The sequence below is a fragment of the Ruegeria sp. BG6 genome (assembly GCF_056538465.1).
Window position 1 is genome coordinate 172716 of sequence record NZ_JBQFTB010000008.1, and the last position, 56225, is coordinate 228940.

Sequence of the window (56225 nt, forward strand, 5' to 3'; positions counted from 1 at the left end):
TGTGTCCGTGACGGTCAGCGGGAACGGAAAGTGGCCGATGTCAAAATAGACTTCGGCCTTGCGGGTAATGTCACTGTAGAGGCCCCGGTCAGAACCGGGGTCGTGCGTTTCAGTATCGGTTGGATCATCCCCGGCGCAGACATAGCGCGCCAGATCGTCCGTATTGAGATGTTCCAGATCGTGGTGCTGACCCAGCAGTTGTTCATAGCTTTCGCCCAGACGCAGCCGGGCGCGGGTTTTCATCGCCTCGACCTGTTCCTCGATCATCTCGCGCTTATAGCTGTCCTCGTCATCGGGGAACATGTTGCGCAGTTCTTCACCTTCGGCGATCAGCGCCTGCCATTGGCGATTGTCGAAGAAATGAAACTCGGCCCCGTCCGTCCGGCCCGAAGGATGCCCGAAATGCATATCGGTGATTACGGTGGTCCAGGGGTTTACATCCGACGGAAGGAACTCGGCCTGCCCGGTGAAGCCATTGATCAGACGAGACTTACCGGCCTTGATCTGACCGACAAAAGCGATGGAGGGCCTCAGATTTGTAAGGTCTCTGACAATACGCGAAATGAACTGACGGGTCTCGTCATTGCTCACTTCATTCATGTCTTCTGCGATGCGAATTAACTCGCGACGATTATTTTCACTCATAACGTTATACCTGTTTACTCGTACTCACGGATTGAATTATTCGAAAAATTGATTGTTTTGGGCGCGGTCATTCCTCTGATCCCTTCAGAGAGGTCCACAGATTGACCGCTGAACCCAGCTTGCGCGCCTCATGCAAGGCGACCGCGAATTGATCACCATGCTGCAGTACCGCCAGACCGGCTCCTTTACCGCCGGACGGACGCATGACAATCAGTTGCGGCTTTTTGGGATCGATAGCCAGATCGGCGTTCCATCCGCTTAAATCCTTCGCAAATTGTGCAAGAAGTTCCTGATTTGGCCCCGCGCTTTGGCCGGGTGCGCAAATACCATCGGATTGCAATTCGCGCCCATCTGAGCTTTCCGCCAGAATGCGTCCCAGCGCAAATTTGTCGGCCGCGTCAAAGAACCTTGCCGCCAGTGTATCCGGTTGAGGTGCAGGCGGTTGCGGGTCCGGCTGGACATCAGGCACAATCGAAACAATTGGTTCGGTGGGAAACTCAATACTCTGGCAGGCAACCTGAATTTCGCTGAGGGTTATCCCAACATCATCTGCTTCCAGCGCAGTATCCGGTTGTAATGACGTCAGTTCCAGCGGGGCAGGGGCAGCGGCAATGTCCGACACCAGATGGGCCAGCCTGTCGGTCAACACGTCCCGGGCTTCGGTTTCAAAATCCGGCACCAAACCGGACCGGACGCGAAAGACATCCGTGACCCTTGAACTGTTGACCTCAATTGCAAGGCAATCTCCATTTGCAGCCGTAATTTCTAGGCGGCGCGGCAATACGGTTCGGCGAATGGCGCGCAATACTTCAGCGCGACGTGTTAAGGGCGTGTCGCCCACTAGGGTCACAGCCGGAGAAAGCCGGGCAACAGATGACCGCCCGATGTCTTCGAGCATGTCAAGTATGTCAGTATCCATCATGTCTTGACCCCCTCAGGTCGAACTAGACTGCAGCCGCCACCGACCCCAGACTCAGATGTGATTTCGCCAGCGCCAACCCGACATTCGCGCTGCTGTGACAGACGTAGCAGACAACATGATCGGGATATTCCCGGGTCCGCAGAAAAATATTGAGCCGATCATTGGAAAACACTGCAATCTCGCCAAAGCCGGAACCGTCTGGGCTTTCTGGTTCTGCCTGCCGCAGAAGCTGCTCAAAGGCCCGTACTCCCCGGCCCTGAAACAGGTTGGCGACAGCAACTGCAAGTGTGTCCAATGCGTCGCCACCTTCCGGGTCAGCGACTTTTGTCCCGAGCAACATCCCGGTTTCCATATCGATATACCCGGCTGCGATGCAGTCGGGTATTGATTCCATTGCAGTGGTCAACGCAGCTTCGATCGACATCTAACACCTGGCAATTCTGTCGAAACTGTCCGTCAGGACAATGTTTCCGGGACTAAAGCACATGCCATTCCGCCCTGCTGTTTTCACTGGTTTTTGCCATTGGGCGCAACGCCTCTTTGGTCTGCTGCTCGTTGTGCTCAACGGCGATCTTGTCAAACTCAGCCAGAAACGCCGTGAATACGTTCTTTAAGCCTTCGGCATCTTCCGGCAGATCTTCGTCCTTCGCAACCTCGCGCCACATGGCGGATGCGCTGAGCGAGCTTTCCTTAGGCGCCGACATCTGGCCAGCTATCGCATCGATGTTCTCGGATTCGCGGCTCGGCGCTTCGGCATTTCCGCCCGGCATGGACAAAATCTCGGCTTCGGCCGGGCTAAGGTCTTCAGGCTCAGGTTCGTATTCCTGGTCTGACTTGTCCGATTGCTGGGCCAGCAAAGCCGTGATCGACGAGACCGATACCTCAATTCCCTCTTCTTTTTCAGCTTCCTCCTCGACCGAGACTTCAGGCGCATCCGCTTGATTGTCTTCAGTCGCCGCGATCAGGGTTTCAGACTCGTCCCACTCTTCGGGTTCACTGGTTGCAATCGCGGGGTCGCGGGCCTCTTCATCCAGTTCGTCTTCGTCAAGCAGATCGAACTCGTCTTCATCCGAAGTGGATCTGGCCAGCGCCGTCAGGTCCAGCGGGCCCTCCGACGTTTTGCGGAAAAAGGTCCGCAGATCGTCGTCTTCGCCGTCTTTGCTCGGGTCTACGGTCTCGGGCACCATCTCAGCCCGCAGTCGTTCGGCCTCAGCCGGGTCAATTCGCGGTCGTTCCGAATCCTCGCCTTGCCGCTCCACACGTGCAGGACGCACTGGAAAGCTGGTGACGACCTTGGGTTCGTCGCTTTCGTCGGCAAGGGGGTTTACCAGTTGGAGGGGCGCCGCTTCACTTTCGGGCCGTTTGTCCGCCTCGCCATCGGTTTTACGGGACGGACGCAGCGGCTGAACCCTGGGTTCGTTGGACAGCGTCTTGTCGATCTGATAGCGGGACAGCTGTTCAGCCCGGTTGTCCATGATGTGCTCGGTGATCTCCAGAAAGCTGTCGACCATCTTGCCGCCACCACTGCGCGACCAAAGGTCGGCATCACCGGTTTTGTCCCGTGCCGTAATGGCATCGCGCGCAGAAAACAGGATCGACCTGTTGAACAGATGTCCGGCTTCCCGATTGACCCGTCGCAGCACTTTCTGGCGGTCTTTGACATCAAGTGCATCGACGCGGGTGACCAGCAGCAGGGAGTTGTTCTGCAAACGCTCGGGCAGGGATACCCAGGTTGCGCGTTCAGTCTCGCGCCAGGCCTGCGTTGCATGGGTACACCACAGAACGCCATTGGCCTGACCGATCGCGCGCCGCCACACATCGGTCGAAATCTTGGGATCCGAGATGCCCGGGGTGTCGATCAGGTCGACAGCTTCCAGAATGTCGGCCTCGAGATAGATGCGAATGAACTGCGCATCATTCACGCCAACACTTTCAAGCTGATCCAGCGTGATACTTTCCGTGCTGCCATCATGCCGTTTTACAAATGCAGGTTTGTTGCCCCAACTGAACCAGATGGGCGGCAATTGCGTCGCCGTGACCTGTGTCGGCAGTGCCTGCGTGCGCAAGAGAAAATTCATCAGCGTCGATTTCCCGGCGCTGAATTCCCCCATTAGCGCAAAGACCGGCTTGCGGCGGGACCACTGCTCGATGCGTTCCCAGGCCTTTGGTGACACGAAGCGGTTTTGTGAGTCTTTTGTCATATCTCTACTTATGCTGCCTCGTTACTTAGATCTTTAAGGATGCTACCCAGGATTTCGTCCCGCGATTTCTGCAGTTGGATGCCTGCCATCAATGCGGTGTTGCGTCCGGGATCCTGCTCCGCCGTAGCCGAGATGTTCAGCAGGGTCTCTTTCTGTTCACGCATGAAATCGGACAGAGTAGCCCTGACGTTTTCCAGAACGGCTGCGATCTGGTTTTCTTCGATATCCTTGGTGATCGAGTTCGCTTCGGAGGCGATCAGGCGGGTGTAATCCGCCGCATAAGCCTCGAATCCCTTGCGGCGTTTCCACCAGCGGCGCCACCAGGTGCTTTGCAAATCAAGCGCAATGGTACGCCCGATGCCTAATGGCGGCGGGACGCGCGGTACAATCGGAGCTTCGATCTTGAATTCACCCAAATGGTTGCCCAGCAACCTGTGATACAGCGCCTCCACGTCCGTTGCGGCGGTTGCATAAAGCGCTCCGGCTTCCTTGCGCATGGATCGGGCGAAGCTGAAATAGGCGGCCTTCTGCAGGGTGCGCAGCCCGGCCGGATCATACTGCCAGGTGCCTTGTTCGCCGTTCTGTTCCAGATGGGAAATCAGGGAATCCGTCGCCCGTTTGACAAAATTTGCCTCGGCCGATGCCAGCCGCTCCAGCACTTTGTCGCGCAACGACGTGGTCAGGTCAGCGACCTTCTTTTCGTATTCGGCGGCTACGGTGGAAATGGCGTCTTCTGGCGATACTCCGTCCAGATCCCGAACCACTCCTTCGCCACCAGACAGAGTCTTGGCGACGGCCGTGGCCCGAATCTGGCTGGCAATGTTTCGGGCCCGGTGGCGCACACGATCCAGCAGACGGGTGCCCGCGCCTTCGGCAATGCGTTCATTCATGGCCAGCAGAAGGTCAGGCAGACCGGACAACGCCCAGATTTTGTCAAGCGAAGGTGCCTGATCGCCAAATCCGGCCGCCAGGTAGAACGTGTTCAGCGCCTGTCGTGATTCTTCTGTCAGGATGTCGGGGTTGCCTGTCAGTGCGGCCTCGGCCCACAAAGCGCTTCCAAATACAACGCTGGTGTTTGTGTCGATGTTGTTCTGTTTCAGCGTGTCCTGAATCCGGTCGCGGATTTCCGGAACCTGATTGACGGGATCGGCCAGCTCGTCGATCCGGTTCACGAACAGGATGATCTGACGGTGTTCGAACTGGGCGATGATCCGCATCAGCGCCATATCCATGGTGGTCAGCGCCTGACTGGCCGCGAGAACCACAATACAGACCTCGGATCCGCGCAAGCTGCGCAAGGTGATCTGTTCGCGCACCATGAAAGTATCGTTCACACCGGGCGTGTCGCAGAGCTTCAGCGAGATCGGATATTGGGGAATATCCATGAACAGTTCCGCTGATTTGGTGACATCGGCGAACCGCCCCGTTTTTGGGTTAATATCCGGGTCGTCTTCGTCCCCCAGACACACATAGCGCTGGATCAGTTCCTCATCGAAATAGTCGTACTGGTGGCTCTGGCCGAGAATCAGGTCGAAGTGCTTTCCCAACCGCGCTTCGGACTTGGACTTCATCTCATTGATCTGACGCCGGATATCATCCATTTCGTCGTCCGCACCAGCTCGGTTGGCCAGTTCGCCCAGCCGGCCACCGCCGACCATCAGATTGTCCCACTCCTCCTGCTCGAAGAAGGTAAACCTGGACTTGGTGCCGCCCTGCGTACGGGTGTTGATGTTCAGGGTGGTGACAACCGAGGTCCACGGGTTCACATCCGACGGCAGCAGGGCTGGACGGCCCGCAAGAATGTTCACGATCGAGGATTTACCGGCCTTCACCTGCCCGACCAGCGTCACGGACGCGGTAAAGTTCTCCATCCGCGTCTTGAGTGTCGCCAGCCGCGCCGAAGAGCGCGCATCGGCCACTTCCGTCAATTGGTCGATCTGAGCCGTCAGGGACGTCATGGCCGACGTCATAGGTGACAGGGCCTCATTACCTACGGACAGAAGATGTTCGTTGCGCGCCATGGATCAGCCTCCGGTTCCAGTTGCGGCGATTTGCAGGGTTTCCGGCATACGGCCAGAAGGCGCGCGGGTCAGGGTGTCGATCCGGGCAATCAGATCCAGAGCGTTGCCCAGAATTTCGGCTTCGGCGCGCGGAGAAATGTTTTCATATGCTCCGGCATCGGCCAGAACTTCGATCAAACTGAAATGATCACCATTTTCCAGGCGTGCAACCTGGCGTCCAGTGGGAAACCCTTCGGATTTGACGGAAGGCAAAGGCATCCGTGCATTGGCAAGCAGATAGTGGTCGCCGGAATGGGTTCGCAACGCAATGCCAAATCCCGTGTCAGGGTAATCGCGGTTCAGTGTTTTGAGTTCACCAAGAAAACTTTGACGTGCAAAAACGACAGCGTCTTGCTCGGCAGCGGCGGAGTTCATCATGTCGGTCACGGTAAAGACCCTTGTGCTGGAGTTGAGTGAAACACTGGTACAGCGCAGCAGATGCGCAAAAAGACTCATTAACTCCTGTGCCCAAGAAGAACCCTCAAGGCGGTGTTATTTTGACGCGAATAAGATATTTTAACGTTTGAATTGTGGCGCGAATGTGGTGAGGCGCGCATAAGAATGCCTCAACCCATGGGAGAGTTCGCTTGATTTCCTTCCCGGCAACAAGAAAAAGGTCGTCCCGTCGTTCAGGGCGGGTGGTGGGCCCGGCCTGCCTTGAGCGAAATAATTTCACGAAATTATGCAACTAATAGAATTGAGCTTGAAAGTGGCGCTTCCTAAGATGCCTCCGCACTGGGATCCACATAGGATGTAGACATGCGGCGATCACGATCCGGTCGGGGCTTGGCACTTTCTGCGCACCAAATGACGCCGCCACCTTTCGGTGGGCGGTTCAGACCACTGGACGAGGGCAAGCTTGCCCAAATTACCAACGCCGCGTTTGATATTCTGGAACGGACTGGAGTGTCGGGTGCGTCCCGTGATATTCGTGAACTTGCACTTGACAGCGGTGCGTTGCAGCGGGCGGACGGGCGTATCACCTTTCCCCGCGCTTTGGTCGAAGAGGTGATTTCTAAGGCCTGCAAGCGGGTCGAACTGCCCGGGTTCATCAAGGATCGCGGGATCGAGATAGGCGGTGGAAAGGTTCATATAGGTACCGGCGGCGCGGCCGTACACATCCTTGATTCCGAAACCAATACATATCGCGACAGCACGCTGAAGGACCTTTATGGCCTGATGCGGATCGTCGATTCCTGTGATGCGATTCACTATTCTTTGCGCCCGGTGGTCGCGCGGGATCTGGAAGACCCGTTGACGTTGGATATCAACACCGCCTTTGCGGCAATGAAGGCGACATCAAAGCCGATCGGCACCAGCTTTTTTGACCCGGCGCACGTCGCCCCAGTGATCGAGATGTTTGATCAAGCGTTGGGGGCAGAAGGGGGGTTCAGGAGGCAACCGTTTTGCTTTGCCTCGGTATGTCATGTGGTGCCGCCGTTGACGCTGGCCGAAGAAGCATGTGGTGTCATGCGCGAATGCGTGCGTCTTGGGATGCCGCTCCAGATCTGTTCGGCGGCACAGGCGGGGGCAACCAGCCCGGCCTCTCTGGCCGGAGCGCTGGCGCAAGGTCTGGCAGAATCGCTGGCGGGTCTGGTGCTGGTCAACATGATGAGGTTCGGCTTTCCCTGCATCCTTGCCTTTCTGCCCTTCATCTCGGATTTGCGCACCGGGGCCATGACCGGCGGATCGGGTGAAGTCGCAATCACCAATGCCGCCGCCGCGCAGCTGTTGCTGAACCTCGGCTTGCCATCGACTGTTTCCGCCGGGATGACTGACGCCAAGACGGCTGACGCGCAGTCAGGATACGAGAAGGGCTATACCATCGCTCTGGCCGCGCAGTCCGGGGCGGACATGATCAACCTTTCGGTCGGCATGCTGGGCTCGATCATGGCCGCCAGCAAAGAGGCGCTGGTGATCGACAACGACATGTGCGGCGCGATCCTGCGGTCGGTTCGCGGGGTCGAGATGTGTGACAACTCGATTGATCTTGACCTGATCGAAGAGGTCGTCACTGGCGACGGGCACTATCTTGGCACCGCTCAAACACTGAACCTGATGACCCGCGAATATGTCTACCCCTCTCTGGGCGACCGCCAAAGCGTCAATGACTGGCTGGAAAGCGGTGCGCAGACAGTATGGGACCGCGCCATCGCCCGCGTTGCCCAGATCGAGACACAACCCGCGCCCGACCATCTGCCCGCCAAGGCCGAAGAGGCTTTGCGTGCGCGGCTGCCAATTCGCCTGAAGGTTTGAGCACCCCACGCGTCAGCGGAAATCGGGGATGCCGGTAGTGGGCGGACTTGCATTGGTTTTTCTGCTTTGGTGCGCAGAGCTCTGATTTATTGGACCCAGCGGACTTTGCGAAGCAGAAATGCTCGCGCAGATGACTTCATCAACGCCTAATCCGATTGCGCACCTATAGTGCCGATCACTTCAGTAGAGACGAATAAACTCAGCAGGGCCTGTTCAATTGCATCGCCATGTCCTTGTTTCTACACGGCACTGAACAGGAGTTAGTTCAACTGACGGTTGCCATGAACGAATTTGGATCAGTACCTTGATCAGGCGTAATATTGCGAACGGGAATAAACTTTGGCGTCGCCTGCAATTCCCTCTCGCACTCGGTTTCAAGCTTTGATATTGACCGCGTCAATCCGGCGCGCAAATGCCGGAATGCGGGTGTGGCGAAATTGGTAGACGCACCAGATTTAGGTTCTGGCGCCGCAAGGCGTGGGGGTTCAAGTCCCTCCACCCGCACCAAAGAATTGAATAAATATATTATATATTAGATACTTATTTGAAAATGGAGGTTGGCGGTCCCACTAACAGACCAACCTTAGTCTCGCCGTAGTCTGCGGATTGTCGGTTAAATCAGCGATGAGCCCTAGAGTGAGCTGCTCACGAATCTTCGAGAACTCCATCAGGGTGTATCGGTAGTTGTTTGCACTTCACCGAATGGTGAAATTTGGATTAGTCACCAACGATTTCTCTGGAATGGCGCATGTAGCCGCCTGCCAACGGATGTACGAAGCGCCAAAGCGGATATTAGGAAATGCCAGGTTTAAGTCCTGCGTTGCGGACATTCGCGGCGACCTGCTTGATCGTCTCCTTTGCGGACACAGCAGACGTCGGGCGGACTTCACTAAATTGCCGCATTGCGGACAAACCAGCCCTTTGCATTGAACACCGCAGTGTTCACAGACAGAATAACTATGCTTGGGCAGTGCAAGGCATTTGCGCAGGGTAAAGCGAAACAAAATGCTACAATTTGACAAGCCAAAGCGAATAAACGAATTGAGTTTTATCACAGGCCGTCAGAAGCTTTGTCTTTAGCAGCCTTTATTGAGATTAGGTTAACGTTTGTCCATACAGCGGTTTATGCCTTGTGTAATAGCCAGCCACGGACCACCTAAAAAGCTAATAGACTTGGTAAATCACGAGGAAATCCTGATGAAGAAGGCACTGATAGCCAGCTTGCTCGGAAGCTCAATTTTCTTGACCGCATGCGGAGTACCGTCAACGCCAACTCAGGCACAAGTCCAACATGATGCTCGTTGCGCCGGAGGTGTTTTGGGTGGAGCTGCGATTGGTGGAATAGTTGGAAATCGCTTCGGCGGCGGGACAGGCAATGCCTTGGCTACGGCAGCCGGCGCTGGGCTTGGAATGTATGCAGGTCAATCGGTTTGTAACTGAAGAATGCATACTGAAGGGCAGGCAGGGCACTGCTCGAATAACTAACCTGTTCCTTGGGATACTCGCGGTTCTGCGCTTCTCCGAAGAGCCAGAGTTGAAGATGGACCTCCGATTTGGGCTCGACGCGATCATTCGATCAGATCTGAAGAACGGCTGCCATGCGGGAAATGACAATGATGCCTTTGTCTCCGCTCTGCGCTTTCGCAAATTCTGAGTCTCTAATAGCATCTTCACGCAAGTTACTTCCTTCAAAAAAATAGTGGCCACTAGCCAAATGATGGCCATAGTGTACTGCGCGTTTCATTGGTCGTAGTGAGGTCGAAATGCTCGCAGACATGCGAGATATAGTTCAAAAGGCTCTCCCACTTGGGGGGCTTGCGCTAATATTCCTGTTAGGGGTGCTGACGCTCAGCCCATTCCTTCCTGCATTGTTATGGGCCCTTTTTATTTCGGTCGCCATTTTGCCCTTTCATGCGCAGCTTACAAACCAACTTGGACAAAGACGTGCACTGGCGACTGGCCTTACTGTCGTCGGGTTGATACTCATCGTACTTGTCCCGATGTTGTTACTTTTTCGCTCCGTTGTAGGGATTTTGCCAGAATTAGCGATTGCCGCCGCAAACAGAGACAGCCTTGAATGGATTGGCGTTGATCTTCCCGCCGGTATCTCCGCAACTTGGCGCGATCTTTGGATAGGAATACGAGATGACTTGGAGGCGTTGCGCACTTTGATTGGCGATGATCTGCGTTTGCTTCTCTCGACAATTGTGTTCGAAGGTCGGTTAATCGGTTATTTTGTTTTGGAGTTTTTGCTGGGCCTGATCCTTGCTGGGGTAATTCTACATAACTCGCAGTATCTCAGCCTGCTCGCAGGCAAGGCGGCACTAAAACTTGGAGGAACGCGGGTCGCCGACCTTGGTGCTCGCTCGATCCTGACGATCCGCTATACCGTGCTTGGTGTTCTTGGATCAGCGGCTGTACAGGCCTGTGTAGCTGCTTTCGCATACTGGCTCGTCGGCGCGCCACATTGGCCACTCCTGGCGTTCGCAACCTTTATGCTTGGCCTTCTGCAAGTCGGCCCGATCCTGATTTGGGCACCACTTTCGATCTGGCTTTGGATGAATGATCAGTCGGTCATGGCGACCTTTATGGTTCTCTGGGGGCTTGTGGCGGTTGGGCTTTCCGACAACCTCGTAAAAGCACTTGTTGTATCGCGCGGAGCGGACTTGCCGGCAATTCTGGTTTTTCTTGGCGCTATCGGCGGGCTACTTTTTTGGGGAGTCGTTGGGGTATTCCTCGGTCCTGTCATTCTTGCACTGTGTCTCGAGTTGATTCTTTGGTGGCTCGGCGCGGAACGCTCCGATGACGAGGTTCGAGAGCTGAACGAAGAAGACCTCCAATAGCCTGAATCTGTTTGAAAAGGTTCTGAAGGGAACACCATGCGACCGATGCCCTTGCAGACTGCGCAGCGAATTCCGAATAAATCACTGGCTTCCTCGATCCTTAAGTGCCGACATGTCTGGCAACGGGGCAGCGTTCGCTTTTACCTTAATGAGCACTTACTTCAGAACCGAACACTGTGCTAGCAGAGCCCCGGGTTCGAATAGAGGACACTGCAGTATTTCATTCGCAGCTAAACCAACCCATTTGCGTTACTTGATTTTGCCAGAGAGAATTGCGTCCGACTATTGGTGGTAGTGTCATTGATGGAGGATCAAAGGTTGGAAATCGTTGGAAGCGTCGCCTTTGTTAGTGGCGGCAGCGGTGGGCTTGGTTCGAAGATCTGTAGGCTCCTCGCTCGCAACGGCAGCAAAGTGGTTGTCGGATACCGCAGTGGATCAGATCGCGCGGAAGCAGTCTGCGCGGACTTCAAAAGCCAAGGCGGCACGGCTCGCGCAGAACAGTTTGACCTCACCGAGCCTTCTTCAGTGCATGCCTGTATTGGCAGGATAGTCAGCGAGTTCGGCGGGCTGGACATTCTGGTGAACAATGCCGGCATGGCCTCTGGCGGGCTCAACTTGCCAACTGGTGATCTGGAAGCCCTCACCCCGGAGATTTGGACGGAAATGCTAACGACAAACTTTAGCGGTCCATATTTTCTTACCAGAGCAGCCGCTCCTCATCTGCGAGCGTCCACTTGGGGTAGAGTTGTAAACATTTCATCTACAATTTGGCATGGGGATTGGGGTGCTGCAGCAGCCTATGCGCCAAGCAAAGCTGCTGTCGTACCTCTCACAAGGTTTCTGTCTGCAGCCTTGGCACCCGATATCACGGTGAACTGCGTATCTCCTGGTTTGATGGAAGGGACGCAAATGTCTGGCGGGGCTACCAAAGAGTATGTTGCAATGTGGCGAGATCGGTCGTTTCTTGGGAAAACAACCTCAATTGACGACGTTGCACAGCAAGCACTGTTGTTTTGTAAGAGCCATACAATTACTGGGCAAACTGTCGTGATCGACGGGGGTATTCACCTTAACTGATGTCGGCTTTCGGCTCAAAGCAGTCATTCGCTCAATCATGACGAACGTCCGCAATGCGGACCAAGCGGTCGCTCACTCGTTTGATTTTCGCCCGGATCTGTATTCTGGAAGTTTGGCCAAGGCCGATTTCAACGCGTCACCCCATCCATCGGAAATAATGCGAAAGTACCGGTCATCGGATTCGAATCTTGACCGCATACCGCCATCAAGGCTGTCTTCATCGTAGAGAAGCAGGTCAAGCGGAGCCCCGACAGACAGATTGGCCTTAATCGTGGAGTCAAAACTGACAAGCAAGAGTTTTACGGTTTCCGGAAAACTCATTTCCGGATCATAGGCTCGCACCAGAATAGGGCGACCATACTTTGTCTCACCGATCTGAAAGAACGGAGTGTCGTCGCCGGCCTCGATAAAATTGCCTTCAGGGTAGATCAAAAACAGGCGAGACGGGCCGCCCTTGATCTGGCCTCCAACAATGAGTGTCGCGTGAAAAGCGCTGTCAGCTTGCTGACCAGACCGGGCATGCTCTTCGATGACGTCGTTCAGCGTAGACGCGACCAGTTGCGCAACTTGAAACATTGTCGGTGCTTCTAAGATCGATGGTGAACGATCTGCCGGCGCTTTTGTTCGTTCTTCCAGAAGGCTTATCGTGGCCTGCGTAGTGGCCAAGTTTCCGGCCGTTAGGATAGTGATCGACCGGTCCCCTTCGACTGTCCAATTGAACATCTTGTTGAAGGTTGAAACATTGTCCACGCCTGCATTCGTGCGCGTATCGGACATGAACACCAGCCCGCGATTCAGCCGCATGCCCACAGCATAGGTCATCAAATTCTCCGTTACTGCTGTGCGACTTGCAACTGCACTGTCAATTGCTCGCCCGCTGTCCCAATTCTATTCCCTATTACCGGTGCGGCTTGGGCATAGTCCAGCCCGGTTGCGACGCGTACGTATCGATCGTCGGGTGAAATCCCATTTGAAACGTCAAACCCCACCCAGCCAAGCCCGTCCAAATGCACTTCGGCCCAGGCATGGGTCGCGTCCTGCAGCTCTGTTTCGTTCATCATCAAATAGCCCGAAACGTAGCGTGCTGGCACTCCGAGCTGTCGCGCGCAGGTAATGAAGATGTGCGCGTGGTCCTGACACACACCGCGCTCGGCCTTGAGGGCATCTTCTGCGCTCCAGCCCGGGTGCGAACTTCCAATTTCGTACGAGACCTGAGCTCGAATTTTTTCGGACAGAGCATGCATCTGCTTCAGCGGATCGCTGTTGGGCAACGCGATTATCAGCTCTGCAACTCCTTTCCCTGGCGAAGTCTGCGGAGTGCCTCTTTTGAACAGCCACAAGGGCGTCGACCCTTCGTGACGCCCCAGAACACCGTGCGTGTCTTTCACTTCAACAACGCCTTCGGAGATCAACGAGATGCTTTGAGTGTTTGCTTCGAAACTGATCAATTCCACCGTGTTGCGGTGATAGTCTTCAAATGTAAGCTCTTTGCGCCCGCCGGTGATCTGGGTACTCCAACTTACAATGCTCTGATTTCGAAATGACTTTGGTGTTTTTCGAAGCTGTTGCAGTCCGAAAGGAACCGGCGCGTCGAAATCGTATCGTGTCTCGTGTCGAATGTGCAGTTTCATTGGCTACTCGTAGAACCTATAATCAATCTCGATCTGACGGCTTAAGTTGCCGAGATCGGTCAGAAAATCCTGAATGTACTCATGCAGACCGAATTCAAAGATATCGGAAATTTTCTGATCCAGGTATTTCTCGTAGAGAGCATTTGATGCCTCGCACGAAGGCCCGGCAAAGCCGTAGTCTTTCTTTAGGTAAGACAGGTTCTCTTGAATTTTTCTGCAGCAAAAGTGAAGGCTGCGCGGCATTCGCTGATCCAGGATCAAAAATTGGGCAATATCAGACGGCCGGGTTTTCTCACCATGGGTCATTCGATACCCACCACCAGCGCCAACAGAACGCAGGATGCTTTCCCATTGGATGTTGTCTAGCGACGAGCCGACCGAGAAGGCTGTGGGCAGAAGAACGTAGTACTTCACGTCCAAAATGCGCCCGGTATTGTCCGCCCTTTCGACAAATGTCCCGATGCGGGTGAAATCGAAAATGTCGTTGCGCAGCATAGTCCCCAATGTGGCACCACGGACCAGAGCCGCCTGTTGGCGAATGAGTTCCAAGGTCGCTGGCAAATCCCTCTCATTCACGCGCCGCTTCATCGCCTCATCGATCTGCATCCAGGTGGAGTTCACCGCACTCCAGACATCGTGGGTCAGCGCGGTCCGAACAAGGCGCGCGTTGTCTCGGGCTTGCTTGATGACCGACTTGATCGAGGATGGGTTATCAGCGTCGCGAAGCACCCAATCGACCGCATTGTCTTTTGAAATCTCGTCGTACTTGGCGTGGTACCCATCCAGAACCCCGGCCGTTTTCAGAACCGAACCCCATTCCTCGGCAGAATTCTTTGTACGGGTCAACGCCATTCTCTGACCTGTTTCAAGCAGCCTCGCCGTATTTTCCGCTCGCTCAAGATACCGGGACATCCAGAACAACCCGCCAGCAGTTTTTCCCAGCATGGTCAGTCCTCCAGAACCCAGGTGTCTTTGGTCCCGCCACCTTGGCTTGAGTTCACGACGAGAGATCCCTTCTTAAGCGCCACACGGGTCAAACCGCCGGGTGTGATCTTGATCCCTTCGGGCGATACCAAGACGAACGGCCTTAGGTCAACATGTCTGGGCGCAAGTCCCGAGCGAGCGAAGATCGGAACCGTCGAAAGCGAAAGAGTCGGCTGAGCAATGTAGTTCCCGGGCCGCGATTTGAGCTTGTCGCGGAACACCGAAATCTCTTTCTTGCTGGCGGTCGGCCCGATCAACATTCCGTAGCCGCCAGACCCGTGTACTTCTTTCACAACAAGCTCGGACAAGTTGTCCAGCACGTAGGAGAGAGAGGCGGGATCACTGCAGCGCCAGGTCGGGACGTTTTGCAGCAAGGGCTTCTCACCCGTGTAGAATTCAACGATTTCAGGCATGTAGGAATAGATCGCCTTATCGTCGGCAATACCGGTCCCTGGCGCGTTGGCGATCGTGATGCCTCCTGCGCGGTAAACGTCCAGGATGCCCGGAACGCCCAAGGCGCTATCGGGGTTGAAATTCAGGGGGTCCAGAAAGTCGTCATCTACCCGGCGGTAAAGTACGTCGATGGGCTTATAGCCCCTGGTGGTGCGCATGCAGACGCGCCCATCGACAACGCGTAGGTCGTGGCCTTCGACCAACTCCACAGCCATCTGATCTGCGAGGAACGCATGTTCGTAATAGGCCGAGTTATAGATCCCCGGGGTTAATACCGCGACGCTTGGTTCTCCGTCGGCGCAAGCCGGCGCGCAGGCAGCAAGAGATCGTCTCAGATTGCGAGGGTAGTCCGAAACATTCCGAACATTAGTCGCGCTGAAGAGCTCGGGGAACATCTTTAGCATCGTTTCCCGGTTCTCCAGCATATAGCTAACCCCGGATGGCGTACGGGCGTTGTCCTCCAGAACGAAAAACTCGTCCGGTCCGGTTCGCACCAGATCGACCCCAACAATGTGTGTATAGACCTGACCAGGGGGCGAGACGCCAAGCATCTGCGGCAGGAACGCTTCGTTCCCGGCAATCATCTCAGCGGGTACGCGTCCGGCACGCACGATTTCTTGGCGGTGATAGATATCGTGGAGAAAGGCGTTGATTGCCCGAACCCGTTGTTCAATACCGCGTTCCAGCCGCTGCCATTCTCGTGCTGAAATGACACGCGGTACGATATCAAATGGGATTAGGCGTTCCTCAGCCTCGGCTTTTCCGTAAACGTTAAAAGTGATGCCCGTTAGCCTAAAGACTTCTTCGGCTTCGCGCTGTTTCGCCCTCAGTCGCGATACGTCTTCAGCATTGAACCAGCGGCCGATCTCTTGGTATGGACCTCTGAGTGATCCATCGCCGTTGAACATTTCATCAAAACACTCACTCATGCTTAAAGTTTTACGCATAGATCAGATTTTTCAAGTCATTCAGGCTTGGTTGGAAGCTGCCTTTGGAAGGAGCGTCTAATTTTCAGGCTAACTGGATCTGGATAATGTGATGATCTTAACAACATGCCGTTTTTTTGTGTTTCCAGTTGAAGTCACATTCAATGTGTCCGTTGTCAGAAGATTTGGGGCGTGACGGAACAAGAAGCTGGCTTCCAGTGGGGTTTTTGATCCAACTGGGTGCAATACGGCTAACTATGCACCACCTCTAGAGCAGACATTCGTGCACCGCGCAGCGTCCGGGAGAAGGGGATCGACGCAGTCATCCGACAGCTTTAGTCAAAAGACTGGTTTGCGGATGCGAACAGTCATTTGGACCTCTCGCGGGAAAGATAGAGGTGACCACCTTTGAAGTACAGTCCGATGGGTCTTCAAGCTTTACTCCGAGACTCTACTGTCGCCTGAACAGGTCGACGATACACTAAGAGTTTTATTCGGAAGATTATTTAGGGCCAATCAAATGCCCTCAGATCAGCGGTTGCCAGGGCGACGCACGGCCTTCCCGAGTATCCCGTGGGTACCTTGCAGGTTTTTCCCGAGTGATCCAAGAGAGTCACGAGGGATAGTGGGAAGGACCACGTATTCATATCCCGCTCAGATTTTTGCCCCTAAATGCAAATCATTTGGTTTAAGTGAATAGGTGTGCAACCCCGCACGAACCCTGAGCACCCCTTGGGGTTCACTTCAAACTCCCTTGCGCCATATTATCGGCAGAGCCAAAGGAGAAAACACCGCCATGTCTTGGAACCCTGCGCTAGATCCCCATTGCCCCGCAGGTGACGCCGTGGATGCCATAGATACCATCATCATCCCACGTGCCCGCGATCTGGGAGGTTTCGAGGTACGCCGCGCCCTGCCCGCTCCAAAGCGCCAAATGGTTGGAAGCTTTATCTTTTTCGATCAAATGGGACCCGCGGAGTTCTTGCCGACAAAAGGCATGGACGTACGCCCTCACCCTCATATCGGCTTAGCTACAATAAGCTACCTATATCGTGGTCGTATGCACCACCGGGATAGCCTTGGGACGGACTCATGGATCGAACCGGGCGCAGTCAACTGGATGGTCGCAGGACATGGCATCACGCACTCAGAAAGAACCGACGACGAAACCCAAGTGGACCCAATGCCGTTCTTCGGTATTCAGACTTGGGTTGCCCTCCCAAAGGATCATGAAGACCGTGATCCAATGTTCCAACATGCACCCGCAGATGCTCTGCCGTTCATGGAAGGCGAAGGCAAAGAAGTACGCCTGATACTTGGAAATGCATACGGAGAACGAGCGCCCGTTGAGACGGCCTCAGAGATGTTTTACGCCGATGCGATATTGCAACCGGGTGCCAGCATTCCACTACCGGATGATCACGAGGATCGCGGCGTGTACGTCGTCGAGGGTTCGGTTACGGTCGCCGGGGATACCTTCGAGGCAAGTCAGATGATGGTTTTCCGCCCTGGTGATCGCATTTCGATGAAAGCTGGTGAAAAAGGCGCACGAGTGATGTTGCTGGGCGGTGAGACTCTTGAGGGCCCCCGTCATATCTGGTGGAACTTCGTGGCTTCCTCCAAGGAGCGCATCGAAGAAGCAAAGGAGGCTTGGAGGGCCGAGGCGTGGGATAGCAACCAACGGTTCCACTTGCCGCCTGGTGATGACCAAGAGTTCATCACGTTGCCAAAAAGGTAGTTAATCCATCAAGCAAAAGAACTCTGATCTTTTCTATCGGAAGCTCAAAGGGAATTTGAAGGGCGTTGAGGTCTTTCAACCAAGAGCATCCTCTTGTGAGCACCCAAAATGATAGATCAAATACAAAACGCCGTCGGTACCAATTGGGACGCATTTCTTGCTTTAAGTTTTTATAGCAAGACAAATGTCATCTTATGGTCAGGACCCATTGATTTCCTCGGAACGGCGTGATTCACGGTTCGAAAACCGAGCTGAGAATGTGTCTGATCTTTTCTGGCTGACGGATGCGCAGATGGCGCGTGTTGAGCGGCATTATCTTCATCAATCGCAATGGGTTGCGGTGGCGCGACGCCCCCTCCGCCTACGGCCCGCACAAGACGCTATCCAACCGCTGGAAGCGATGGAGCGACAAGGGCGTCTTCGCCTGGATGATGGTGGGTCTTGCTGCTGATCACGGCGAAAAGACGACCGTGATGATTGACGCGACTTACCTCAAGGCGCACCGAACCGCGACCAGCATGGGCGTGAAAGAGGGGGGAGCGTGGACGCCTGATTGGTCGCACCAAAGGCGGCATCAACACCAAGCTGAACGCCATCTGCGACAGCCAAGGCCGACCGCTCAACCTGTTCGTCACCGCCGGTCAGGTCAGCTACTAGGCTACGGTGCGAACCTTCTGGAACGTTCAGTTGCAAAAGCTGAATTCAAACAATCCTGGTGGCGCAATATCAAAGACAGGCCGCTATTGCAGATCTTTGAACCTACATCTGGGTGAATCCTGAAAGTTCAGCTTTGGGCTCGAGACGGCCGTTCTCTGCAATTGGGATCAATGCCCGCTGCCAGAAAGACATAAGTGATGGTGGGTGAGCTTTGCAGGGGAACTGACCACCCAACCAGAGATCGCGTCACATAACACCGGTTCAGTGACATTCGCAGCTTGTTTTTCCTGAGCTTTCACCTAAAGGTTGCGCGCTTCGGTTTTTAACAGATACCCACGCGGCCTTCCAAGATGTCTGCCCTATGCCCACAGGGAGGTTTTAAGTTAAGTTGACCCAAGCCGCATTCCTTGAAGAGCTTTGCACGCACGCCGCCACAAACTTAACACCATTAAGTCCGTCATGAACCGTTGGATAAACAACCGACGCGTCAGGTGAAATCCCGGTACGGAAAGCTTGGATCGCCTCAGCAGCTTCTCCATAGATATTCGCGAACCCCTCAAGATATCCCTCGGGATGTCCCGGAGGAACTCTACTCAATCGATTAGCTGCGTCACCAGCTCCAGCTCCATTTCGAGTGATCAAACGCTTGGGTTCGTTGTATGGCGTGAACCAAAGATAATTGGGATCTTCCTGAGACCACTCCAGCCCACCTTTTTCGCCATAGACGCGCAAACGAAGTGCGTTTTCGTTGCCGGGAGCCACCTGAGAAGACCACAGCATACCCCGCGCTCCGCCTTCGAAGCGAAGCAAAACGTGCGCGTTGTCATCGACTTTGCGCCCTGGCACAAAGGCCTGCAAGTCTGCCGCCAAGCTTTCCGCCTTCAGCTCGGTTACAAAGCAAGCGAGGTTGTAAGCATGAGTTCCGATGTCACCGGTTGATCCACCCGCGCCCGAGCGTTCGGGATCGGTTCGCCACTCAGCCTGTTTGAAATCCTGCTGCTCAGTCAGCCAGTCCTGGGGGTATTCAACCTGAACCACGCGGATCTTGCCGATATCTCCGTTAGCGACCATTTCACGCGCCTGCCGAACCATCGGATAGCCCGTGTAATTGTGGGTCAAAATGAATAGGGCATTCGCGCTTTCTGCTGCTTTGACCAGTTTTTTTGCATCGGCAAGAGTCGAGGTGAGTGGCTTGTCACAAATTACATGAATACCGCGCTTCAGGAACTCACGCGCGGCTGCATAGTGGACGTGATTTGGCGTGACGATTGAGACCGCCTCGATCCCGGATTTCAGTCGGGCTTCCCTTATCGCCATTTGTTTGAAGTCTTCATAGACCCGTTCGAGCCCCAACGCCTGACCACTTTCAAGAGATTTCTCTGGCGTCGAAGACAAAGCGCCGGCAACCAACTCAAACTTGTCGTCCAATCGCGCCGCTATTCGATGAACGCCGCCAATGAAGGCGTCGTTCCCGCCGCCAACCATGCCAAGTCGAATGCGGCCTGAGGTTTCTTCATTGCGTCCTGTGACCATTACTCGATCCCCAACATTTTTCGATTGGCCGCTTCGTCTGTGCCACCGTCAGCGAAATCATCAAAGGCTTTCTCTGTCACTCGGATAATGTGGTCGGATACAAACTGAGCGCCCTCTCGCGCGCCATCCTCGGGGTGTTTGAGACAGCATTCCCATTCGACGACGGCCCAGCCATCGAAGTCATTCGCCGCCATTTTGGAGAAAACAGCCCCAAAATCAACTTGACCATCACCAAGCGACCGGAACCGGCCCGCGCGATCGACCCAGCTTTGATATCCAGAATAAACACCCTGTCGGCCAGTCGAGTTAAACTCGGCATCTTTGACATGGAACATCCGTATTCGGTCCTTGTAGATGTCGATATTATCCAGGTAGTCGAGGCATTGAAGAACGTAGTGCGACGGGTCGTATAACATGCAAGCTCGTGGGTGATTGCCCGTCCGCTCGAGAAACATCTCATACGTCACGCCGTCGTGGAGGTCCTCTCCGGGGTGAATTTCATAACAGACATCGACGCCGCATTCATCCGCGTGTTCCAGGATCGGACCCCACCGGCGTGCGAGCTCGTCAAAAGCTGTTTCAATCAAGCCGGCAGGGCGCTGAGGCCAAGGGTACACGTAGGGCCAGGCCAAGGCGCCAGAGAAGGTCACATGTGCCGAGATACCCAAATTTTTCGAAGCCGTTAGCGCTTTTTTGACTTGATCCACTGCCCATTCTTGTCGGGCTGTCGGGTTCCCTCGAACACTTTCGGCTGCAAAACCATCAAACGCACTGTCATAGGCCGGGTGGACGGCCACAAGCTGGCCCTGAAGATGCGTTGACAATTCAGTGACTTCGACACCGTTTTCCCTGGCTTTGCCTTTAAAGTCATCGCAATAACCGGTGCTGGACGCGGCCTGTTCGAGGTCGAACAACCGGCCATCCCAACTGGGAACCTGAACGCCTTTGTATCCGCAGTCAGCGGCCCATTTAGTGATCGCGTCCCACGAATTGAACGGTGCTTCGTCCCCCGCAAATTGTGCAAGAAACAACGCTGGTCCTTTGATCGTCTTCATAAAATTTCCTCCCCAAACCTAAGCCTCTATGGCGGTAAATTTTCCTTCAGATAGATGTCGATACGGATTCGTTCCTGAGCTTTGTTGAATGGAACTTTGTCTGAAGTCGCACGCAGAAGGCGGACGGCTGAACGAACAATGTGCCCAGTGTCTTGCGAGATAAGGGCGTCAAATGTACCGAGCTTAAGCGCCTCACGACTGAGCGGAGTAAGCTCATGAGCAATGATCACCAGATCTTTGCTGAGCTTGTTCTCTGACAGAAATTGAATCAGACCTGCGTTGCCCGCTGCTGAGGAATATATTCCGACCAGATCGGGGTAGGTTTCAAATATTTCGGGCATCATCTTGTAAATCAGATCCGGGTCATCTCGACCCTCGACAGAGGCTACGACTTCGAGGTGCGAAAATTCCTCAGCCACAACAAGATCAAAGCCTTGACGACGCTCGAGGTGGTCACGAGCCAAACGGGATCCTGTAAGAACCAAGACCTTACCATCGCGATGCACAAATCGTCCCATCAGCTGAGCGGCGGTTCGTCCTGCCGAAACGTTATCAATTCCCACAAAATGGTCTCGCTCAGAACTGGGCAAGTCAGACACTAATGCAACCACAGGAACGCCTTTGTCTCTGAGCCTTTTTACTGCATCGCGAACAGACGGCGTTTCGGGCCCAAAAACGGCAACTCCATCAATATCCGAACTGTCGACAGCATTCAAAATATTGACGATATCTTGCGGCTCGAACGGAGCTACCTTTTTTATCGCAATACGAGTCCGCTCGATAAATTGGTCACGGGATTGTTCTGCGATCTGACTGTTGATTGCCTCCACAAACTCGTTGTCCGTGTCCGGCAGAACAAAGAGGAAGTTGTAAACTCGGTTTCGCGCAAGGTTGGCCGCTGCGGTGTCGCGCACATACCCCAGCTCATCAATTGCCTTTTGTACTTTCTGCACGGTAACGGCCCGCACGCCGGGGCGCCTGTTCAAGACCCGGTCAACAGTCGCGAGACTGACACCGGCGACGCGCGCGAGGTCGTTGACGGTTGGCTTCTTTACCAATTCTAGTTTTTGTTTTTTGTCTTCCACCTGTTATTCAGCCCTCAACCTCCCGCGCTAAGCCTTCAAACAACAAAGCAACAGCCTCAGCGCCGGGATCGTTATGTCCGACTAGGTTTTCTTCGGGAACATAAGCCGCGCGGCCTGCCTTCGCACGACGAATATTTGCGGTGTTATTCGCGCCTTCGCGGGCAGCGTCGGCCGCATGCGTCAGACCAGTTGGCAGTGCGGCAAGTGCCGGTGCCAGGGCGTCAATCATTGTCCTGTCACCGACCTTGGCACCCCCGACCTGGCTGACGCGATTCAGACCTTCAATCAGAGACTTCGGTACCGAAGCCCCGCTCGCACAGGCATCTCCAGCTGCGTTAAAGAAGATTGCAAGTATCACGCCGGAAGAACCACCCATTGTCTGGCTTAACTCATTGCCCAACGCCGGGAAAAGTTGTGTCAGATCAGCAAGCGGCATGCGGTCAAGGCTACCTTGCAATGCTCTCGCGGCAGTGGCCAGTGTGCTTCCTGTATCGCCATCTCCGGATTTCGCGTCCAACTCGTTCAGGTTATTCTCTGCGTTGATTAGCAGTTCAGACAACCGCGTGATCGTTTCCCTTGTGCCGGGATTGTTCGAAGGAATTGGATCGATAGGAGTCAGACCATCAGGCAAAGGCGCTACTTTTATCGGGTCGATGGAATTGACGCCGGGCCAAGCCGCCAGATCAACAGGAGCTTTAAGTGCTGATAAATCTTCCTGACCTACAGGCAGAATAGAAACAGAAAACCCATGCATATCCAGCGAGGTCATCATTGGTGCTGGGCCAATGATATGGTGGGCAATACCAGTCTCGGACAAGGCGTGCGTGAGGACAGCCATTTCTAGCGGAGTCGTAGAACCGAGGTTGTTGACCAACGCCGCACAATCCCCAGACCCAACCCTTTGCTTCAGCTTCTCCACCACTGTGGACATGGCTGATACAGCATTTGAGAATTCGACTTGCTGTACTCCGGGCTCGCCATGGATGCCCAAGCCGAGTTCTGCTTTGCCCGGGGCAATCCTGTCTTCTTTTGGAGATCCCGGAACGGTACAGGTGTCCAGGCTCATTCCGATGCTTACGACCTTCGCTATAGTGCTTCTTGCTGCATTGGTAATGGTTTCTAGGTCAGCGCCACTTTCAGCAAGCGCTCCAGCGATTTTGTGTATGAACAACGTGCCTGCTACGCCACGTGGTTGCGGTAGGTCAGGTAGGGCGATGTCATCGTCAACAACGACCATCTCCACCTTACGACCCAGTACTCGGGCGCGTTCAGCCGCCAGCCCAAAGTTTAACCGATCACCGGTGTAATTCTTAACGATAAGCAAGCACCCAGCCTCACCCGTAACCGCAAGAATGCCTGCCAGAACCGCCTCGACTGACGGAGACGCAAACACCTCCCCACATACCGCAGCTGTCAGCATACCAGCGCCAACAAAACCTGCATGGGCGGGTTCGTGACCAGACCCTCCGCCAGAAACCAAGGCGACTTTCGACTTGTCCCAGTCCGATCTGTAAACAACCTTGATGTGCGGGTAGCCGTCCAACCGAGTAAGTCGTCCCCCGGAGGAGGCCAAAAGGCCGTCTATGGCCTCTGTCACCAAGGTTTCTTTAGTATTGAGGAACTGGGCCATGCTTTTGCTCCTTAATTCACTCGCGCGCCGGACGCGTCAAAATACAATGGGTTGTGTGGGCGGATTTTTATGATTTTTCCTGAGGGATAGTCCTGATGGACATCAATCAAAGTCACAACAGGGTGACCATTCAAGTCCAGGTGCAGCCGCGTTTGATCCCCCAGATGCTCAGCACGTATCACACGCGCTTCACGGCCTTCGCCTTCAATTATGTTTTCCGGGCGAAGACCAATCTGTGGGCCTTTGTGATCGCCTCCGAACAACTCGGACGGCAGGATGTTTATCCGTGGCAGGCCCAACCTGCTGGCTACGTAAACACTGCCCGGATTTTCATAGATGTCGCGAGGGGTACCGTACTGGACTAGCCTACCGTTTTCCAAAACGCCGATATGCGTCGCCATTGTCATGGCTTCGACCTGATCATGGGTCACGTAGAGTAAGGTTGATCCCAGATCTGCCTGAATTCTCTTCAGCTCTACCCGCAAATCCGCCCGAAGCTTGGCGTCCAAAGAGCTGAGGGGTTCATCCATCAGGAATATCTGGGGGTCGCGCACAAGCGCCCGTCCAATTGAAACGCGCTGCATTTCGCCGCCAGACAGTTCAGTGGCTTTGTTGTCCAGTTTGTGCGGGATCTGGAGGATCTCCGAGACTTCGTTAACCTTCCTGGCGATCTCATCCTCTGGTGTCTTCAGGATCGGCGAACGCAAAGGGAAAGACAGGTTTTCACGCACTGTCATATGCGGGTACAGCGAGTATTGCTGGAAGACCATGGCTATATCTCGCTGGGCTGGCGTTTCTATTCCAACATCTCGCCCGGCTATACGCACCGTTCCTGAATCCAGTTTCTCAAGTCCGGATATCAATCTCAGCGTCGTTGTTTTTCCCGCACCAGTTGGACCCAACAACACCACAAAGGCACCGTTGGGGATCGTCATTGAAATATCATCCACCGCTTTAAGATTGCCGAATGACTTCGAGATATTCTCCAAAACGACTTCAGCCATTGCTTAGTACCTCGTCGTTCAGAGCGGATCTCAAAGCGCGCCCGGTAGATTTTTCAAATAGGGTTACTGCGGGAGAGCGGAACTCCAATCCTACTGTTTCACCGGGACTGACGACTTCGCGTGCATCAATCCGGGCTTTCAGTTCTCCGTTCGGGCTTTGCAGCGTCACGATCTGAGTGGTTCCCAGATATTCCGCTGCCAGAACCTTGGCCCGGTAGGCGCTCGCATCCGACAGAAAAACATGTTCGGGACGGACACCAAAAACCAATTCACCTTCGGCCCCTTCCATCAGCTTGGGCACGGCTTCGTCATGGCCATTCAGTCGGACCATTTCCGAGCCGGGTTCGACCTTTCCCTGAAACGGCAGGAAGTTCATCGAAGGAGACCCAATAAAATCCGCCACGAACATCGTAGCCGGCTTGTCGTAGATTTCCTGAGGTGTGCCGAATTGCTCGATCACAGCGTTGTTCATCACTACGATCTTGTCCCCCATTTGCATGGCTTCCAACTGATCGTGTGTAACGTAAACGGTGGTTGCGCCCATGCGATCATGAAGCGCGCGCAGTTCTTCGGCCATGTGCTCACGAAATTCGGCATCCAGGGCACCAAGAGGTTCGTCCATCATGAACGCCTTGGGTTCGCGAACAATCGCGCGTCCAAGCGCTACACGCTGCCTGTCGCCGCCTGAAAGCCCACCTACTGGGCTATCCAGTATGTCGTTTATCCCTAAAATTCCGGCGACTTCCTCGACTTTGGCTTTTACGGCGGGGCGCGGCATACCCTGCGATATTAGCGGGTAGCTGATGTTCTTGCGCACGTTCATGTGAGGATACAGCGCGAACATCTGGAACACGAAGGCAATGTCTCGCTCCGACGGTGGCCGCTGGCTGATTTCTTCTCCGTCCAGATAGATTTCACCCGATGTTGGAAGTTCCAATCCCGCGATCATCCGTAGAGTCGTCGTCTTTCCGCAACCGGATGGCCCCAGCAGCATGAAAAACTCACCGTCTTCAATCGTGAACGAGCTTTCGCGGACAGCCGTGAAATTGCCGAACATCTTTTTTACGTTTTTGACTACGATCTGGGCCATTTCTACTCCGGGAAATGGCTGACGATGATAAACATGACGGTTCCGATCAACGTGACGATGAAAGAATAGGTGAAGGCCCAAAGGACAAAGGGCTGCATCAGCATGAAGACACCCAGTGCGATAAGGATAGTTGCGACCATCTCCCATGGGCCGCGGCGGAGCCGCATCAATCCGGTTAGAAAATCGCTCATTTGCGCACGGCTCCGAATGTGATCCCACGCAGCAAATGTTTGCGCATGAGGATGGTGAAAATCATGACCGGGATTAGGAATATGGTGGCGCCAGCCGCCACGGCAGGCCAGTCCAGGCCACCGATACCGATAATGGTCGGGATGAAGGGCGGTGCAGTCTGAGCATTCGCAGATGTCAGCAGCACAGCAAACGCATACTCATTCCAGGCGAAGATCAGGCAAAAGATAGCTGTCGAAGCGATGCCCGTTGCGGCTTGTGGCAGCACGACTTTGTAGAAAGCCTGAAAGCGTGTGTAGCCATCTATTAGAGCCGCTTCTTCGTACTCTCTTGGGATTTCGTCGATGAACCCTTTTAGCAACCAGACCGCCAAGGAAATATTCACGCCCGTATACAACAGGATCATTCCCAGATGCGTATCGCTCAACCCAAGGTTTCTGAACATCAGGAAAATTGGGATGGCAACGGCGACCGGGGGCATCATCCTCGTACTGAGGATGAAGAACAGTAGATCGTCCTTAAGCGGGACTTTAAACCTGCTGAACGCATAGGCGGCCAGTGTGCCAAGGAAGATACTCAAGAAAGTTGAACCAAATCCGATGATAACCGAATTCATAAAACGCTCACCGAACTTTGATGGCCCAACAATCACCATGTCGTATTGGCGCACGATCTCATCGGCCCAGTTCTGCGGTGGGTTGGCTTCTAGAAATTCCTGCGTCTGCCGCGTGCGAGTGGTGAAGAGATTGACGTAGCCTTCAAGCGTTGGGTCAAAGACAACCTTTGGCGGGTAGCTAATCGCATCGGCTGGAGACTTGAAACCAGTCAGCAAAATCCAAACCAGCGGGATCATCGTGATTAGCGCATATGCGATGACCAGAAAACCTGCGATCCACTTGGACCGGTTCGAGGGTTCGGTGACGGAAAAACTGCTCATCTCTGTTTCACCTTGTTCAGGGCTTTGACGTAGATCGACGCAAGGCCGAACACAGTGACAAAAAGGATGATCGCATAGGCCGAGGCATAGCCAGTACGCCACTTCTCAAACGCCTCCCGCTTGAGATTGATCGAAGTGAGTTCCGTTACAGAACCCGGCCCACCGCCGGTTAGCTGAACCACCAGATCGAACATCTTGAAGTTCTCGATCCCTCGAAACAGCACCGCGAGCATCAGGAACGGCAGGACCATCGGAATGGTGATCGTGAAGAACTGCCGCAGCTTGCTGGCCCTGTCGATCTCGGCGGCTTCGTAGATATAGTCGGGAATGCTGCGCAGCCCGGCCAGACAGATCAGCATCACGAAGGGCGTCCACATCCAGGTGTCAACGATAACGATCGCCCAGGGCGCCAACGTCACCGACCCTAACATTTCAAAGCTCGATGGGTCCTTGCCAGTGAACCACGACACGATGTAGTTAAACAGGCCGATCTGAGGCTGATACAGAAACTTCCAGAAGTTCCCAACGACTGCAGGAGATAGCATCATCGGCAATACGATGATAGTCGTCCACAGGTCGTTGCCCTTGAATTTCTTGTTGATCAACCAAGCTAGCGTAAACCCGATCAGCACCTGAAAGAAAATCGTCCAGAATAGGAAATGCGCCGTCGCCTGCATATTCAGCCAGGTGTCAGAGTCGGTCAGGATACGCTCGTAATTCCTCAATCCAACATCTTTGACCTCACGCCCGATCCGGTTGGCCTTGTAGTTCGTAAAGCTAAGTTGAATGGTCCAGATCAACGGGAAGATATTGATCGCCAGCAGTAGAAATATCGTTGGGGAGATGAATATCCAGGCGATCGCGCGGTCGGATAACCCGCGGATTTTTCTCGCAACTCGCTCGGGCGTTGCCCGCGCAACGCGATCTACGGTCCTGTCAGACATCTCTTTGCCAGTTCTTTTTGGTTTCGAACTCACGGGTGAAGGTGGAGCGGGATTGCACCCGCTCCTAGCTGCCTCCAGACTACAGCTTGCCTTCGTCTTCGAAGACTTCCGTCCAATCTTCGATCAGAAGATCAAGCGCTTCTTGAGCTGTGCCTTGGTCGGCTACCACGTAGTCGTGGATGCGCTTCTGCATTGCCAGCAGCAGTTCCGCATAGGCAGGCTCTTGCCAGAAATCCTGAACTCCAGCCATTGCTTGCAGGAAGTCACCGGCAAACGGTTGGCTGTCTACGAAACCAGGATCTTGCAGCACCGAGTTATGTGCCGAATAGCCTCCAAGTTCCCACCATTTTGCCTGAACTTTCGGCTGTGCAAACCACTTAATGTACTCAAGTGCGGCGTCCTGTTTGTCAGAGTAGCTGACGACAGAAATACCTTGTCCGCCGAGTGTCGAGCCTGGCTGATTTTGTGGTGGGTTCACGAAGAAGTCGATTTTGTCACCGCCGGTATTGGGATCGGCATATAGACCAGGGAAGAACGCAAACCAGTTCATAGCCATAGCGACCTGACCGGACTTAAATGCATCCAAGCTCTCACCCATGTAAGAGTTAGTATATCCCGGAGGCGTCGCTGTTTTGTAGAACTCCTTGTAGAATTCTAGCGCCTCAACCGCTTCGGGTGAATTTACGGCGCCTTCCATGTCGTATGAGCCTGGCGTGTTTTCGTATTTGAAGCCCCAAGGATACAGTGCTCCGGTCACACCCATGGTGATCCCTTCCGAACCGCGTTCAGTAAAGATTGCAGCCCCGTAGACTGTCTTGCCATCGATTTCACGACCCTGGAAGAACTGGGCGATTTGCAGTAGTTCTTTCTGAGACTGAGGCTCGCGTAGGTCCTGACCAGTTGCCTCTTTGTATGCGGCTTGGATTTCGGGGTTTTCAAACCAGTCCTTGCGATAAAACCAGCCATTCGCATCGCCCATTGCAGGCAGCGCGTAGTAATTTGGTGTACCCTTAGGCCAAGTCGAATAAGCGTAAACAGTGGCCGGCGCGAAATCGTCCATGCTGATGCCTTCAGCATCGAAGAATTCGTTCAGCTGGACATAGTGACCATTCTCGGCGCCACCGCCGATCCATTGGCTGTCACCGATCAACAGGTCGCAGAGCTTACCCCCAGAGTTCAGCTCGTTCAGCATGCGGTCCGCAAAATTTGGCCAAGGAACAAACTCGAAGTTCATGGTGTGGCCGGATTCTGCTTCAAATTCCTTTGATAGCTCAACAAGCGCATTGGCCGGGTCCCATGCAGCCCAACAGAGCGTCAGATCTTCAGCATTTGCCTTGGTAGAAAGAGTAGTAGCGGCAAGGACTATTGCGCTGGCCGAGGCCAGTTTTGTGTAAGTCATCCATTCCTCCCTTTTTTGCGCCGTCAATCGAGGATGTGCGAATCGCGGCATACATCCAAGGCTATTTGAGGTACGCACCTCAAGTCCAGATATTTTTGAGGTTCGTACCTCAAAAGCCCGAAAGAGATCGCCAATTTTGTCTCTTAGTTATTGATTCCTTAAGAAATTGTTCTTTGAACTTGATGTGCATGTATTTTCAGCAGCGAGGTATTGAATGGTCATATCGACTTAAATGGGCGCAGCCGTCATGCGGCCAACAGGTTCAGCGAACCCGCTTCTGAAGCGCTCAAAGATTATTTGGTCGATACCTTTGGAAATTCGAGATAGCGTCAAACAGCGCGGACAACTCGGGACCGTGCATAACTCTTTTTGGTAAGGTGCAGACGTATGAGCAATCTCTCCATCGTCCGATTGAACCGCTACCCTATAAAAGGCTTGAGTTCCGAGCCTATGCGAACTGTGACGCTGCGAGCAGGAGAGGGCATTCCGGGCGATCGCCTGTTCGGATTTGCTCGCTACAACTCCGGTTTCGACACGCAGAACCCAATGCCACTGCCGAAAGATCGTTTTGTCGTTTTGTTGAACGAGGCTGCACTGGCAGGCATTCAGACCGGTTTTGAAATTGAATCCCAGGCACTTGAGATCAATGCGAACGGAAAGACACGACGCTTTGATATGCGAGAGTCTGAAGATCGGGAGAAGGCGGCAGAGTTCCTTTCGTCGGAGATCGATTTAAGAGATCCAGAGCTGCCAAAGTTTGTCTCTTCTACTCCTCATAGGTTTACAGATGTATCTGTCGTATCAGTGCAAATGATGAACGCGATATCCGTTTTGAATCTTGCCTCTGTGAAAAAGTTGGGCGAACAACTGAACGCAGAAATTCACCCGGCCCGCTTCCGAGCGAATATTGAGCTAGACGGATTACCTTCGTTTGTTGAGCTGGATGCAGTTGGATCAGTTTTTAGATTTGGCGATGTCGAGTTAAAGATACTCTCGCGTACAAAAAGGTGTGCAGCCACTGAAGTGAACCCGCAAACGGCCAAGCGGGACTTGAAGATACCCTATCTTATTCGGAAGTTCATGGGTCATACGGACATGGGTGTCTATGTCGAGGTGGCTAAAGGCGGAACGCTGAGAGTCGGCCAAACTGGAGAAATGTTAGATTGAATACTATTTTGCAAGCACAGACAAAAGTGCACTTCGAACGTCTGCTCCGGGCTCGGAGTGGCCGTTCGCGGCACCAGGCCTGAATGACAGCTCTGCGGACTTAACAGACGTTCCCGACAGAGCGAATTAGCGACCACTTCGGTTTCAGAAAATAGACGCGCGGGGTTACGAGGTTATTTCACCCCGCGCAACACTCAATCGAGTGTATTCTTGTAAATCACCCCACCCTTCATGATGAGGTCGATGTTGTTTGTGTAATCTACGAGCAGTTCAACGTCTTCGACGGGGTTGTCTTTCACAAGCAGAAGATCGGCGTAAGCGCCTTCCGAAATTACACCCAAGGGGCCATCCTGGTAGGGATTGAGCGGACCAGAAAGTGCCAAAAGTTCAGCTGTCTTCGACGTCGCTTGCTGCAGAATTTCGTGGCTGCTCCAGACTTCAAGACGATACTTAAACTCATCGTTCTGCTTGGTCAGCGCAACAGGATCACCGATGATGTCCGTTGAGAAAGCAACGTTCTCGATCCCAAAGTCCTTTATCAGCTGCATTTGTTTTCTCGCACCGGCCTGCACGCTTAGGAATTTTGCACCTGCGCTTGGCCCCAATGCCATGACGACGGCCTCCTCTTCCAAACCCAATAGAGAATAGAAAGGCACAATCCACGCATCCGCATCCTTAATGGCCTGAGCACCGACTTCGGTCATCAGTTGTCCGTGTTCGATACTGATGACGCCTGCCTCAATGGAGCGCACGATGGATGCGTCTGTGTAGGCGTGCACCATCACGTAGGTTCCCCAATCAGCCGCCGCTTGCACAGAAGCCTCCAACTCTTCGGGCAATCCCTGCACCGTATGCAGGGGATCAACGCTGGAGGACACGCCGCCTCCAGCCATGACTTTGATCTGCACTGCACCAAGCCGCAGGGCCTCGCGTGTCGCACGAAGTGTTTCAGGCACACCATCTGCCAAAAACTCTACGTGCTGATTGAAGAAAGACGGATGCGCGCCCATGAAATTGGGGTGCGGTTCATTGTAAAGCCGGTGCTCACCATGTCCGGAGGTTTGTGAAATCACCGGCCCAGATGCATAAATGCGGGGACCCACGGCTTTGCCGCGTTCTATAGCCTTGTGCAATCCAATTGCGGGGCCACCGGCATCACGAACCGTGGTGAACCCGCGCAGAAGCATTTTTTCCGCTTCGATCGTTGAGACCGCTCCCCAGTACATCCAGTCGAAGTTGTCCCGAAGATCGGCGAGCGGTTCCGTGATCGTCATGTGGACATGCGCGTCGATCAATCCCGGCATGAGCGTCCGGCCACCGCCGTCAATGATCCGAGCATTCGCTGCGGCAAGAGGCTCGGCAGATACTTCAGCGATAAGGTTGCCGACCACTAGCACGTTGGCGTTCTCGATCCGCTGCTCATTGACACCATCAAAGACGTGGACGTTCGTGAATAGGATCGGAAAGTCTTCTTCTTGCGCAACGCTTTGTGACGCCGAAAGTCCCACGATGGCAAGCGTCGAAGCGGCTGCAACAGCCTTGATCGATGCATATGGATAGAATTGGACACCCATCAAGATATCTCCCTGATTTGTAAATTCTGACCTTAGATGTACTCTAGCAGGAAGCGGGAAATTCGCATGTTGCCATTTCTGGACAATTTCTGTTTTCTTAGTCCAGTAAGGATAACTCATTGAACAAGCCACTGATCGCCCAAACGACGCTTCCAGTGATGCAGTCAAAATTTTTGGCAGAGGTGATTGACCGAGCCTGCAAGTTGGGTGCGGATCGCAATCAAATTTTGGAAGGGTGTTTGCTGCGACCCGAAGTATTCGACGCACCAAGCCAACCAATACCCAGCGCCTGCGTCTATCTAGCCTCGACACAAGCAGCAGAGCATTCCGGTAATCAATACCTCTGCGCGGAGATCGCACGAGAGTATGAGTGGAGCACCGGCTTCGTGCCTCCAGACACCATGAGCAACACGCCCAGCTTGGGTGATCTGCTGGTGGCCTGGTTGCACTTTGTCGAGACGGTTCAGGTCTCGATGCACTACCGACTGATCGTTGAAAGAAAACGCGCCAATTTGGTCGGGAGGCGCTTTCTCAAGGCGTCGCAACCGCCCGGGCAAGCAGACGCATGGGATGTTGTTGCTTGGTCTGAAATGTTGAAGGCGAGATTAGGAACAGTTTGGGATCAAAGCGAGGTTGAAATTCATGTGTTTGATCCTCACGCTATCCCAGCCGAATTGGTGCCGTCGCGCAATGTGAAGAAAGCCGACGCCTGGGGTTTGAGCATGTCGTTTCCGTCAGCTTGGCTTATGCAACAATCCCCGTTTCTCAGAAACACAGAGCCGGACAATGCTTCCACGCAGCAACAACCGCTGGACTTGTTCGCGCTGTTTCGAGTGTTCGACTATTCTGACTGGCCCGGTTTGGACGGGCTGGCTGCCTTTGTCGGAGTTCATCCAAAGGCGCTGCAGAGAGAACTTGGCAGTCATGGAACGAACGGTGCGGAACTAATAGATCGCGCGAAGGAGCATCTCGCTGATCTGGGGCTTAGAGAGGCAACGCGCTCCATAACTCAAATCGGACGCGACCTGGGGTACAAGAACGCCAGCGCATTCACACGTGCCTGTCATCGCTGGTTTGACACTTCTCCAGCGAAATATCGTCGGCAGTACACTGAGGCGGCGCGGGAGTAATTCGTGTCCTTTTGAAGTGACTGCTTTGGGCTCGAAGCTGTCACCTGCCTCTTTTTGTTGGATACGGGTTATCAATGCGGAGCGGACATTGCGGCGACGAGTTCAATTCACATTGCTGACTGGTATTCCCCAATTTAGGTCCCCTCTTAGGCGGTTAAGGAAGCAGTTGGGGGCGAGACCCTCACAATCGAGACCAAATTGCCTAACAGCAAAACAAATATGGAAAAAGGCGGGGCATTCTTATCCCGGCAATGCTATGCTTAAGGGACATCGCTAAGTCTTCCATTTCATCCAACAAATGAGCCTGTACATTGAGACGATTTCTTGCATTCGCGGTGTTTTCAACTGCAAGTTCAACTAGTCCATCCAATGCTCAAAGCGTGGACCCTGATGCCTCTGAGGCCGCAGCGCGAGCGGCTTTGTCTGTCTTGAGTATCGCCGCCACCCCAAACGAGACTTTATCCTCGTTTTCTTTTCTTGATGCTTCCGGAGGTGCCAAGAGTCTACGCTCGACGCAACTGCGAGGAGGTTACAAGCCACTTGAAAACGGGCTGTACGTAGAGGGTCTTGTTGCCTATCAAAAATATAACCCGGTACTCTTCTTTCCAGAGATCGCCCCCGGCACTGAGTTGGATGTAACTTGGTCAAGCGTGGCAGCAACGGTCGGCATCGGTTGGGAATTTCCATTGGTAAACGAGTGGAAAGTTCGTCCGGTCGGACATCTTTCACTTGGCCAAGTGACTGCGGATGCTTTTCTTGGCGGCTTTCCATTGCTGCGTTCGGCATCTAGCTCCAACGATTTGATCGACGGAGACTTAAACGCATTCGGGGTTGGTGCTTCGCTTGGTATCTTCCGAGAGGCGCAATTTGGATCGTGGCAGGGGGAATATCGTATCCGTCAAACATTCTTGGATCTTAACCCGATCAACGAGCCTGAGGCTGGGAACGCAAGTGCGAGTTCAAACCAAACAACCCTGTTCTCACGTCATCGCTATCCCCTGGAAAACGTTAATCTCTTCGAACTCCCAACACAACTCGTTCTGGATGCTGGTGTTGTGCTGTATCACGGCGACAGTGAAACCGTTCTTGGCACCGATTGGCTGGCCACAGCTGGTGTAGGACTTGAGATTGATACTCGCCTGACCGGTCTGCCAGCCGTTCAAGCGGGACGTGTAATGTTTAACGGTGTAGTTGCCGAAGGATTTTCCGGTTTTTCGATAGGCTTCGGTCTGCGGTTCTAGGTCGGGGCCGGATCCTGTCACAAAAAGTCGGTTGTCTGATGCTTAGCAATTATTTCACTCAAACGCGCCCGGCGATCATGTCGGCAGCTTTTTCAGCAATCATAATCACCGGCGCGTTGGGATGTCCGGTGTTCATTTGCGGCATCACAGACGCATCGGCAACGCTCAACCCTTTAAGCCCGTGCACTTTCAAGTCAGGAGCTACGACGCAATCATCGCTTTGCCCCATCCTGCAACTGCCAACGGGATGAAAGGACGTCGACGAAATCTCACGAATGTCCGCAAGAAGTTCTTCGTCGCTCTGGGCGTCCGCCCCCGGAGATATCTCAACCGGATTTAGCTTGGAAAAGGCTTCCTGTGCTACAATCTTCCGCGCTTCTTTGATGATCGCGCGCATCAGATCAACATCCGCCGCATTGCTTAGATATCCAGGATCGATAATGGGCCGATCCAATGGGTCGTTTGATGCAATAGTCACACGCCCTCGACTCCAAGGACGGGTCGGAAAACCAGAGATTGTGAAACCGTGGCGATCCGGTGGGCGGTACTCCGGGGCTCCCAAGCTTATGAAATATGGGATCATAAGAAGTTCTATGTCGGGAATACCGACATGGGGTCCGGATCTCAGAAATGCTCCAGACTCAAAGTGGTTCGTTGTCAGGGGGCCGCGCGACTCCTCCGAGTAGAGGCGCTCAACCTCTGCCGCTTGCTCTGCGCTTCGGCCATAGAAGGTCAAAGGCTGATCGATTTCCCAACGGGCGCGGTAATGGAAGTGATCCTGCAGATTTTCACCCACGCCGGGCAGGTCATGCTTCACCGGGACGCCGACATTGTTCAACAGGTCTGCTGGGCCAACTCCTGAGAGTTGCAGGATCTGTGGTGAACCTATGGCGCCCGCCGCCAAGACGGTTTCCTGTGCAGTTGCATGGTTCAGTTCTCCCTTGGCAAGATAATTCACACCGGTCACAGAACTGCCCTTAAATTGTATCGACATGACTGTAGCTCCGGTCACAACGGTCAAGTTGGGACGCCCCATCGCCGCGGATAGGTATGTCTGCGCGGTGCTGCCTCGCCGGTTATCCTGCAAAGTCGCGGGGAAATAACCGCAGCCGTCCAGTTCCGTGCCATTCAGATCGCCATTAAATGGAATCCCGGCCTGCTGGCAGGCTTCGATAAATGTCTCGGTTAAGGGCGACCGCTCGCCTGGTTTAGTTACAGTCAGCGGGCCACCGTCACCATGGATCGACGGATCTCCATCGACTTCCCAATTCTCAGCCTTCTTGAAATAGGGCAGCACACCGTCCCATCCCCAGCCCGTTGCGCCCATTTGGGACCACGTGTTGTAGTCTGCCGGATGCCCGCGCAGGTATATCATGTAGTTTATCGAACCAGTGCCGCCGATACATCGACCGCGCGGATAAGCGATCTGGCGTCCCGAAAGTTCGCCCTGCGGAGCTGTCCGAAAGGCCCAATCGAAGCGTGTATTAGTGAGAGCGCCAAATTTTGCGGGTGTGGAAACCCGGGGGTCGTCGTTCGATCCACCGGCCTCTAATAGCAAAACGGAACGCTTCACATCTTCGGTCAAACGAGCGGCGAGGACGCATCCAGCACTTCCGGCGCCAACGATAATAACGTCAAAACTATCCGTCATGACAAAACCCCAAACTACCAATCCGGAAAGAGTGGCGGACAGTCTGCCCTTTATCAAGCAACACATTTTGCGGAGGTTGGGTATGTCCGCTTTAGGCTCAAAGCGGTCGAATAAAAAGCTCAAAGGGTGGAGCATTTAGGCCAACGGATCTGACTTCTCACTCTCGCCGCAGCGAACGATTTGCATATCGTCCGCATTGTAGGGCTGAAGTAGGTCTACGGCTTCTTCAGGGTTTCCCGACATCCATTGCTCAAAGTCGTCCGGCTTCAGGATCACCGGCATTCTTTGCGGGTGTATTGGTTCTACAATTTCATTCGCTGTCGTGGTGATAACGGTGTAAGTCGCTGCTTCTTCCGGCCCGTCCTTGCCCTGATAGCGCGACGTCTGCCACATTCCGGCAAACGCAAAAGGCGGGCGGTCTTCTTCACTCTTGAGGGCAAACCAGTAATAAGTTGCAGGGCTACGTCCCTTGGCTTCACAGAACGAACTGGCAGGAACCAAACAGCGCCTTTCCTCGAAACTGCCACGCCAAAGCCCGCTTGAGCGCACCTTGTCATCTCTCGCGTTGTTCCAAGCGCCAGGTTGGATAATTGCCCCTGTCTTCTTCGATTTCTTCGTGGTTCGAAACCCCCAACTAAGCTGCACGAGTTCCCGCTTTCCATCCTCGGCCAGCCTGACAACCGGGGCCATTTGCTTTGGATAAATTGCGGGCAGCGGTTCAGCATTTCCGAGACGGTTATGTTCAACTGCTACATCAAACAGCTGGCGCATTGCTTCTGCGGGAATGGTGTTTGAGTACAGGTTGCACATAAGACAACGGTAGGCTTCTAATACCGATTGGACAAGCTCCAGGAGTTCGCTATCTGTTCCCCATGTCTGACTGGCCTTTTCGAATCCCCTTTAACCTTTACAAGGAACTTGAATCTCGGAGAGCTGATGACTGGCAAGCAGCGCTGCGCGCCTGGGCAAAATCCCATGGCCTAAGGATCAAGCTGCACTGGTGGCCTTACCTTGAACAGCAGATAGCCGATTTACATTCACGGCGGTACACAGCTGGGTCACAGGACCACTGGGCAGCAATACGTGACTGCCAGGTTCGGAATGACGTGCCTGTTCCAAACAATCTGCCGGGGTGGCCAGAACAAGAATAAGGGCTGGCTGAGGGGGTCGAGGCCAGCCCCTATCTTCGTCACGAGGGGGTAAGTGGTTATTCTGACCCCAATCTACCCAACTCAAGCAAAGCCCGAAATTGGGGGATTCCCGTAACATTGCAAACTTCATCGAAAAAGTTTGTTTCCAAAGGGCGAACAGTGAGTTTCAAAACGAGTCGTGGACACAATTTCGCCACAATGCGATCTTCTCACCGTGGGCGGCACGTGTTGATTTTAGCGCGTTCCGGTTTCTCCAGCCGGATATGAGGGGGTTGTTGAGTTCGGCGTGCTGCCCCACGAGCCCTTCAAAATCCGCTGGAAAAATGAATTGCGTTTTTTGAATGTCATAACGCAAGCGCATTTTTCATTCCACCGACCTAATTTGAACAAGCCGAACAAGTAGAAGTGAGATGCGGCGCGCCTTGATGGGGATTTACGATTTCAATGAGGGGGTACGAGTTCGGCGCGTCGTGCTACCGCCATCGTACTGGTTCTGGATTGTGCTTGATGCTTTGCTGATCGATACTGGGCTTGAAGATGCCACCGGCCATAACCATGAGTGAATCTGGTTGGTTGGTAGTGTCCATTTGGAGGCAGTTTGAAATCTACTTCAGTGCAGAGCAGCGGCCCGGACTTTTGGCTCATCGCCGGAATACTTCTGGGCGTCATCCTGCTTTGTTTGGTTTTGCGCTTGATGCTCCGCGTATTCAGGGCAAACAAAGAGAAAGTTGAGTGCGGTTGGAAGAGAGACGCCGCACAGGACAAGGAAACTCTGCGCGCGTGGAATTGTCGGGCATGCGGTGTTACGGCATATTCTGGAAACGGTCGGAAACCCACAGGCTGCCGCAGATCCGCAAAACCACAAAGCCTGTAGCCAGGAAAGCACGGACATGAATATCGATGAACCGAAGTTGATTATATCAGACAAATGCAAGTCAGTGTTTGTAGACGGGTTTCGGTTTGAAATCGAAATCTACCGTCCGGAAAACCAGGACACATGGACGTTGGAAGCGATTGACGCCGAGGATGCCAGTTACGTTTGGGATGATAAGTTTATTACCGACCAAGAGGCACTAGATGTCGCGGTCGATATCCTGAACAGTGAGGGTGCTTTGGGGTTCATGGGGAAAGACCTGAAAGCTTAAGGTAGTTGGTCCAGGTTCTTTTGAGTCCAATACGCAGCCCAATGCCGTTTCGGTTTTCTGATGCGTATACTAGTCGTGGCAATTGCCGCCATTTACTTCGAGGTCCGCTGCAACGAATGCCTTTAGTCTCTCCCCGTCTGTCATGTCTTCAATGAGTTTGCCACCTGCTCTAACAGCATAGACACGCCGTCTGAACTCTGTTCGGGTTTCGCCGTCTTTGGGATAGATATGACCAAGGCCAAGTCCGCAGACCCTTGCAGGTCCGGGCGCTCGTTCCACCACTCGAGAGCTTTCCTCGGTGCCTTTCTTGATGCCGGAAATCTCATAGAAAACTACGGGGCGATCCGGAATGCTGGGCGATTTCGCTTCCATTTTGTTCAATCGAAGCCTGATACTCATATTACGCCTTCTCAACTGACGTTGTGCCGGAACAACCGGCTGCCTCCAAAATTGCTTTGAAAAGAATGGCACTGGAGTCTGATTGCTGAGAAAGTTGGACGCATTGGCGTGCTACTTCGTCGTCCACCCGGCCATCCAGAATGAGGGCTGCAAGCTCGACGGGGGATGCCTTAGCCGTCAATTGTACCAATGGAATGTCTCGCATCCGTTCTGCGGTGTTTTGCAGTTTCTTGGTTAGTTGGTACGACGCGCCCGACGTCGTTACGGCGCTTACAGCTTTCCTGCTTTCCAATGTCGCCAGTCTATTCCGGATACTCATTTTGCTGCCTCCAATGCCGCTAACCGGCGTTCCAGTTCGGTCGTTTCCAGAACGCGCCGGAACTGCTCAACCAACCCCATGACCGTTGCGCCTTCCAATGGTGTCACTTCACCCTGAGAAACGGCCTGTAGAACCGCCTGAGCTGCTTCTGAGGCGTCTTTAGCCGTCTTGATGGGCGGAAGGTCAAAGTTGACCGGCGCGTCTTTTCTGGTCGGCGCTATTCGCTCCAGGCATAGACGCAGGGCCGTGCTGTCGCCCTCTAGTGCCAACTCAACCGCTTTTTGGGTGATTTGCTCAGATTGACCCTCCAGCAGTTCCTCGACTGCCCGTGTGACCCTGTGCCGGGTTCCTCGGGGCTTACCGGGGTTGCCTTGAGCAAACTTACCGCTCTCATCCGTGTACGTATTGGCCACGTTTATTCGTTCGGGTTCATCCGTCATGCTCGTTCCTCATTTGCTTGATTGATATGCACGACACCCTGCAAATCAGGTGTTGCAATGGAGTTGCTTCGTGTCGCTTGCCCGCAAAGCCCCAGACCCAGAACCAGCCGCTCAAAAGCGTCCACTTCGTTCAGGGGTATATGGCTAGATGTATATATGGGGGAGTTTTTACCCACGGCAGACGCCCCATTTGGGCCAAAAGCGGGGGAATTTTTACGCCTTTGATTTTCCAAATGGGGAACTTTTCCCCCAACCACGGGTAAATTTTCCCCCAAGGAATGGGGAGTTTTTACCCGGGGCCTTTTCTTTTTTTGGGTCGGCTTCCACCGCATGAATTCCTTCGTTGCCGAACCCTCTGACGTCTTCTCTTCGGTCAAACGATAGGTGGCAGATTGACTGATGCCGGAGGGCCCGAGGCAGTGCCCACGTGTGACAACAATGAAGCCGCGCTCGATTAGGATATCGAAGTACCCGGCGACGGTTTTCCGGTCGACGTTCAGCGCTTTCGCAGCGTCACGATGGCTGAGGAATATCTCGCCGTTGTTGCCGCCATTGAAGCGGCGTCTCAGTTCGACATACAACGCGCGTGGCCCAGGCTTGAGGGTGGCCCAGGCCGGCGAAGTCTGAAGCCACTCCATCAGTTGAACGTGGCGAGGACCGCCACGTTTGTATGCTTTGTACCCGCCGCCCATCTACGTAGCCTCCGCCTGGCTGAGCGCGTCAATGAAGTCGGGCAACAACTCAGCCTTGAAGGCTAAACCTTGTTTGCCAGGGCGCATCTCGCCGTCCTCGGAGATGAAGTAGACGCGGATGTTATTAAGGTCGTTCCCCCGGAAGTCATCCCGGCTGACACGGTATTCCTCGCGGCTGTTTTTGGGGATTTGGGAAATGAGGGCCATTAGCGGCCCTCCCCAAAGTGAAATGTTGCAATTAGCCGAGCTGCGGCCTCTGACAGACCGTGTTTGCGGCGAATGGTACGGGTTTGCAGTTCAATGGTCCTCATGCCGCTGCTCCCTGCGTCTCGATCCTCTCAACTTTGCTGACGAGGAAATAAATCCCGAAGCGCTCGTGACCTGTTTCCGGGTCATTGGCATACAGCTTGCATACGATGTTTACGCCGTCGTCACGGCGGACGGGCAGCACTTTGTCTGACAGGCGGCAATCGCTCGCTGGGTACAATGGCGAGCGCATTAAGCCCTCAAGGACTTGGCGCTTGTGCTTGGGCGCGTAGATTTCACGCGGTTCCTGACCAGGATCTGTCACCCGGTACAGCGCTGGGGCCGTCAAGTTGGGAAGGTCTGCCCAGCGAAATACTCGCAATGCGTTTGAGGGTGGGAGTTCAGTTCTGATTGTTTGGTTTTGCTCGAAAGTAACCATTTATTGTCCTTCTTTTGCTGAAAGACATTGGGCTTTCGGCTATTCTCTCAGTACCGTCCAAAAGAATTCGCCTCTGCCCGTGCCTCGGATGGGGGTTTTTAGGCCGATACTTCGGAAAGAGTTGAAATCCAGCTTTGAATTTCCGTTTCTTTCCATCCAACCGATTTTGGGCCAAGCCGAACTGGCGTTGGAAAAGAGGCATCAAAGTATGCGCTCTTCGGGTTCATTTTTTCGTAGATTGTGCTGCGGGATATCCCGGTAACCAATTCGACCTAGGGGCGGCGTAGAATGCGTTCAGTCATTGCCGGTCCTCTTTCCTCTGCCTTAGCGCAATTGCTTTGGCTTCTGTCGGAAAGATGAGGAATGCGGGCCGCTTTGTGAAAATACGAACTAAGAAATACTGTGTACGGAGTTGGTATTAGCCCGGGTTGGAGAGTCTTTCAGCGAGTTCGCTCGCATACCTTTTGACCTCTACGCCAGACGAAAACCAAGACAGTTTCAAAGGAATGGGAGGGATATCCGGGCGCTCGCGTATTGAGACAAGAGCTCGTTTGTTGTTTCCAGTTCCTTCATAGTCAATTTGCACACCTGACAAATTAATCTCCTCGCGTGCTGAACTGAGATGGGCATCCAAGATATGCTTTTTCATTTTCATAAGCCTGTAACGGTTCTCAATAGCGAGTTGTTTCTCCCAGGCTTCCTTTGCGGGGCCTCTCCAACTCGCCACGATTCCGAAAGCGCCGATTGCGAACTCGACAGTTTTGCAAAACTCGCCGGATGGCGCGCCGCTGTCGGCGCTTTGCCCATAAGAAATTTCTGCTCTGAGACGTCGAAAGAGCCGCCTTACACCCTCGGAAACGATGTAGGCCGCATGATTTCTGCTTGTAGAAGATGGCAGCTCGTCTCTCCGGCCGACGATTTGGTCGGCGTCTTGCTGCATTTTTTGAATCAGAAACTCAATTTGGTGTGGTGTAATTGTTCCAGCTTGGATCAAAAAACTCAGTTCTCTGCTAGATAGGCGATCCAGGGACCTTACAAGGTTCTCAGCGTGCCTAACGGCCTCGTTCAGCTTGCCTGCAGCATTCTTTAAAGCTCGTTGATGTTCCGGAGTCGACCATGCAGGAATTGGCAAACCTTGGTATGCATTGAAAACAGAGTTGAGGTTACATCCCAAATAATCCGCTATGTCGCGAAACGGTTGACAGCCATCATCATCAGAAGGTGGAAAGATTTCTTCACTCGAGGTCATCCACTTATCCTTGCATCGCCTGATTACCTATTGGTCGTGAAATCCGCCCACCGCTGCATGAGTTTCCTCCTTTGGTCCAAATGGTCAGTACGCCGATACGCTCGTTCAACGGCTCCGCCTACGACGTGACCCAGGCAAGTTTCGGCAACTTCGTGTGGTGTACTTGTTTTCTCAGCCACCCAATCTCTAAAGCTTGACCGGAAACCGTGTGGGCGCGCTTCCATACCCCTGCGCTCCATCAGGCGGGACATTGTTGCATCTGAAATGACGCCCTTGCGGGCACTTGGGAAAAGGAACCCATCGCGCGATTGTTTTTTGGCAGTTTCAATCACTTCCAAAGCAGAATCCGACAGTGGGACTCGAAAGTCTTCAGTAGCATCTCTGCGGCCTTTTATTATCTCAGCAGGGATCGTCCAAATGTTATTTTCGAACTGGTCCTCGTGAGCATTGCGAACTGGCCCAGAACGAACTGCTGTTAGGATCAATAATCGCAATGCAAGGTGTGTCGTCGTGCCTTCATTCAAGCTGGTATAAAAAACCGGCACGTCTGCCCAAGGCAGAGCGGGAATGTTCTTTGGCTTGTGACGCTGCTTTCCCAAAAGCGCACGGGCTTTCATGGTAGCTTGCAGATCCACGTCCAATCCAAGAGCTGCGGCATGTTTAAGACATATCCCCAGGCGGTCCATGGCTTTGCTGGCGGTTTCAGCCTTTTCATGCCAAATCGGTGCCAGAGTGTCGCGAATGTCAATCTGGTCGATATCTGCAACCGGTACTTTCCCGAGCTTCGGCAAAATGTGCAGATTCAGAGGCGAAAACCAGCGTCCAGCTTTGCCGTCAGCTTTTAGTTCAGCCTTGCGGGACTCGAATGCATCGAGAGCAATGTCCTTTAGTAGGTGCGTGTTTAGCTCAAGTTGCCTGCGCTCGCGTTCCCGTTCTTTTATGGGGTCCAAGTTTTTCCGCGCCACCATTCGCCACTTTTCAGCGTTTTCCCTAGCTTCTTTCAGTGACACAGCGGGGTAGGCGCCAAGGCCCATTTCCCGACGGCGTCCGTGAACAGTTACGAGCAGTACCCATTTTCCATGTTTGACATCGCGCTTGTGCAGCCACAAGCCGCCACCGTCACCATATTTACCGGCATCGGCAGTCTTGACTTTAGCTCCACTTAGTTTGTTCGCTTGACGCATATATGGAAGGGGCCGTCCTTTGGTCCAACTTTCAGTCCCATTTCAATATCTTGTATATCAGGGATCAATTTGGAACAACCCGGAACAAAAACAAAACTGTAAACAGCAGAAAATTTTAAGTTTTCCAAAAACCTCGGAACTTCACGGACTGCTCTGGAAGCATTGTTCAGTGCCCTCCACCCGCACCACACGATCTTCTAAACTCACTGATGATAAGCAAAACATTGAACTGTGGGTTCGACAACCCTCATGCGCCGTTCTTATTCCAGCAATTTGAACATGAACGTTGTGGGTTCCAGGCGGTCTTCAAAGGGGTTGCGGCAGTAATTTGGGATTTCCCCGGCACTCCGGAATCCAATGCTTTGGTACAAGATTCTGGAAGGGTCTGTGCTGCGCGTATCCAGAACCAATACGGATCTGCCGCGTTCGATCGCACGCCCCTCAAGCGCTGCCATCAGTTTTCGCCCAAGACCGCGCCTTCTTGCATCGGGGTGAACCAGCAATTTGGCTACATCCGCGCGATGCGGTTGGTTTGGCATCGCGGCGGGAACAAGCTGGACCGTTCCCAAAACGCGGCCCCGGTCCAGATACACAAACAGATCCAACAGACCGGCCTGTAAGTCCGGCAGAACCCTGTCCAGCCAATACGCCCGCGCATCCTCGTGGGAAAAAGGGAGAATGAAGCCAATACTGGCCCCTGCATGAACGCAGGCGTGGAGTATCTCGCTGAGATCGGGCAGGGCGGCTTCAAAGCTGTTTTCGTCAAGCCGCTGTATCACAACAACACCAGAATATAACGCGCACCTTTCAGTGCGCCGGTTTCAAACCGGGTCGGGCCAGACAGGTGATACCGCAGGCAATCTCCTCCGGCCAGTTCATGTGTTGTTTCATCCAGCGTCAGGGAAAGGCCGCCGTCCAATACGACCAAATGGTGTTCTTGCCCCGGATTGGGGGGTGCGTCATAGGAAATCACGGTGTTCCGCGGCAAGTGACATTCCAGAACTTCACCGCTGAGCCCGGGTGCTGGCGGTGAAACCGAGCGCCGTGTGAAACCGGTTTCCGGATCGCGCCATTCGGCCTGTCGTTCGAGCGGAATTTTGGGGTCGAAACTGTCTTCGACCATCATTAAAAGCCGGGACATGGGCAACCGGTAGGCTGCGCACAAACGCCCGAGGCTTTCCGCTGTCGGGCTGACATCGCCTTTTTCCAGGCGGGACAGGGTCGCCCGGCTAAGTCCGCTGCGGCCGGCCAATTGGTCCAGGGACCAGCCCTGTCTTCTGCGCAGTTCACTCAGCTGGCTTGCAAGCCGGTTCGAGATGTTATCCAGCATTTTTCAGAATCGAGAAATTTTCCCTTATTTGGGAATACTGGCAGATTTTTAGCCTTAATCAATAGAAAAAGAGGCGCGTCTGACCGCGCCTCGTTCCCGCTCGAATGGAGCCAGCTTATTTCCAGCCGACCTCATTGAAGATCTTCTGCGCATCCGGAATGTTCTTGGCAACTTCGGACAGGTTGACACTGTCAGCCTTGAACTCACCCAGAGCAGCGACCGGCTCAGCCAGAGCAACACCTTCTACAGCCGGGAATTCGTCATTACCGGACGAGAAGTATTCCTGAGCCTGTTCGCTGGCAAGATATTCAAGAAACTTGATTGCGTTTTCCTTGTTTGGGGCATGTGCCGCAACGCCCGCGCCGGAAAGGTTCATATGTGCGCCTTCGGCGTCCTGAGCGGGGAATTGCACGCCGATCATGTCAATCTGGTCGCTCAGGCCCTTCACGTCCTTACGTAAGGCACGTGCGAAATAGTAGGAATTGGACACCGCGATTTCGCATTCACCCGAGACGATGCCACGGAGTTGGTCTGTGTCACCACCCTGTGGGTCACGCGCCATGTTGGCAACGACACCTTCGGCCCATTTTTTTGCTTCTTCAGCGCCGTGGTTGGTAATGATCGAGGCCAGCAGGGTTTGGTTGTAGGTGTTGCTGGACGAACGAATGCAGACCTGACCTTTGAATTCGGGTTTGGCCAGGTCCAGGTAAGTAGCCGGCGGGTTGGCGACGCCTTCCTTGTCAAAGAAGATGATGCGGGCGCGCTGCGAAAATCCATACCATTGATTGTCTTCGTCCTGAAGATTTGCCGGAATGCGGTCTTCCAGTACTTCGCTGTCCACGGTCTGCAGAATGCCTGCGTTCTTGGCGCGCGCAAGGCGTGATGTGTCAACTGTCAGCAGGATATCGGCCGGAGAATTTGCGCCTTCGGCTTCCATCCGAGCGATCAGTTCGTCTGCCTTGCCTTCGATGCGATTGATGGTGATCCCGGTGGCATCTTCAAAATCGGTGTAAAGACGCTCATCCGTGTCGTAGTGGCGCGAAGAATAGAGGTTCAGCTCGCCGTCAGCGGTGGCGGAGGTTGCAATCAGAGCCGTCAGAGCGGCAGCAACGCATGTAGAGGATTTCAGCATCATATTTCCCAACGATTGAAGTTGTAGTGGATCGTTATCCGACTGAATTGGTCAATTATACGATTCTCAGAAGGATGCAAGGAAATCTGACAAATTTACTCGGTAAAAATGGCACAGCTTGTGTCTTCACACTCTTCATGACCAATCGAGCCGCTGGCCGTGATTGGATCAGTGTCTCATCGCCACGAATGATCTATTCGTGGTCCAGAACCTCAACAGAGAGAATGGTCGGCAAATGTCGGGCCACTTCGTTCCAGGTGTCCCCTTCATCACCGGTCGCAAAAACAGACCCGCTGTTTGTCCCAAAATAAACCCCTGCGGGGTCTCGGCTGTCTCCTGCCATAGCCTGACGCAGTACCGTAAAATAGCAGCTTTCCTGCGGCAGCCCGTGCCGTTGATCTTGCCATGTCGCGCCGCCGTCAGTGGATTTCCAAACCGCTGCTGCTGCGTGGGGTGGATAGCGGCCGATGCTGTCGCCGTTCAGGGGCAAAGTCCAGATCGTACCGGGATCTCGCGGATGAACGTGAATCGGAAACCCGAAAGTCGATGGAAGGCCCTCGGTAATATCCTCCCAACTGCGCCCCCCGTCGGCCGAGCGCCAGACCCCGTGGTGATTCTGTTGGTACAACAAGTCCGTGGTCTTCGGGGCCTTCACCATGTTGTGCACGCAATGGCCTGTCTCACCATCTCTTGGGGCCGCAGGATGATTGTGGTGATCACAGCTTTCCGCGTTGGACAGCCGGTTGCGCCGTTCCCAGTTCCTGCCCCCGTCTTCTGACGCAAAGACCCCCGCCGCTGAGATGCCGACCCAGAGTTTTTGGCTGTCACCCGGGTCTGCCAGGATTGTGTGCAATACCAATCCGGCGCCCCCTGGATTCCAGTCTGGCGCTGAAGGATGGTTGGTAAGGCCTTCGACAGTCTCCCACGTCCGCCCGTTGTCATGGCTGGTCAGCAAACGCGCTGGTTTGGCGCCTGCATACAACGTGCCGTGCCCGTAGCTCAGCGACCAGATTTGTGAAAATGCGTCGGTGAAAGGCATAGGTTCGCCGGTCCAGCCGACCATCTTGGCGAAATCAGGGTCATTGCTGGCCCATTCGTCCCTCTGACCGGTGGTGAGCCTTGTCACTTCCCAAGTTTCACCACCGTCTTCAGACCGCCAGATGCCCGCGCCGTGCCAATCGCTGCCGCCACCGGCCCAAAGCAGGCCCGTTTCTGCGTCGCCGATCACATGGTTTATCGGCCAGCCATCGCAATGCGGGCCTGAAACCTTCCAATTCGACCTGTCATGGTCGCTGGTGATGATGAATGTGCCTTTGGTCGTTCCGACCAGTATGTCGACGCCTTGTCCTCTCATGGAATTCGCGCTCCGATCAAATGAGGCAAGCGTACCATGTTGTGGGGACTAATGCAGACAACAAAAAAACCGCGCTCAACGGCGCGGTTTCTTTTAGCGGTTCAATGCAGTTCTTAGCCCTGACGAGCTTTGAACTTGCGCTGCGTCTTGTTGATCACGTAGACGCGGCCTTTGCGACGCACAACACGGCAGTCACGGTGCCGGTTCTTGAGCGAGCGGAGCGAGTTCTTGACCTTCATGGTCTGTCTCCAATCTGCGGCGCCTTCATCAGAGACGTGGCCAGCGCCTGGGTTAGCGGGTGCCCCGGGTCAGACCCGAAGCAGTGAAAACGATGGTGGGCGGTACAAGGATCGAACTTGTGACCCCTTCGATGTCAACGAAGTGCTCTACCGCTGAGCTAACCGCCCACTTACCTTTGCGAGATGTGCCCCATAACGAAATGGGGCGCGGAACCCCGCGCCGGTAGCGGGGTCTATAAAAGGAGTCGCAAAGGGGTTCAAGGGGTTTGGAAGAACTATTTTCCGGTCTATGTTGAGTGCGAACAAGGAGTCACCATGTCGAACGCAGCCTATATATTGGAATTGCCCGTCAAGCGTACGTCATGCGTGGTGTTTTCCTCTCCACACAGCGGGCGCGTCTACCCTGAGTCCCTGCTCAAGAAGACAGTGTTAAGCCAAAGCGTGATTCGATCCTCGGAGGATGCTTTTGTCGATCAGCTGTTTGCCCCGGCATCCGAATTTGGTGCGCCGCTGATATCGGCTGCAATGCCGCGCGCATACTTGGACCTGAATCGCAGTGCTGATGAACTGGATCCGGCCCTGATCGAAGGCGCGCGCAGACATGGTCACAACCCGCGTGTTGCGTCCGGGTTGGGTGTGATTCCGCGCGTGGTTGCCAACGGTCGGGCCATCTATCGCGGGAAACTGACGATGGACGAAGCACGCCTGCGGATCGACACATGCTGGCGCCCGTATCACGCACGCCTGAAGTCCCTTTTGTCAGAATCGCACGAGGCATTTGGGCAGGCTATTTTGATCGATTGCCATTCGATGCCACATGAAGCCGTCGCCATGGCCAGCAATGCACAGTCCAAGCGGCCGGAAATTGTTCTTGGCGATCGGTTCGGGGCATCGGCGACTGGTGAGGTCGTCGATCGAATCGAAGCAGCCTTTGCATCGGCTGGGTTGAATGTAGCGCGCAATGCCCCGTTTGCCGGTGCTTACGTGACCCAGACCTATGGTCGCCCAGTACGCCATCAGCATGCGGTTCAAATTGAAATCGACCGGTCGCTGTATATGAACGAAGACACCATTGAACCCAGCGAAAATTTCGATGAATTCCGCACCATACTGCGCGATGTGATCTCAGAGATTGCCTGCATCGGCGCCGAGCCGGCCCGTCTGGCTGCCGAATAGCCCTAGCGCAACGCGCGCCCTTTCACGATCGCCTCAGATCCGAAACGTCGTCGGATTTCATCTGTGGCCCGCTCTGCCTGTGACCGCTTTGCCGCACCGGGGTCCAGCAGGTCGCCCGAAATGTCGGCCTGGTGTTCGGGGCACAGATCCGACAATCCGCAGCCAAGCAGGCGGTATGGTCCCTGATCTCCGACCTGATCAAAAAGCCCGCGTGCCGTTCGATAGATGCGGTCGGCGATCTGAGTCGCGTCCCGCAGGGAAACGCGCCTTGTTATGATCTTGTGATTGGCCTTCTTGAGTTTCAGTGTAACGACCCGTCCCGCCAACCCCTTGGCCTTGGCCCTGTCGGCCACTTTCTCGGACATACGCCACAAATGCCCGTCCAGAATGTCGATACTGGCCGTATCCTCGAAGAAAGTCGTTTCATTGCTGATTGATTTCATCGGCTCATTGCCGGAAACGCGGCGCTTGTCCTGCCCGCGCGCCAGGTGCCACAAACGATAACCCATCGACCCGAACCGTGCGGTCAAAGCCTCCTGATCCCAACGCAACAAATCGGCAAAGCTGCGAATGCCAGCCCGATCCAGAGAGTCCTGGGCCGCAGGGCCAATGCCCCAGATCAGCCGTACAGGCTTGTTGTGCAGGAATTCTGCAGTCTCGGCCTTGCCGATCACTGAAAATCCGCGCGGTTTATCAAGGTCGGATGCAACCTTGGCCAGAAACTTGTTGTGACTCAGTCCGATTGACCCGGTCAGGCCCAGCTCATCTTTCATGCGCTTGACCAACCGCGCCAGCATCACTGCTGGTGGGGCGCCGTGCAGGCGATAGGTTCCCGACAGGTCCATAAAGGCTTCATCCAGCGACAATGGCTCCACAACCGGGGTCAGTTCATCCATCATCGACCGGATCTGACGTGACACGTCCGCATAAACCGACATGCGCGGTTTGATGACCACCGCGTCGGGGCACAGCTGCAATGCCTTGAACATCGGCATGGCCGATCGCACGCCCCGAATGCGCGCCACATAGCAGGCGGTGGACACGACCCCGCGTTTGCCGCCGCCAATGATAACCGGCTTATCTGCGAGTTCAGGGTTGTCCCTTTTTTCGACCGAGGCATAGAAGGCATCGCAGTCCATGTGCGCGATGTTCAGCTCAAAAAGCTCCGGATGCGATTTGACGCGCGGGCTGCCGCAGGACGGGCACCTGCTTCCGGCTTCCATTTGTGTAAGGCAGTCCTGACAGAGAGCAGGCATTTCAGTCACTTCCTCGCCCGGCGCGGGCTTGGTTCACCCGAGCAATCCTCTAGATTCTAACGTGGTTCAGAACAAAGCAAAAGCGGCACATGGTTTTCGACACGGCAAAAGGCGGTGCTGTTTTCTGAACCAGAATCGGTGGTGATTCACCGAAACGACTTACGGAGTATTCCTTAAACGGGTTCCTGAGATCTTCGCCGCGTCGGCGCGAAGGCCATGATGTGCTTGCGGATTGCGCCATGGGCGAGATTTTTGAAGTGGTTGCGCATCCGGTAAACGCCGCTGATTGCGGGACCTCTTGTCGGGCGTCGCGCAGTGATGGGAGACCTGGATTTTGCCAAAGAAGACCCCCCGCATTTGCGCGGGGGGAGGTAACGGACCTCAGGAAGAAATGGCCCGTTGGGGAGTATACCCCTACAGAATCGCGCAAAACTTACAATTACGACAGGGTTGAGAGCCTGCGTTGTGAACTTGTGTTTTTCATGTGTGTTTTCAGGCACAGGGACGATTTGGCGCGGCTGTCACCAAAATTGACCTAAGGTCAAGGCGTTGCGAGCCGATTTGTCTGTATCGGCTACGTCAATCATCCATGCCAGATTAGTTCCTGGTCAAAGAATTTAGCTCTGCCAAAACGGCCTCGGCTGCTGCTTTTGGGTCGTCTGCCTGATAAATCGGACGGCCAACCACGATATGATCGGCCCCGTCGCCGATGGCGCTGGCAGGTGTGGCCACGCGTTTCTGGTCGCCCAAAGCGGCCCCTGCAGGGCGGACACCAGGCGTAACTATCAGCCGACCTTCGGCCTGAGGCAGGGCGCGGATCAGGGCTGCTTCCTGTGGGCTTGCAATGACGCCGTCCGCTCCGGCTTCGAAGGCCTTGGCGGCACGCTCAACAACAAGCTCCTGCACGTCGCCCGCTTTCAACAGGCTGGAATCCAGGTCATCCCGGTTCAGCGAAGTCAGGATCGTCACGGCCAGAATCTTGAGGTCTTTGACCGCAGCACCTTCTTTTGCGGCGCGTACAACATGCGGGTCGCCATGGACGGTCAGAAAATCCAAGTCGAACTGGGCCAGACCCCGTACCGCGTTTTCCACCGTGTTGCCGATGTCGAACAGCTTCATGTCCAGAAAGATGCGTTTTCCGTGGTCCTGCTTCAGTTCGTTGGCCAGCGCCAACCCACCGCCGGTCAACATGCCTAGTCCGATCTTGTAGAAAGAAACGCTGTCGCCCAGCCGCTCGGCCATGGCCAACCCTTGCAGGGCATTCGGAACATCAAGGGCAACGATCAGGCGGTCATCGGACATGGGCAGGCTCCTATTTGGCAAACGTCTGCGTCCTAACGGGTTCGTTACACTCTGTCCATGCATGATAACCGGGTGATGCAAATCACTTAGAGGATTCAACTCTGTGCTATGATCCTGCCAATTCGTGATAATGAATAGGGAACCGCGATATGAAGAAACTGATTTTGCTTGGGGCGGCCCTGGCGCTTTTCGCGTGTGATGAGGCGCCGCGCGTCAATACACCTGACACAGGCGCTGCCCCGGCCCCGACCAATGATGATCTGCTGCTGGTGCGTGGATATCGATCAGAGGATGACTGGTGCCAGCTCACAGGCGAGACCGAATTTACCGTCGAATTTCTGGATCATACCGCCGATCTGGTGTCGTGCCCGACGGGCAGCGATGCGGCGCAATCGCTTTTGGACATGTACGAAGCCAGGCAAATGGCTGAGACCGGCGGCTACACGGTTTACTCAATACCGCGGGGATAAGGCCGAATATTGAAACCTGGCCCCTTGAAGCCGTGAAGACATTTCCCAAATTGAATGTGAGGCCCAGACCGAAGCGTGCCGCCAAGCGGGCGCATCACATTCAGGGCGCTTGAGAAAAGGAGAATAATATGGACTTGAATAAGTTCACCGAGCGGGCACGGGGATTCGTGCAGGCCGCGCAGACCATTGCGCTGCGCGAAGGGCATCAGAGGTTGGAGCCCACACATATACTCAAAGCATTGATGGATGATGATCAGGGGCTGGCAAGCAATCTGATCACGCGCGCGGGCGGCGCGCCAGGCCGTGTGGTCGAGGCGCTGGACACCGCAATGGGCAAGATTCCAAAAGTCAGCGGCGACGCGAGCCAGATTTACATGGACGGCCAGACAGCCAAGGTGTTGGCCGAGGCCGAGAAGCTCGCCACCAAAGCAGGCGACAGTTTTGTGCCGGTCGAACGCGTGTTGATGGCGCTGTGCATGGTGAAATCCAAGGCCAAAGAGGCATTGGAAGCCGGGGCCGTATCCGCCCAGAAGCTTAACGAAGCGATAAACGATATCCGTAAGGGTCGTACCGCTGACACCGCGTCGGCGGAAGAGGGCTATGACGCGCTCAAGAAATACGCGCGCGACCTGACCGAGGCCGCTGCCGAAGGCAAGATCGACCCGATCATCGGGCGGGATGAGGAAATCCGCCGCTCGATGCAGGTTCTGTCGCGCCGCACCAAGAACAACCCGGTTCTGATCGGGGAGCCTGGTGTCGGTAAGACCGCGATAGCCGAGGGTATGGCCTTGCGCATCATCAACGGTGACGTGCCGGAATCGCTGAAGGACAAGAAGCTGCTGGCGCTCGATATGGGTGCGCTGATCGCCGGTGCGAAGTATCGGGGCGAGTTCGAAGAACGCCTCAAGGCCGTTTTGACCGAGGTGACCGAGGCCGCTGGTGAGATCATCCTGTTCATCGATGAGATGCACACGCTGGTCGGTGCGGGTAAATCCGAAGGCGCGATGGATGCCGCCAACCTGATCAAGCCCGCGCTTGCCCGGGGTGAGTTGCATTGTATCGGTGCGACCACGCTGGACGAATACCGCAAGTACGTCGAAAAAGACGCGGCCCTTGCGCGCCGGTTTCAGCCTGTGATGGTGCAGGAGCCGTCGGTCGAGGACACGATCAGCATTCTGCGCGGCATCAAGGAGAAATACGAGCTGCACCATGGCGTGCGCATCTCGGACTCGGCGCTGGTCTCGGCGGCGACTTTGTCGCATCGCTATATCACCGACCGCTTCCTGCCCGATAAGGCCATCGACCTTGTCGATGAGGCGGCGTCGCGTCTGCGGATGGAGGTGGATTCCAAGCCCGAGGAGCTCGATCAGCTGGATCGCCAGATTCTGCAGATGCAGATCGAGGAAGAGGCGCTGAAGCTTGAGGATGATGCGGCCTCCAAGGATCGTCTGGAAACCTTGCAAAAGGACCTGGCCGACCTGCAGGAGAAATCCGCTGAGATGACCGCCCAGTGGCAGGCAGAACGCGACAAGCTGGCAGGCGCGCGGGATCTGAAAGAACAACTCGACAAAGCGCGGGCTGACTTGGAGATCGCCAAGCGCGAAGGCAACCTCGCCAAAGCGGGTGAGCTGTCTTACGGCGTCATCCCCGAGCTTGAAAAGAAGTTGACCGAGGCCGAGAACGCCGAAAGCAGCGAGATGATGGCCGAGGAAACGGTGCGCCCAGAACAGATCGCTTCGGTGGTCGAGCGCTGGACCGGTATCCCGACCTCGAAAATGCTGGAGGGCGAGCGTGAGAAGCTGCTGCGGATGGAAGATGATCTGCATTCCCGCGTGATCGGTCAGGATGCGGCGGTCACTGCCGTGGCCAACGCCGTTCGCCGGGCCCGTGCCGGTCTGAATGACGAAGGCCGCCCACTGGGCTCGTTCCTGTTCCTCGGCCCGACCGGTGTGGGTAAGACCGAACTGACCAAGGCCGTGGCGAACTTCCTGTTCGACGATGACAACGCGATGGTGCGCATCGACATGTCCGAGTTCATGGAGAAACACGCGGTCGCCCGTCTGATCGGTGCCCCTCCGGGCTATGTCGGTTATGACGAAGGTGGTGTGCTGACCGAAGCCGTGCGGCGCAGGCCTTATCAGGTCGTGCTGTTCGATGAAGTCGAAAAAGCGCACCCGGATGTCTTCAACGTGTTGTTGCAGGTTCTGGACGATGGCGTCCTGACCGATGGTCAGGGCCGCACGGTAGACTTCAAGCAGACGCTGATTATCCTGACGTCGAACCTTGGGTCGCAGGCCCTGAGCCAGTTGCCCGAGGGCGCGGACAGCGCGCAGGCGCGGCGTGACGTGATGGATGCAGTCCGGGCGCATTTCCGACCCGAGTTCCTGAACCGTCTGGATGAGACCATCATCTTCGACCGCCTCAAGCGGGCCGATATGGATGGCATCGTCGATATCCAGATGGCGCGCCTGCAAAAACGTCTGGCTGCCCGCAAGATCGAGCTGGCTTTGGACGATGGCGCGAAGGAGTGGCTGGCGAACGAAGGCTATGACCCGGTCTTCGGTGCCCGTCCGCTCAAGCGCGTGATTCAGCGCGCCTTGCAAAACCCGCTGGCCGAGGCGTTGCTGGCCGGTGAGATCAAGGATGGCGAGGCTGTACCGGTCACCGCCGGACCTGATGGCCTGATCATCGGCGACCGGCTGGGTACGTCAGAACGGCCCCGCCCGGATGATGCCGTCGTGCACTGATCTGACATTTGAACTGATAAATAACCGCCATATTGGTGGTTATTTGTCTTTTTGACCAAAAGTCTGGTAAGGCGCATATCGCTCACCCACGGCAGTCACGCAGGACGACCCCGGAAAACCGCAATGCAACAGACAGACTTCCATGGCTCCAGCGCGGAGCCATCCAAGTTTCGCGGAGATATCGAAGGCCTTCGCGGCGTTGCTGTTCTGGCTGTATTGATTGATCATCTCGGCCTCGATCTTCTTCCTTACGGATTTCTGGGCGTCGATGTCTTTTTTGTGATTTCCGGATTTGTCATCGCTCGGTCCATCATCGATTGGGATTGGACGAAGTTCTGGCCCAATGCTTCTCATTTCTTTGCGCGCCGCTTCAAGCGGCTGGCGCCGGCTTTGTTTGTGTGTCTTCTGCTGTCCTCACTAGTGGGTTCGTTCTTTATTCAGGACATGGAGGACAACACGAAGACCGCATTTTGGGCGTCTGTCGGTCTTTCAAATTTTTTCTTTTATAATCAGCAATTTGATTATTTCGGCAGGTTGCTGGATCTCAACCTGTTCACACACACCTGGTCCCTTGGTGTTGAAGAACAATTCTATATACTCTTTCCACTTGCTGCGTGGTTATCGCTATCAGCAGCTTTGCCGCGCAGGGTGAACCTGATTTCAATCACGGTATTGGCGGTGTTTTGCTTGGCGTCGCTTGGCGCGTACTTGCTGTCTGCCAAGGCGGATCCGGTGGGCACTTTTTACATGATCTACTTCCGGGCCTGGGAGCTGGGGCTGGGTGTGGCCATTGCCGTGCTGATCAGACATTGGCGACCGCAGCGATTCAACTCTCTGATCGTTCCGGTTTGTCTGGGGCTGTTGCTGATCTTGTTTGCGTTGCAGGTCGATTTGAATCGCAACTTTGCAACGGTCATTGCCGTTGTCTTGTCGGCGATCTTGTTGCTGTTCCCGGTCCGGACCGGAACCTTCTCGAAGGCGCTTTCGAATACGCCGCTTCGCTGGGTCGGTAAGATCTCATACTCGCTGTATCTGTGGCATTGGCCAGTTGCCGTTCTGGCCAAATGGACGATCGGGCTAACCGCGATCACTGCACCGTTTTTTGTTCTCGTGATGTTTGGGGCCGCTACGCTGTCCTACCGGTTTATCGAGAATCCTCTGCGCCATGCCAAGTGGACCGCAGCCAGAATGCCGGGTTACCTTTTTGGGTCCTCTGCGCTGGTCACAACGTTGATTGCCCTTTGGGTCTTGTCAGCAGATGTAAGCCGGAACCTATACTCCGGCGTGTCTCCGGCGCTTGCTCAACAAGGTCCGGCGACCCTCGAGGCGCCGTTGAAGGCAAATGATGGTTCTGTCTGGCAGGGAAGGCCTTGTATTATCAGAGACGCAACCGAGGTCGGGAGGTCCATTCCAATTGAAGGCTGCGTCTTCGGTTCATGGGAAACGGCTGAAAAGCGCATACTGGTGGTCGGAAACTCGTTCTCCGTCGCCTTTGGCGGTGCATTTCGAGAGATTTCGGAAACCGAAGACTGGGCGGTTCTGTTAACCTCAAGCTGGGGCGCACAGCCAGTGCCTGAGCTTGGTTACAATGGACCATGGAAAGAAGCCAATCAACACTATTGGGAAGACGCAGTGCCTGAATTGGTGCGTGAACTTCGTGTCGGGGATGTGGTTCTGATGCTTAGCGATCTTGGCGGGCTTTCGTACGGCTCAGGCGGGAAGGATGACGTGGTTCTGCAGCGTTACTTGGAAGGTATTCAGCGGTTTGCCCGTGAATTGAATGAACAAGATATCTCGCTCGCAATTGTTGGTCCTTTGCCTCTTGTCCGCGAGGCTCGATGCACACCCGAGGTGGCAGTTGCCCAGTGGTTTGCGCCCAATGGCGGTCCATGCCACTACCTGACGCGCGAGCAAACTCTCAAACGGGTTGGCG

Annotated in this window: 54 protein-coding genes, 2 tRNA genes and 1 pseudogene (2 of these 57 cut by a window edge); 16 read left to right on the forward strand and 41 right to left on the reverse strand. The window is 54.5% G+C overall.

Going from position 1 to position 56225, the window contains the following annotated elements; genetic code table 11:
• The 6 genes from ACR0JW_RS15325 to ACR0JW_RS15350 all read right to left on the reverse strand — a co-directional run.
• Positions 1–645 carry the start of a dynamin family protein gene (locus ACR0JW_RS15325; RefSeq protein WP_170681373.1) on the reverse strand. The gene continues 1398 nt to the left of window position 1, outside the view, so only the first 645 of its 2043 coding nucleotides appear in the window; its start codon is at positions 643–645; its stop codon lies off the left edge, out of view.
• 67 nt (positions 646–712) lie between these two features.
• Positions 713–1567 (reverse strand): hypothetical protein, encoded by an 855-nt coding sequence (locus ACR0JW_RS15330; protein ID WP_170681375.1) that lies wholly within the window; start codon positions 1565–1567, stop codon positions 713–715.
• Positions 1568–1589: 22 nt separating this feature from the next.
• Positions 1590–1991, reverse strand: coding sequence for a hypothetical protein (locus ACR0JW_RS15335; RefSeq protein WP_170681377.1), 402 nt, complete (start codon positions 1989–1991; stop codon positions 1590–1592).
• Positions 1992–2043: 52 nt separating this feature from the next.
• Positions 2044–3768 carry a dynamin family protein gene (locus ACR0JW_RS15340; protein ID WP_480714146.1) on the reverse strand — a complete coding sequence of 575 codons (1725 nt, stop codon included), beginning with the start codon at positions 3766–3768 and terminating at the stop codon, positions 2044–2046.
• An 8-nt stretch (positions 3769–3776) separates the two neighbouring features.
• On the reverse strand, positions 3777–5789 hold the full coding sequence (locus ACR0JW_RS15345; RefSeq protein WP_170681390.1) for a dynamin family protein: 2013 nt from the start codon (positions 5787–5789) through the stop codon (positions 3777–3779).
• Between the two features lie 3 nt (positions 5790–5792).
• Positions 5793–6284, reverse strand: a complete 492-nt coding sequence (locus ACR0JW_RS15350; RefSeq protein WP_480441549.1) for a hypothetical protein — start codon at positions 6282–6284, stop codon at positions 5793–5795.
• A 351-nt stretch (positions 6285–6635) separates the two neighbouring features.
• Between ACR0JW_RS15350 and ACR0JW_RS15355 the strand changes: the two genes are divergently transcribed.
• From ACR0JW_RS15355 to ACR0JW_RS15370, 4 genes are all read left to right on the forward strand, one after another.
• The gene (locus tag ACR0JW_RS15355; protein WP_480714147.1) at positions 6636–8084 is read left to right on the forward strand and encodes a trimethylamine methyltransferase family protein; all 1449 of its coding nucleotides are present in this window, start codon (positions 6636–6638) and stop codon (positions 8082–8084) included.
• A gap of 422 nt (positions 8085–8506) precedes the next feature.
• Positions 8507–8591: transfer RNA gene (locus ACR0JW_RS15360), tRNA-Leu, on the forward strand.
• Positions 8592–9281: 690 nt separating this feature from the next.
• Positions 9282–9524, forward strand: coding sequence for a glycine zipper 2TM domain-containing protein (locus ACR0JW_RS15365; RefSeq protein ID WP_480714148.1), 243 nt, complete (start codon positions 9282–9284; stop codon positions 9522–9524).
• Complete coding sequence (locus tag ACR0JW_RS15370) at positions 9430–9738, forward strand: hypothetical protein (protein WP_170615127.1); 309 nt, start codon at positions 9430–9432, stop codon at positions 9736–9738. The genes ACR0JW_RS15365 and ACR0JW_RS15370 overlap by 95 nt, the downstream gene beginning before the upstream one ends.
• Here ACR0JW_RS15370 and ACR0JW_RS15375 read toward each other — a convergent pair.
• The gene (locus ACR0JW_RS15375; protein ID WP_480714149.1) at positions 9661–9828 is read right to left on the reverse strand and encodes a hypothetical protein; all 168 of its coding nucleotides are present in this window, start codon (positions 9826–9828) and stop codon (positions 9661–9663) included. The genes ACR0JW_RS15370 and ACR0JW_RS15375 overlap by 78 nt on opposite strands.
• Positions 9829–9847: 19 nt before the next feature.
• On the opposite strand from ACR0JW_RS15375, the gene ACR0JW_RS15380 reads away from it, so the two are divergent.
• Positions 9848–10927, forward strand: coding sequence for an AI-2E family transporter (locus tag ACR0JW_RS15380; RefSeq protein ID WP_170681394.1), 1080 nt, complete (start codon positions 9848–9850; stop codon positions 10925–10927).
• Positions 10928–11230: 303 nt separating this feature from the next.
• Positions 11231–12004 carry an SDR family NAD(P)-dependent oxidoreductase gene (locus ACR0JW_RS15385; RefSeq protein ID WP_480714163.1) on the forward strand — a complete coding sequence of 258 codons (774 nt, stop codon included), beginning with the start codon at positions 11231–11233 and terminating at the stop codon, positions 12002–12004.
• Positions 12005–12076: 72 nt separating this feature from the next.
• Here the strand turns inward: ACR0JW_RS15385 and ACR0JW_RS15390 are convergent, their stop codons facing one another.
• Genes ACR0JW_RS15390 through ACR0JW_RS15405 form a run of 4 tightly spaced genes read right to left on the reverse strand, consistent with a single transcriptional unit; the run spans position 12077 to position 16001 of the window.
• On the reverse strand, positions 12077–12826 hold the full coding sequence (locus tag ACR0JW_RS15390; protein WP_170681398.1) for a proteasome-type protease: 750 nt from the start codon (positions 12824–12826) through the stop codon (positions 12077–12079).
• 11 nt (positions 12827–12837) lie between these two features.
• Positions 12838–13635: a transglutaminase-like domain-containing protein gene (locus ACR0JW_RS15395; protein WP_170681400.1), complete on the reverse strand. Its 798-nt coding sequence runs from the start codon at positions 13633–13635 to the stop codon at positions 12838–12840.
• A gap of 3 nt (positions 13636–13638) precedes the next feature.
• Positions 13639–14580 (reverse strand): alpha-E domain-containing protein, encoded by a 942-nt coding sequence (locus ACR0JW_RS15400; protein WP_170681402.1) that lies wholly within the window; start codon positions 14578–14580, stop codon positions 13639–13641.
• A 2-nt stretch (positions 14581–14582) separates the two neighbouring features.
• Positions 14583–16001: a circularly permuted type 2 ATP-grasp protein gene (locus ACR0JW_RS15405; protein ID WP_480714150.1), complete on the reverse strand. Its 1419-nt coding sequence runs from the start codon at positions 15999–16001 to the stop codon at positions 14583–14585.
• A 793-nt stretch (positions 16002–16794) separates the two neighbouring features.
• On the opposite strand from ACR0JW_RS15405, the gene ACR0JW_RS15410 reads away from it, so the two are divergent.
• Together ACR0JW_RS15410 and ACR0JW_RS15415 are read left to right on the forward strand one after the other, a co-directional pair.
• Positions 16795–17736 carry a pirin family protein gene (locus ACR0JW_RS15410; RefSeq protein WP_170681406.1) on the forward strand — a complete coding sequence of 314 codons (942 nt, stop codon included), beginning with the start codon at positions 16795–16797 and terminating at the stop codon, positions 17734–17736.
• Between the two features lie 259 nt (positions 17737–17995).
• A pseudogene (locus ACR0JW_RS15415) lies at positions 17996–18387 on the forward strand (IS5 family transposase); the annotation flags it as partial.
• A 384-nt stretch (positions 18388–18771) separates the two neighbouring features.
• On the opposite strand, the gene ACR0JW_RS15420 reads toward ACR0JW_RS15415, so the two are convergent.
• The 10 genes from ACR0JW_RS15420 to ACR0JW_RS15465 all read right to left on the reverse strand — a co-directional run bounded on the left by ACR0JW_RS15420 (position 18772) and on the right by ACR0JW_RS15465 (position 29259).
• Positions 18772–19926, reverse strand: a complete 1155-nt coding sequence (locus ACR0JW_RS15420; RefSeq protein WP_170681408.1) for a Gfo/Idh/MocA family protein — start codon at positions 19924–19926, stop codon at positions 18772–18774.
• Entirely contained in the window at positions 19926–20981 is a 1056-nt protein-coding gene (locus ACR0JW_RS15425; RefSeq protein ID WP_170681410.1) for a sugar phosphate isomerase/epimerase family protein, read from the reverse strand. Before ACR0JW_RS15425 ends, ACR0JW_RS15420 begins: the two co-directional genes overlap by 1 nt.
• Before the next feature lie 26 nt (positions 20982–21007).
• Positions 21008–22066, reverse strand: a complete 1059-nt coding sequence (locus ACR0JW_RS15430) for a LacI family DNA-binding transcriptional regulator (RefSeq protein ID WP_170681411.1) — start codon at positions 22064–22066, stop codon at positions 21008–21010.
• 7 nt (positions 22067–22073) lie between these two features.
• Positions 22074–23696: a dihydroxyacetone kinase subunit DhaK gene (locus ACR0JW_RS15435; protein ID WP_170681413.1), complete on the reverse strand. Its 1623-nt coding sequence runs from the start codon at positions 23694–23696 to the stop codon at positions 22074–22076.
• Positions 23697–23707: 11 nt separating this feature from the next.
• On the reverse strand, positions 23708–24700 hold the full coding sequence (locus ACR0JW_RS15440) for an ABC transporter ATP-binding protein (protein WP_170681415.1): 993 nt from the start codon (positions 24698–24700) through the stop codon (positions 23708–23710).
• Positions 24693–25790 (reverse strand): ABC transporter ATP-binding protein, encoded by a 1098-nt coding sequence (locus ACR0JW_RS15445; RefSeq protein WP_170336530.1) that lies wholly within the window; start codon positions 25788–25790, stop codon positions 24693–24695. Before ACR0JW_RS15445 ends, ACR0JW_RS15440 begins: the two co-directional genes overlap by 8 nt.
• Before the next feature lie 2 nt (positions 25791–25792).
• Positions 25793–25981, reverse strand: coding sequence for a hypothetical protein (locus ACR0JW_RS15450; RefSeq protein WP_010442360.1), 189 nt, complete (start codon positions 25979–25981; stop codon positions 25793–25795).
• Positions 25978–26916 (reverse strand): carbohydrate ABC transporter permease, encoded by a 939-nt coding sequence (locus ACR0JW_RS15455; protein WP_170336529.1) that lies wholly within the window; start codon positions 26914–26916, stop codon positions 25978–25980. The genes ACR0JW_RS15450 and ACR0JW_RS15455 overlap by 4 nt, the downstream gene beginning before the upstream one ends.
• Positions 26913–27860, reverse strand: coding sequence for a carbohydrate ABC transporter permease (locus tag ACR0JW_RS15460; protein ID WP_170681417.1), 948 nt, complete (start codon positions 27858–27860; stop codon positions 26913–26915). Before ACR0JW_RS15460 ends, ACR0JW_RS15455 begins: the two co-directional genes overlap by 4 nt.
• A gap of 79 nt (positions 27861–27939) precedes the next feature.
• Positions 27940–29259 carry an ABC transporter substrate-binding protein gene (locus ACR0JW_RS15465; protein ID WP_170681419.1) on the reverse strand — a complete coding sequence of 440 codons (1320 nt, stop codon included), beginning with the start codon at positions 29257–29259 and terminating at the stop codon, positions 27940–27942.
• Positions 29260–29646: 387 nt separating this feature from the next.
• Here ACR0JW_RS15465 and ACR0JW_RS15470 point away from each other — a divergent pair, with 387 nt between their 5' ends.
• A complete protein-coding gene (locus ACR0JW_RS15470; RefSeq protein WP_170681421.1) occupies positions 29647–30426 on the forward strand; it encodes an MOSC domain-containing protein in 780 nt (259 codons plus the stop codon).
• 194 nt (positions 30427–30620) lie between these two features.
• On the opposite strand, the gene ACR0JW_RS15475 is transcribed toward ACR0JW_RS15470, so the two are convergent.
• Positions 30621–32120, reverse strand: coding sequence for a metal-dependent hydrolase family protein (locus ACR0JW_RS15475; RefSeq protein WP_480714151.1), 1500 nt, complete (start codon positions 32118–32120; stop codon positions 30621–30623).
• On the opposite strand from ACR0JW_RS15475, the gene ACR0JW_RS15480 reads away from it, so the two are divergent.
• Entirely contained in the window at positions 32120–33130 is a 1011-nt protein-coding gene (locus tag ACR0JW_RS15480; protein WP_170681425.1) for a helix-turn-helix transcriptional regulator, read from the forward strand. The genes ACR0JW_RS15475 and ACR0JW_RS15480 overlap by 1 nt on opposite strands.
• A 380-nt stretch (positions 33131–33510) precedes the next feature.
• The gene (locus tag ACR0JW_RS15485) at positions 33511–34371 is read left to right on the forward strand and encodes a hypothetical protein (RefSeq protein ID WP_170681427.1); all 861 of its coding nucleotides are present in this window, start codon (positions 33511–33513) and stop codon (positions 34369–34371) included.
• 58 nt (positions 34372–34429) lie between these two features.
• On the opposite strand, the gene ACR0JW_RS15490 is transcribed toward ACR0JW_RS15485, so the two are convergent.
• Entirely contained in the window at positions 34430–36145 is a 1716-nt protein-coding gene (locus ACR0JW_RS15490) for a GMC family oxidoreductase (RefSeq protein WP_480714152.1), read from the reverse strand.
• 12 nt (positions 36146–36157) lie between these two features.
• The gene (locus ACR0JW_RS15495) at positions 36158–36832 is read right to left on the reverse strand and encodes an SOS response-associated peptidase (protein ID WP_170681431.1); all 675 of its coding nucleotides are present in this window, start codon (positions 36830–36832) and stop codon (positions 36158–36160) included.
• Between the two features lie 1231 nt (positions 36833–38063).
• Between ACR0JW_RS15495 and ACR0JW_RS15500 the strand changes: the two genes are divergently transcribed.
• Positions 38064–38318, forward strand: coding sequence for a hypothetical protein (locus ACR0JW_RS15500; protein ID WP_480714153.1), 255 nt, complete (start codon positions 38064–38066; stop codon positions 38316–38318).
• A 69-nt stretch (positions 38319–38387) separates the two neighbouring features.
• Here the strand turns inward: ACR0JW_RS15500 and ACR0JW_RS15505 are convergent, their stop codons facing one another.
• The 15 genes from ACR0JW_RS15505 to ACR0JW_RS15575 form a co-directional block, all read right to left on the reverse strand.
• Positions 38388–38717 carry a hypothetical protein gene (locus ACR0JW_RS15505; protein ID WP_170825427.1) on the reverse strand — a complete coding sequence of 110 codons (330 nt, stop codon included), beginning with the start codon at positions 38715–38717 and terminating at the stop codon, positions 38388–38390.
• Between the two features lies 1 nt (position 38718).
• On the reverse strand, positions 38719–39036 hold the full coding sequence (locus ACR0JW_RS15510) for a hypothetical protein (protein ID WP_170825428.1): 318 nt from the start codon (positions 39034–39036) through the stop codon (positions 38719–38721).
• Positions 39033–39476, reverse strand: coding sequence for a hypothetical protein (locus ACR0JW_RS15515; protein ID WP_480714154.1), 444 nt, complete (start codon positions 39474–39476; stop codon positions 39033–39035). The genes ACR0JW_RS15510 and ACR0JW_RS15515 overlap by 4 nt, the downstream gene beginning before the upstream one ends.
• Positions 39473–40168, reverse strand: a complete 696-nt coding sequence (locus ACR0JW_RS15520; RefSeq protein WP_480714155.1) for a hypothetical protein — start codon at positions 40166–40168, stop codon at positions 39473–39475. Before ACR0JW_RS15520 ends, ACR0JW_RS15515 begins: the two co-directional genes overlap by 4 nt.
• The gene (locus ACR0JW_RS15525) at positions 40169–40375 is read right to left on the reverse strand and encodes a transcriptional coactivator p15/PC4 family protein (RefSeq protein ID WP_170681439.1); all 207 of its coding nucleotides are present in this window, start codon (positions 40373–40375) and stop codon (positions 40169–40171) included. It abuts the gene before it with no gap.
• A gap of 100 nt (positions 40376–40475) precedes the next feature.
• Positions 40476–40853, reverse strand: coding sequence for a hypothetical protein (locus tag ACR0JW_RS15530; RefSeq protein ID WP_170681441.1), 378 nt, complete (start codon positions 40851–40853; stop codon positions 40476–40478).
• A gap of 98 nt (positions 40854–40951) precedes the next feature.
• A complete protein-coding gene (locus tag ACR0JW_RS15535; RefSeq protein WP_480714156.1) occupies positions 40952–41119 on the reverse strand; it encodes an AlpA family phage regulatory protein in 168 nt (55 codons plus the stop codon).
• Positions 41120–41271: 152 nt separating this feature from the next.
• Positions 41272–42102, reverse strand: coding sequence for a hypothetical protein (locus tag ACR0JW_RS15540; protein ID WP_480714157.1), 831 nt, complete (start codon positions 42100–42102; stop codon positions 41272–41274).
• Positions 42103–42125: 23 nt separating this feature from the next.
• Positions 42126–43286, reverse strand: a complete 1161-nt coding sequence (locus ACR0JW_RS15545) for a site-specific integrase (RefSeq protein WP_170681445.1) — start codon at positions 43284–43286, stop codon at positions 42126–42128.
• A gap of 260 nt (positions 43287–43546) precedes the next feature.
• Positions 43547–44065, reverse strand: a complete 519-nt coding sequence (locus ACR0JW_RS15550; protein WP_170681447.1) for a GNAT family N-acetyltransferase — start codon at positions 44063–44065, stop codon at positions 43547–43549.
• Positions 44062–44616: an XRE family transcriptional regulator gene (locus ACR0JW_RS15555; protein ID WP_170681449.1), complete on the reverse strand. Its 555-nt coding sequence runs from the start codon at positions 44614–44616 to the stop codon at positions 44062–44064. Before ACR0JW_RS15555 ends, ACR0JW_RS15550 begins: the two co-directional genes overlap by 4 nt.
• 115 nt (positions 44617–44731) lie before the next feature.
• On the reverse strand, positions 44732–45748 hold the full coding sequence (locus tag ACR0JW_RS15560) for a Fe(3+) ABC transporter substrate-binding protein (RefSeq protein ID WP_170611010.1): 1017 nt from the start codon (positions 45746–45748) through the stop codon (positions 44732–44734).
• A gap of 193 nt (positions 45749–45941) precedes the next feature.
• A complete protein-coding gene (locus tag ACR0JW_RS15565) occupies positions 45942–47102 on the reverse strand; it encodes a sialidase family protein (RefSeq protein ID WP_170681451.1) in 1161 nt (386 codons plus the stop codon).
• Positions 47103–47215: 113 nt separating this feature from the next.
• The gene (gene ykgO, locus ACR0JW_RS15570) at positions 47216–47341 is read right to left on the reverse strand and encodes a type B 50S ribosomal protein L36 (RefSeq protein WP_005648635.1); all 126 of its coding nucleotides are present in this window, start codon (positions 47339–47341) and stop codon (positions 47216–47218) included.
• A 93-nt stretch (positions 47342–47434) separates the two neighbouring features.
• Positions 47435–47509: transfer RNA gene (locus ACR0JW_RS15575), tRNA-Val, on the reverse strand.
• Positions 47510–47656: 147 nt separating this feature from the next.
• Here ACR0JW_RS15575 and ACR0JW_RS15580 point away from each other — a divergent pair.
• Positions 47657–48517 carry an N-formylglutamate amidohydrolase gene (locus ACR0JW_RS15580; protein WP_170681453.1) on the forward strand — a complete coding sequence of 287 codons (861 nt, stop codon included), beginning with the start codon at positions 47657–47659 and terminating at the stop codon, positions 48515–48517.
• A 2-nt stretch (positions 48518–48519) separates the two neighbouring features.
• On the opposite strand, the gene ACR0JW_RS15585 is transcribed toward ACR0JW_RS15580, so the two are convergent.
• Positions 48520–49773: a DNA polymerase IV gene (locus ACR0JW_RS15585; RefSeq protein WP_170825429.1), complete on the reverse strand. Its 1254-nt coding sequence runs from the start codon at positions 49771–49773 to the stop codon at positions 48520–48522.
• Positions 49774–50370: 597 nt separating this feature from the next.
• Complete coding sequence (gene pyrF, locus ACR0JW_RS15590) at positions 50371–51075, reverse strand: orotidine-5'-phosphate decarboxylase (protein WP_170681457.1); 705 nt, start codon at positions 51073–51075, stop codon at positions 50371–50373.
• Between the two features lie 149 nt (positions 51076–51224).
• On the opposite strand from pyrF, the gene ACR0JW_RS15595 reads away from it, so the two are divergent.
• From ACR0JW_RS15595 to ACR0JW_RS15605, 3 genes are all read left to right on the forward strand, one after another.
• Positions 51225–51545 (forward strand): hypothetical protein, encoded by a 321-nt coding sequence (locus ACR0JW_RS15595; RefSeq protein WP_170681460.1) that lies wholly within the window; start codon positions 51225–51227, stop codon positions 51543–51545.
• Positions 51546–51673: 128 nt separating this feature from the next.
• A complete protein-coding gene (clpB, locus tag ACR0JW_RS15600; RefSeq protein WP_170681462.1) occupies positions 51674–54292 on the forward strand; it encodes an ATP-dependent chaperone ClpB in 2619 nt (872 codons plus the stop codon).
• Positions 54293–54415: 123 nt separating this feature from the next.
• A protein-coding gene (locus ACR0JW_RS15605) for an acyltransferase family protein (RefSeq protein ID WP_480714158.1) crosses the window boundary here: on the forward strand, positions 54416–56225 show its 5' portion. 209 nt of this gene lie beyond the right edge of the window; only the first 1810 of its 2019 coding nucleotides appear in the window; the start codon lies at positions 54416–54418; its stop codon lies beyond the right edge, outside the window.

Excerpts from the sequence above, each read along its gene's own strand:
- ACR0JW_RS15520 (WP_480714155.1), bottom strand. The coding sequence starts at position 40,168 with ATGGGCGGCGGGTACAAAGCATACAAACGTGGCGGTCCTCGCCACGTT.
- ACR0JW_RS15340 (WP_480714146.1), bottom strand. The coding sequence starts at position 3,768 with ATGACAAAAGACTCACAAAACCGCTTCGTGTCACCAAAGGCCTGGGAA.
- ACR0JW_RS15495 (WP_170681431.1), bottom strand. The coding sequence starts at position 36,832 with ATGTGCAACCTGTACTCAAACACCATTCCCGCAGAAGCAATGCGCCAG.
- ACR0JW_RS15410 (WP_170681406.1), top strand. The coding sequence starts at position 16,795 with ATGTCTTGGAACCCTGCGCTAGATCCCCATTGCCCCGCAGGTGACGCC.
- ACR0JW_RS15595 (WP_170681460.1), top strand. The coding sequence starts at position 51,225 with ATGAAGAAACTGATTTTGCTTGGGGCGGCCCTGGCGCTTTTCGCGTGT.
- ACR0JW_RS15460 (WP_170681417.1), bottom strand. The coding sequence starts at position 27,860 with ATGTCTGACAGGACCGTAGATCGCGTTGCGCGGGCAACGCCCGAGCGA.
- ACR0JW_RS15525 (WP_170681439.1), bottom strand. The coding sequence starts at position 40,375 with ATGGCCCTCATTTCCCAAATCCCCAAAAACAGCCGCGAGGAATACCGT.
- ACR0JW_RS15365 (WP_480714148.1), top strand. The coding sequence starts at position 9,282 with ATGAAGAAGGCACTGATAGCCAGCTTGCTCGGAAGCTCAATTTTCTTG.
- ACR0JW_RS15515 (WP_480714154.1), bottom strand. The coding sequence starts at position 39,476 with ATGACGGATGAACCCGAACGAATAAACGTGGCCAATACGTACACGGAT.
- ACR0JW_RS15455 (WP_170336529.1), bottom strand. The coding sequence starts at position 26,916 with ATGAGCAGTTTTTCCGTCACCGAACCCTCGAACCGGTCCAAGTGGATC.
- pyrF (WP_170681457.1), bottom strand. The coding sequence starts at position 51,075 with ATGTCCGATGACCGCCTGATCGTTGCCCTTGATGTTCCGAATGCCCTG.
- clpB (WP_170681462.1), top strand. The coding sequence starts at position 51,674 with ATGGACTTGAATAAGTTCACCGAGCGGGCACGGGGATTCGTGCAGGCC.
- ACR0JW_RS15450 (WP_010442360.1), bottom strand. The coding sequence starts at position 25,981 with ATGAGCGATTTTCTAACCGGATTGATGCGGCTCCGCCGCGGCCCATGG.
- ACR0JW_RS15380 (WP_170681394.1), top strand. The coding sequence starts at position 9,848 with ATGCTCGCAGACATGCGAGATATAGTTCAAAAGGCTCTCCCACTTGGG.
- ACR0JW_RS15405 (WP_480714150.1), bottom strand. The coding sequence starts at position 16,001 with ATGAGTGAGTGTTTTGATGAAATGTTCAACGGCGATGGATCACTCAGA.
- ACR0JW_RS15335 (WP_170681377.1), bottom strand. The coding sequence starts at position 1,991 with ATGTCGATCGAAGCTGCGTTGACCACTGCAATGGAATCAATACCCGAC.
- ACR0JW_RS15350 (WP_480441549.1), bottom strand. The coding sequence starts at position 6,284 with ATGAGTCTTTTTGCGCATCTGCTGCGCTGTACCAGTGTTTCACTCAAC.
- ACR0JW_RS15390 (WP_170681398.1), bottom strand. The coding sequence starts at position 12,826 with ATGACCTATGCTGTGGGCATGCGGCTGAATCGCGGGCTGGTGTTCATG.
- ACR0JW_RS15445 (WP_170336530.1), bottom strand. The coding sequence starts at position 25,790 with ATGGCCCAGATCGTAGTCAAAAACGTAAAAAAGATGTTCGGCAATTTC.
- ACR0JW_RS15470 (WP_170681421.1), top strand. The coding sequence starts at position 29,647 with ATGAGCAATCTCTCCATCGTCCGATTGAACCGCTACCCTATAAAAGGC.
- ACR0JW_RS15555 (WP_170681449.1), bottom strand. The coding sequence starts at position 44,616 with ATGCTGGATAACATCTCGAACCGGCTTGCAAGCCAGCTGAGTGAACTG.
- ACR0JW_RS15355 (WP_480714147.1), top strand. The coding sequence starts at position 6,636 with ATGACGCCGCCACCTTTCGGTGGGCGGTTCAGACCACTGGACGAGGGC.
- ACR0JW_RS15375 (WP_480714149.1), bottom strand. The coding sequence starts at position 9,828 with ATGAAACGCGCAGTACACTATGGCCATCATTTGGCTAGTGGCCACTAT.
- ACR0JW_RS15560 (WP_170611010.1), bottom strand. The coding sequence starts at position 45,748 with ATGCTGAAATCCTCTACATGCGTTGCTGCCGCTCTGACGGCTCTGATT.
- ACR0JW_RS15530 (WP_170681441.1), bottom strand. The coding sequence starts at position 40,853 with ATGGTTACTTTCGAGCAAAACCAAACAATCAGAACTGAACTCCCACCC.
- ACR0JW_RS15435 (WP_170681413.1), bottom strand. The coding sequence starts at position 23,696 with ATGGCCCAGTTCCTCAATACTAAAGAAACCTTGGTGACAGAGGCCATA.
- ACR0JW_RS15330 (WP_170681375.1), bottom strand. The coding sequence starts at position 1,567 with ATGATGGATACTGACATACTTGACATGCTCGAAGACATCGGGCGGTCA.
- ACR0JW_RS15345 (WP_170681390.1), bottom strand. The coding sequence starts at position 5,789 with ATGGCGCGCAACGAACATCTTCTGTCCGTAGGTAATGAGGCCCTGTCA.
- ykgO (WP_005648635.1), bottom strand. The coding sequence starts at position 47,341 with ATGAAGGTCAAGAACTCGCTCCGCTCGCTCAAGAACCGGCACCGTGAC.
- ACR0JW_RS15400 (WP_170681402.1), bottom strand. The coding sequence starts at position 14,580 with ATGCTGGGAAAAACTGCTGGCGGGTTGTTCTGGATGTCCCGGTATCTT.
- ACR0JW_RS15425 (WP_170681410.1), bottom strand. The coding sequence starts at position 20,981 with ATGAAGACGATCAAAGGACCAGCGTTGTTTCTTGCACAATTTGCGGGG.
- ACR0JW_RS15505 (WP_170825427.1), bottom strand. The coding sequence starts at position 38,717 with ATGAGTATCAGGCTTCGATTGAACAAAATGGAAGCGAAATCGCCCAGC.
- ACR0JW_RS15545 (WP_170681445.1), bottom strand. The coding sequence starts at position 43,286 with ATGCGTCAAGCGAACAAACTAAGTGGAGCTAAAGTCAAGACTGCCGAT.
- ACR0JW_RS15585 (WP_170825429.1), bottom strand. The coding sequence starts at position 49,773 with ATGCCTGCTCTCTGTCAGGACTGCCTTACACAAATGGAAGCCGGAAGC.
- ACR0JW_RS15475 (WP_480714151.1), bottom strand. The coding sequence starts at position 32,120 with ATGAGTTATCCTTACTGGACTAAGAAAACAGAAATTGTCCAGAAATGG.
- ACR0JW_RS15580 (WP_170681453.1), top strand. The coding sequence starts at position 47,657 with ATGTCGAACGCAGCCTATATATTGGAATTGCCCGTCAAGCGTACGTCA.
- ACR0JW_RS15395 (WP_170681400.1), bottom strand. The coding sequence starts at position 13,635 with ATGAAACTGCACATTCGACACGAGACACGATACGATTTCGACGCGCCG.
- ACR0JW_RS15465 (WP_170681419.1), bottom strand. The coding sequence starts at position 29,259 with ATGACTTACACAAAACTGGCCTCGGCCAGCGCAATAGTCCTTGCCGCT.
- ACR0JW_RS15440 (WP_170681415.1), bottom strand. The coding sequence starts at position 24,700 with ATGGCTGAAGTCGTTTTGGAGAATATCTCGAAGTCATTCGGCAATCTT.
- ACR0JW_RS15565 (WP_170681451.1), bottom strand. The coding sequence starts at position 47,102 with ATGAGAGGACAAGGCGTCGACATACTGGTCGGAACGACCAAAGGCACA.
- ACR0JW_RS15510 (WP_170825428.1), bottom strand. The coding sequence starts at position 39,036 with ATGAGTATCCGGAATAGACTGGCGACATTGGAAAGCAGGAAAGCTGTA.
- ACR0JW_RS15540 (WP_480714157.1), bottom strand. The coding sequence starts at position 42,102 with ATGACCTCGAGTGAAGAAATCTTTCCACCTTCTGATGATGATGGCTGT.
- ACR0JW_RS15500 (WP_480714153.1), top strand. The coding sequence starts at position 38,064 with ATGAATATCGATGAACCGAAGTTGATTATATCAGACAAATGCAAGTCA.
- ACR0JW_RS15385 (WP_480714163.1), top strand. The coding sequence starts at position 11,231 with ATGGAGGATCAAAGGTTGGAAATCGTTGGAAGCGTCGCCTTTGTTAGT.
- ACR0JW_RS15420 (WP_170681408.1), bottom strand. The coding sequence starts at position 19,926 with ATGGTCACAGGACGCAATGAAGAAACCTCAGGCCGCATTCGACTTGGC.